Here is a 57671-nt window from a genome sequence, read left to right on the forward strand (position 1 = left end):
ACAGTGCGGGCGTATCATTCACATTTTCGCCGCGTTGTGGTATACTGAAAGCCTATGAATCGGGCAGTCAGCGCGTTTTTGGCAAAACATAATTTTATCCGTCACGTCGATATCGATTCGGTGATCGATGCGCTTTTGTACGATATGAATTCCGGTCTCCGCGGGCAAAAAATTTATCAGGATATGATACGCACGTACAGCAATCCGCCGGAAAATCCCGCTTCGGATAAGAGCGTCATCGTCATCGATGCGGGGGGAACGAATTTCCGCTCATGTCTCGTGTCGTTCAACGAGCAGGGAAAAGCGTCGATCGATTTTCTCGAAAAGACGAAGATGCCCGGAGTTGCGAAGACGCTTTCACGTGCGGATTTTTTCGATGAAATCGCGTCGAACATCGAACACTTAAAAGACAAAGCCGAATCGATCGGTTTTTGTTTTTCATATCCGATGGAGATCACCGACGGCGGAGACGGTATCCTCATCAGATTTACGAAAGAAGTGAATGCGCCCGAAGTTGTCGGGTGCCGTATCGGCGAAACGCTCAAAAAAACGCTTGAAGCGCGCGGATGGAAAAAGCTGCGGCGTGTCACGCTCTTAAACGATACGGTGGCGGCTCTGCTTGCGGGAGCTGCGACGCCGGATACGGGAAAAAAGTATTCGTCGTACATCGGTCTTATACTCGGCACGGGATTGAACGCCGCGTATATTCAGCCGGAGATGCCGGACGTAAAAGATTTTGCCAAGCAGATCGTCGTGTGCGAATCGGGAAAATTCGGCGCTATAGTCTGCTCCGATTTTGACAACGCGCTCGACGCGAAAACGCTGAGTCCCGGAAAATACCGCACGGAAAAACAGTGTTCGGGCGGTTACCTCGGGGACGTCGCATTTGAAGCACTGAAAGCTGCGGCGGAAGAAGGGCTTTTCGGCAAAGCGTGTGCCAAGCGAATCCTCGCATTGCCTGCTCTGTCGCTCGTCGAAGCCGACGCGTTTTTGCACGCGCCGTACAACACGAACGCTTCCCTCGGAGCCCTTGCCGCCGAAAGCGCTTCAGACGAAGATTACGACCGCATATTTCAGATCCTCGATGCGGTTGCGGAACGCTCCGCCCGCTATGCCGCAGCTATCCTTGCAGCCTGCGTTATTCAAAGCGGCGAGGGGAAAAACGCTTCGCGCCCCGTGTGTATACTCTGCAACGGCAGCACGTATTTTAAAACGCATATGCTTTCCGCGCGTGTGCACGGCTATCTCGAAGAAGCGCTCACAAAAGAACGCGGTCTTTATTGGGAAATCATTTCGCGGGAAAACGATATAACGCTCGGAGCGGCGATCGCGGGGCTTATCGAAAGTTAAACAAAATAACGCTCAATATCGGCCGGATTAGCGCCGATGTAGGAAGTAGGTAAAATGTCGAGTTTGGAAAGTATCAATCCATAACGCTGTGTTTTCGGCGAGAACCCGTCCGCTTAGCCGCGGTTGAGCTTTTTTGGGCAGGCTTCCGTAAGCTTAACGCTCAAAGCGGCACGCAGCCGGAACCTCGCCGAAAGCATAATTTTATCCGTTTTCCAAACTCGCCATTCCAGCGATGCGTGAAACGGTTGGAAAATTTCGAGTTTTAGAAAACTCGAAATTGAACCAAATATATAAACGGGTGGGTTACGATGGCAAAAGGAAAAAACCTGGGCAAATCGATTGTCCTTCTTTTTCTGATTATAATTCTCTGTCTCGGCGGCTTGTTGTGGTTCGATTATTTGGGAATCATTCATGCAAAGACGCTGTTTACGCCGCTGTACCGTATCCTCGGCAGAGAAGTTCAGACGTCGATGACCGCCGTTCGCCCGCTCAACAACGATATCGATCAGGATCGCATAGACAAACAGCGCGAAGCGCTCAGGCTTTATAAGGAAGAACTCGATCAAAAAGAGAGCGAATTGACCGCGTCGGGACAACAAAACGAGCGGATTGCGGCCGAACTTGCCGAACGCGAAAAAACACTCGAAGAACGCGAAAAAACATTTAACAATTTGCAAAAAAAGTACGATGATAAAGAAGTAAACATAGAACAGATCGCAACGCGTCTGTACAATATGCCGCCCGCCGCGGCCGTTCAAGAACTTGTGGCGATGGACGATCAGCTCGTGATCGACGTTTTGCGCAAAGAAGAAGAAATGGCGACGACGAAAAAGCAGTATTCGATGACATCGTACTGGCTTTCGCTCATGCCGGCGGAGCGGGCTGCGGCAGTCCAACGGAAGATGGTGAGTAAGCCGAAAGCGCTTGACTGAACTTCCCTGCGGTCATTCTTTGTTTGCATAAATGGAGGATGGCGATGCAGGGAATTCCCGTTGCAAAAGTAAACGCGGTTCCGAAAGTAAACGCAATCGATAAAATCGACTCTCTCTCATCTCCGCTTTCAAAAAAAATTCTTTTATCGCGTACGAAAAACGAAGAGCATTCGTTTGCAAAGCTCCTCGCGCGCGCGCAGGGCAAAAAAATCGACGCTCAAGTCTCCGATGCGTTTTCAAGCTCGAATGGGTTTCACGAAAGTAAGCGCGCTTCTACGGATCTTAGACGGAAAGACGCATCGAAGGCGAAAGCTGTGCGGAATGACGACGTCGATACGAAAAAAGAAAGCAAAACCGCCGCTGCAAAAGATACCGCAAAAAAAGAGCCGGTTGACAGCACGTCTTCGGATTTCAACGAAAAAAAATCTTTTGAGTACACGCAGGATGAAAGCCGCGGACGGATGGCCGATACCGCCGATGAAGCTCTTGAAAAAACGGAAGTCCTCGATGCGGGGGACGCCGCGCGTACCGCGCTGCTTGAAGATTTCGCATATCTCGTCGACGGAATGCTCGATTCCGAAAGCGCGGGCAAGGGAATCGATACAAAAACCGAAAGCGATACGGACGATTTTTTTGCCGAAAGCGTATCCGTTTCCGAAGAAGCCGTCCCGTTTCAAATAGGAAGCGCCATTGTGCATACGGCCGATTTATCGGACGGTGAAACTGAAGGAGGCGAATTTTCGGATAACGGATTTTCGGACGAAAAAGCGTTTTCATTTGAAATACGCGATGAAAAAGCTATTTCAAAGCGAGAGCGCGCATTCGATGCGGACGGCAAAATCCTCGTCACCGATCTTCGAACGGAAACGGCGGAAATCCTTTCCGAAGTAAAACCCGAAACGGAAAAATCGATAAAAATCGATACTCAAGTCGGCGATACGCCCGAACTGACAATGTTCGTTTCGGACGGTACTCTGCAAAATGTCGCCCCTGCAAACGGTCAAAGCGCACAGACCGCAAGTTCGAACTTTCAAGCGATGCTCGCGAATCAAATACGGCAAAACGCATCCGAATTTGTAAAAGCGGGTTCGATTGTTTTACGCGACAACAACGCGGGAACGATCAACCTCGTGCTGCGCCCGGAATCGCTCGGAAATGTAAAGATCAGCTTGCAGCTTTCCGATAAGGTAGTGAGCGGACAAATCACGGTGCATTCCGAAGAAGCATACAACGCGTTTAAGGAAAGCGCCGACGTGCTCAAGAACGCGTTCGCGCAAAGCGGTTTTGAAGCGGGCGGTTTTACCGTAGCCTATTCGTCGGCCGGAACGGGCGGAAGTTTTTCAGGAAGCGGGGCGGGCGGCGGCTTTGCCGATGCTCAGCACGCCGGACGATATGAAAGCGCTTTCGTGTCGGAAGTAAGCGCCGCTTCGGGCGGAAGCTATATCGGAAGCGAACACGCGGTAAACGTCGTTGTGTAAATTATTAATCGTTTTGAAATTATTAATTATTAATCAGCGGGATAGAGGTAGATGATGGACGGAATCAACACCACCATGAGTGCAGCCGACAGAGCGGCGGTCGATTTTGCCGTAAGCGGCTACAACAAAGAACTTGGCGTAAAAGGACGTACGGTCAATCATTCGTTGGGCAAGGATGACTTTTTAAAACTTTTGATAGCACAGCTGTCGAATCAGGATCCGACAAGTCCGATCGAAAACACCGAGTTTATCGCTCAGATGGCACAGTTTTCATCGCTTGAACAGATGACGAACATGAGCGCAGAGTTTACAAAGCTCGCGGGCGTGTTCAGAGTTTCCGAAGCGTCTTCGATGCTCGGAAAGACGGTTGAGCTCAACGTCGGAGATACCACTACGACGGGTGTCGTGCAGGCTGCAACGCGCGAAGAAAAGCCGCGCGTCATGGTAGGCGGCAGATACTACACGATGGATCAGATCAGCGCGATTTACGGAAATTAAACGGGGGCAGCTCTATGATGAGATCACTGTATTCGGGCGTTTCGGGATTACAAAATCACCAGACACGCATGGACGTCATCGGCAATAACATCGCGAACGTAAATACTTTCGGTTTTAAACGTGCCCGCGTCAATTTTCAAGATATGATTTCCCAGCAGCTTTCGGGACCGGCTCGTCCGAACGACGAGCTCGGCGGCGTCAATCCGAAAGAAGTAGGACTCGGCATGATGATCGCATCCGTCGACAATATCTTTACGCAGGGCAATTTACAGACGACCGGAGTTACAACCGACATCGCGATCGAAGGCAACGGCTTTTTTATCTTAAAGGACGGCGAGCAGTCTTATTATACGCGGAACGGAGATTTTTCGCTCGACCGCGACGGCACCTTTGTCAATCCTGCAAACGGTATGCGCGTGCAGGGCTGGATGGCGCAGGAAGTGAACGGTATCGAAATCGTTTCGACGGCCGCCACTCCGACGGATATCGTTATCCCCGTCGGATCGAAGGATCCGGCGCGTGCGACACAAAACGTTTTGTTCCGCTGCAACCTCGATAAAAATACGCCGCTCATTCCCGAACAGGCGAACGCGGAAGACATCATCCGCGGCACGTGGGGAACGGAACAGGAAATCTACGACAGCTTCGGCAACAAGCACCTTTTGTCGGTATCGTTTGCGAGGGTTCCCGGAGCGGTCAATCAATGGCAGGCGACGGTAAACGTCGATGCCGACAACGCGGACTTTACGCAGACGAGAGTCGGACTCAATACGACCGACGGCATGGGAAATACGTTTATCGTATCTTTCGACAATATGGGGCGCCTGCTTTCCGTCGAAGATTCTGCCGGCGTCGCATCGAACGAAAACGGACAGATTTTGCTGCAGACGTCGTTTACCGTTCCCGAATCGAATCCCGACGCGGACGGCAATCCGTACCGGCAAACGCTCAACATCAACATCGGTACGATCGGCAGCATGACCGACACGATTACGCAGGACGCATCCCGCTCGACGACAAAAGCGTTTTCGCAGGACGGCTATGCGCTCGGTTACCTCGACAATTTCAAAATCGATTCGAGCGGCGTCATAACGGGTGTCTATTCGAACGGCAGCGTGCGCACGCTCGGACAGATCGCGATGGCCTCTTTTACGAACGACCGCGGTCTTGAAAAGGCGGGCGACAATACGTACACCGAATCGAACAATTCGGGGCAGGCGATGATCGGCGAAAGCGGAGTGGCGGGAAAGGGTAAACTGCTTTCCGGAGCACTCGAAATGTCGAACGTCGATTTGGCCGAACAGCTCACCGATATGATCGTTACGCAGCGCGGTTTCGAATCGAATGCAAAGACGATTCAAACGACCGACTCGATGCTTGAAACGATTTTATCGCTCAAGCGCTGATGATTGACGGGCGGAGTTCCCGCCGGTAAAAAAAGGCACGGCCGAAACGGCTGTGCCTTTTTTGCATACCGGTTTTATTCGTGCGGAAGGTTTGCTGTTCCGATGCCTTGCGCCGTATAACAAAGGGTAGTAAAGCCGACCGCAACTGCCGTATAAGAACAAACACGGGGCTGTCTAATGTGAAATCAAGTAAATGCGGGTGATTTACAAAATACGCTATTCGGGCTAGTATACGGATTAACGCGTATGATACGAAACACGATTACCGGTTCGATAAAAAAATCGACCATTACAGCGATTGCGCTGCTCGCATTTTTTGCGCTCACGTTCGGAGGCACGCTCGGTTGGGCGTTGTCCGAAACGATCAATATCAAAAATACCGAATACATCACCGAATTCGAAACGGCGTTGCCGACAAAACTGCTCGACATAAACGGGGAACTCATCACGGAACTCTCGTCCGACGAAAAGCGCGAAATCATCAGCTTCGAACGCTTACCTCGTCTGATGATAAATACACTGCTCACGCGTGAAGACCGCGTCTTTTACAAGCACCGCGGCTATTCCGCAAAGGCGATCGTGCGCGCGGTGATCGGACAGGCGCTGCACCTCCCACTCGGCGGCGGTTCGACGTTGACGCAGCAGATTGCGGGAACGCTCTACTGCGACCGCTCCGATAGGAGCGTAAAGCGAAAAATCAAAGAGTTGTGGTGGGCGATGCAGATGGAGCGGCGGCTTTCGAAAAACGAAATCCTCGAAACCTATCTAAACCGCATTTACTTCGGCGGCGGTACCTACGGCGTCAACGCGGCCTCAAAATATTATTTCGGACACGATGCGACCGAAATTACTCCTGCCGAAGCGGCGATCCTCGTCATCCAGCTGTCGAACCCCGCGTACTACAATCCTTTCGATCATCCGAACAGGGCGATGGACAGGCAGCGCGACGTGCTGCTTTCGATGGTAAACAGGGGCTATATCACAAAGGCGGACGCCGACGAATCCTTCGATGCGTACTGGGCAGACTTCGACTACACGAGGACGAGCGCATCGGCATATTTTACGCGCGACGATAAAGCGCCGTGGTTCAGCGAATACGTGCGGCGTGAACTCGCCAATATGGTCTACGGTTCGGAAGACATCTACACGAGCGGCTTTACCGTCAATACGACGCTTGACCTGTCACATCAGGCGGCGGCGCAGGCAGTTATGGATAAATACATTTCGCAGGCGAATCGAATGTGGAGGCGGGAACAGGGAAACCGCGCCGTAACGACGTTCAGCCCCTACGTTCCGCTTTCCGAACTTATCGCGCTCACCTTCGGTCTGCCTGGCATAAAGCTTTCGGCCGAACGTGCGCAAAAAACCGCAAACGGCGCCTTTGTCGACGAAATCAATCCCGTGCTCGATACATGCTCCCTCATGTTCGGTCTTGAAGATTTGAAAATGCAGATCGTCAATAACGCGACGAAAATTTCGCAAGCGGAAAGCGAGCGGACGACGATCGAAGGAACGATGATCGCGATCGAAAACGATACGGGTTATATCACAGCTCTCGTCGGCGGCAGCCAGTACGGACAAAGCAATCAATTTATCCGCGCCGTGCAATCGCGCTTTCAGCCGGGTTCCACATTTAAACCGCTCTACTACTCTGCGGCGATCGATTCGAAAAAATTTACTGCCGCAACGGTTATCTCCGATACGCCGACCGTCTTTCACAAATCCGACGGCACGCCCTATATTCCACAGAATTTCAAAGGCGTATACCGAGGCAATGTCCAGCTGTGGTACGCGCTTGCCCATTCGATGAACGTACCGTCCATAAAAGTGCTTGATGCCGTCGGCTTTGACGCCGCAATCGACAGGGCGGCAAAACTGCTCGGCATCCCGCAAAGCGAATACCGCGAGCGCAGCTTTATTCCCGTCTACCCCTTCGGACTCGGCGTTTGCGACGTGCGACCGATCGAAATGGCGCGGGCATTTGCTATCTTTGCAAACGGCGGAAAAGAAGTCATACCGATGGCGATCCGCACGGTCGAAGACAGAAACGGAAATATCATCTTTAATCCCGAACGCGATATCCTTTTGGCGCAGCAGCAAAAAGGTGCCTCCGCGCAAATCATTTCGCCGCAAACGGCATACGTTATGACACAGCTTTTGACGAACACCGTAAAGAGCGGAACGCTCGCAGGTCAGGGAGCAAAGCTTTCATATAAAACGGAAAGCGGAAAGTCGTATGCGATTCCGCTCGCGGGCAAAACGGGAACGACGCAAAACTGGGCGGACGCGTGGACGATCGCGTTCAGTCCGTACTATACGTCGGCTTTTTGGTTCGGCTTCGACAAGCGCGGCAATTCGCTCGGACTCAACATAACGGGAGCCACGCTTGCGGGCCCCGCTATGGGCGACTTTATGGGCGCGATTCATAAAGATCTTCCGTCGAAAGATTTTGCCGCGCCCGCATCCGGCGTTATCCGCGCGACGGTATGCACCGAAAGCGGACTGCTGCCGACGCCCGAATGCGGCAACCACATAACGACGCAATGGTTTCTTTCGGGAACCGAACCGACAGAATTCTGTACGATCCATTCGGATAAAAATGCGACCGCTGTATTTATCGATCGGCTGCAAAAGGAAATGTACAAATCGGGATTCGGCTATGACGAACCCTACGATACCTCTCCGCTCACAATTCCCTCCGACCTCTTCGACGGCGGAAGCGGAACGAAAACCGGAAATGAAAACGATGCGGCCAATGTACCTGATACGGCTGCGGATTATAATTACCTTATGGAATAACCGTACCGGGTTCTCGCCGAAAGCACAGCTTTATTAGCTGATGCCTTCATTCGACCTATTAAAAATTTATCGCGCTTACGACAGCGGCGACGCCCGCGCGTCCGACGTTACTGCTTCTGCCGGCGCCCCACACTTGCTTTCCGTCTTCCGTCGTGATCTGCACGTACGCCATAGCGCTCGTATCGCTGCCGCGTCCGATACTGTGTTCGTGGAACGATGCTATGTTGAATTTCGGAACGGGTGTCGATTTCAGCGCATTGACGAAAGCGTCGAGCGGGCCGTTTCCCTTTGCGCCGATCGTATGCTTTTCGCCCTTCCATTCGACTGCGGCGCGGCACATAACCTGTTCGTCGCCCTCATTTTCGATGCCGCGGTCGAGATGCGTTTCGTTCAAATCGAGTATTTTAAGCGGAGAGGTTTTATTGAGCCATGTCTTTGCAAAGATATCGTATATCTCTTCGCTTTTGAGTTCCCTCTGCGCTTCGTCCGCCGCAGCTTTAACGATATCGCCGAAAGGTGTGTGCATCGCTTTGGGCAGCATGATGCCGTAGTCCTGCTCGAGGATAAAGGCTGCACCTCCTTTTCCGCTTTGACTGTTGATTCTGATGATGCCTTCGTATTGCCTTCCGATGTCGTGAGGATCGATCGGAAGATAGGGTACGTCCCACAGAGCGCTCTCTCCTGCCTGAGTTCGGGCAGCCATGCCTTTTCGAATCGCATCCTGATGGGAACCCGAAAACGCGGTAAATACGAGCTCGCCCGCATAAGGCACGCGCGGGCCGACGGTCATGCCGGTGAACTCTTCGTAGCGTTCGCGCACGCCGTCGATATGCGTAAAATCGAGAGCGGGATCGACGCCCTGCGTATACATATTGAGGGCGACGTTTACGATGTCGAGGTTTCCCGTGCGCTCGCCGTTTCCGAAAAGCGTACCTTCAACTCTGTCTGCTCCCGCAAGCAAGCCGAGTTCGCACGATGCGACGGCTTCCCCGCGGTCGTTGTGATTGTGCAGACTGACGATGACGTTTTCGCGGTTCGATATGTGTTTGCAAAAATATTCGATTTGATCGGCAAAGATGTTCGGCGTCGCACATTCGACCGTCGTCGGCAAATTCAAAATAATTTTATCGCTTGTCGTTTTCGCCCACTCTTCTTTTACCGCTTCGCAGATTTCGACCGCGTATTCGATTTCGGTCGTCGAAAAACTTTCAGGCGAATATTCAAGTCGGATATGCGTGTCGCCCGCATCCGAAAGACAGTCCTGCACGCACTTGACGCCGTCGAGGGCAAGCTGCGTTATTTGCGCTTTTGTCATGTCGAACGTATACTTTCGCTGCGCGGGGGACGTCGAATTGTATATGTGGAAAATCGCTTTCGGCGCACCTTTCAGCGATGCAAAGGTTTTTTTGACAAGGTGTTCGCGCGCCTGGCAGAGCACTTGCAGCGTTACGTCTTCGGGTACTCGGTTTTCTTCGATAAGCCGGCGTAAAAATATATACTCCGTTTCGGATGCGGACGGAAATCCCACTTCGATTTCTTTGAATCCGATCTTTACGAGCAGATCGAAAAAATCGAGTTTTTGCTCTACGCCCATCGGATTGACGAGCGCCTGATTGCCGTCGCGGAGATCGACCGAACACCACGCCGGCGCTTTTGTGATAAGCTTATCCGGCCATTCGCGCCGTCCGATATCGATTATCGGAAACTGCCGGTATTTTCCTTTTGCATCCATTCCTGCCATTGCATTGCTCCTTGCACATTGCGCCGTGCGTCGTTATTTAAAACAAAAAAGACCCGCCGCCGAAGCGACAGGTCTGTAATCTACGCGATAACACTATACAGCACCGTCACCGTCGACACATCGAGAAAGTGTTTGCATATAGTAGCGCCGTATATATCATAAAAATACTATGGCATAAAAAAAACGGTATGTCAAGCGGGCAGTACGACATGTGTTGTTGCCTCATAATGTCTGTACACCCGTATAAAAAAGGAGCCGGTACGCAAAACGCATATCGGCTCCAATGCCCATCAGGCAACCGGAAGCATGGGTGGGAGGGGAAATGCTCCCGGTATATACTATATCGACCGAAATGCCGAAAAAAATTAGCTGATTTAAAAAAAATCGGCGCGTTTTTACCTTTATGCGGACGCTTGATTATTTACTCTTCGCTTATCTTTACATCGACGGCGACTGACGCCGTATAGGATTTGCCTTTTTGTGCGTTGAGCGTGCGTACGATTTCGTAGTCGCCCATGACAAAGCGCACCGTATGTTCTCCTTCGGAAATCTCAGTCTCTTTGCCGAACGCGGTCCACTTCCGGTCGTCGACATATACCGCTGCATTGTCGGGAGAAGTGACGATCAGTGTCGGAGCAAGGCTCTTGAGCGTAATCGCGAGTTCTGTCGTCTTTGCCTGATCGATTCGCACCGTACGCATTTCGTCGCGGTAAAAATCGGAAACGATGTTTATGTCGTGCACGCCGGGAGAGAGCGTATAGCCTGTGTCGGCATCCGTCTTTGTGCCGTCAATAAAAATCGTATACGGAGAGGTATCACCGTTCGGACAGGCGACGGAAACTCGCAGTTTCCCTTTATTTATTAAAATCGGCTTTACGGTAATCTTTAATTCCGCGTTGATCGTTTCGTCGGGAATGCCTTTCATCGCGGGCTGCAGGCGCACGAACACGAAGCCGCGCTTTGTGTTTGGGGCGACGCCGAGTTTTGTCGCGTATGCGCTTTCTTTAAACGATGCCGATGCCGAAAGTGGAATTTGGATAATCCACGAAAGCCGGGTCGGAAGCGGCTTGACAAAGGAACGCGATCCGCTGTAATCGATGCGGGAAGAGGCGGGGTCGGGCGTTATATTGTCGTAGAGGGAGAGGGCGACCGAATCCTGCCATGCGGCAACCGCTTCGGGAATCGCTATCTTTATTTCGATGCCTTCAAGCCAGCTGCGATCTTCGGGCAGGAGAATTGCAATGCCGTCGTTGATGCCGGTGACAAGCGTCTGTTCGCTTTGCACCGTACCGGTAAGCCGTATCGAAAAAAGTTTTCGCACACGGAACGTTTCGGCAAAAAGCGAAGATGCGGCGCATAAAAGGGAAAAAATAATAATTTTACTGCAGATGCCGTGTATCTTCATCGCCCTTGCCTGCCGCCGTAATCCGGCAAAAGACCTCGCGGGTCGGTCGAAACGCCGTTTACGCGTATTTCAAAATGGAGGTGCGGCCCCGTCGCCGCTCCCGTTTTTCCTACAAGCCCGATCCGAGCTCTGCCTATGACGATATCGCCTTCGCGCACGTCTATTTCCGAGAGGTGCGCATAGATGCTCGTCATGCCCTTGTCGTGTTTGAGCACGACGTAATTTCCGTATATCGGATCGCCCTTTGTACAGCGTATGACGCTTCCGCTTTTGCATGCATACACGGGCGAACCTTCGGGAGCTGCCAAATCGATGCCGCGGTGAAAGCGCATTTCGCCGGAAAGCGGACTCATCCTCATGCCGTATGCGGACGACAGCCACGAAGCATCGAGCGGCATTTTAAAATCCGCATCGAGAAAATATGCGCGCTCGGTCGAGCCGAAACGCTCTCCGTGCAGAAAGTAAAAACGTCTGCCGTCTATACTATACCACGCTTTCGGCAAATTTTCCATAATCGAAAAATATTTTTTTTCTATTAATATTTCGATAGACGATTTCGGCGTCTCCGGTACAAATAAGCCCGCATCGGTGGGCAGAATGATCGTTTTACCTTCGGCTATGTCGCCGATATTCGCGATGCCGTTTACCGTCGCTATCGTCTCGTATGGGATCGAACAGGCTGCCGCGACGGTAAAAAGCGTATCGTCGGCCGTCGGCGTGTACGCATAAAACTGCACGTGCTTTGCTTTTCCCGAAGCGGAACGCTTATAGTTTTCCTCGACATCTGCACCGTACTGTTTAAAAACGTCGTCGCGCGAAGAAAGACGCGGAATGCGCGGGAGCTTTTCCGTGTACAGCGTAATACCGTTTTGCGCCGAAGCGGAATTCGATAGAGTAGAGGGATGTGCTGCATTTTGCTCGGCGGATACTTTTCGGAGCGGAATGAAAAAAAATGCAATGACGGCTGCCGTAAAAAAAAAGCGGCGCAGCTTTTGCATGGAATCGCTTATTGTCCACCCCGCAAAAGACGGGATGAGATAATGCAGAGTACGGGGATGAGGATGATGACGGGGATCGCGATAAAGCGTGCGCCGGCAAATACGAGCGCGACTGCCGCCGTAAGTCCCGATGCGATGATGACAATATTGAGAACGATGCACAGCACCGTTTTCCGCGTCGATTTTTTAATCGCGTACGCTATTTTATATAGTATATACGCGGCAAAAAGACTGAGGACGACTGCCGTGTAGACGGAAGGGAGCGAAGTTGCAAAGCGCCACAGCGGAAACGTAACGGCACAGCCGACAAGCACGCACAATACGATAAGAGTTATCGCTTTCGCTGCTGAGGAAAATGCTGTAAATACGTAATAAAGAAAACGCTTTGCCATAGTCGCCTGCATAAAAAGGACAGCCGGCAGCTCTATGTTACGCAGTCCGGCATGTCCCCGCTTTGCAGCAAAAGTTACACTTCCGCGATCGCCGAAGTCGGGCATTCGCCTGCGCAGGTTCCGCAGCTGATGCATTTTTCTTCATCGATGATGCGGGCGTTATCGGCTTCCGATATAGCGCCGACCGGACAGTCGGGTTCGCAGGTTCCGCAGTTTACGCACTGCGATTTGTTGATTCTGTACGCCATAAGTGTTCTCCTGTTATAGCTTGATTTATTTGTGTGCCGTAACACGGCACGCACCACGCGTAAAATAATACACTATTGCCGAAAACCGCGCAAGACCGCTATACTGTATTCGTTATAAATTGATTATTTGGCAGGGATGATTATGAAAAAAGAAACTGTTGCGTCGATGATCGATCATACGCTTTTGGCGCCGGAAGCGGGAACTGAAAAAATACGACAGCTCTGCGCGGATGCAAAAAAATATCGTTTTGCATCGGTATGCGTGAACCCCGTCTACGTGCGGCTGTCGGTTTCCGAACTGGAAGGTTCGCCCGTCCGAGTGTGTACCGTCATCGGCTTTCCCCTCGGCGCGAATGCAAGCGCCGTCAAAGCTTTTGAAGCCGCACGCGCGATTGCGGACGGAGCGGATGAAGTCGATATGGTAATCGATATAGGTGCTGCAAAGGACGGCCGTTTCGGAGACGTGGAAGCGGACATCAAAGCCGTCACTGATTCGGCGCGGGATGCCGCAAAAAAAGCGGGAAAAAGCGTCGTCGTAAAAGTGATTCTCGAAACCTGCTTTCTTTCCGATGAAGAGATCGCTTTGTGCTGTACCTGTGCGGCAAAAGCCGGAGCAGATTTTGTAAAAACATCGACGGGTTTTGCAAATCCGAAAGGAGATGACGGAAAGCCGCTTCCGAACGGCGCGACGGTTCATCACGTGGAGCTTATGCGGGAAACGGTCGGCAGCGCGCTCGGCGTAAAAGCTTCCGGCGGCATACGCTCTGCCGAAAAGGCTTTGGCGATGCTCTCGGCCGGTGCGAACAGGCTCGGCACGTCGAGCGGCGTCAAAATCGTTGAAGATTGGGACGAAAGCGCCGCCGTCAAGGACCGTTAAAAAAAATCGACAGGATGTACGGCAGGTTATTGACACTTATTACGAAAAATAATATAGTAACCGACATACTTGCCGTACAGCTTGGGCTATTAGCTCAGTAGGTAGAGCAACGCCCTTTTAAGGCGTGGGTCTGCAGTTCGAATCTGCAATAGCTCATTTTTACGCGCTTCGGTTGTTTCGAAGCGCGTTTCTTTTCCAAATATCGCCGTCACGCCGATCGTTTTTTACAGAGCGTATTTTCGGATTATTTATTTACCTGCGTTTTTTGCAGCGCTTTCACCCGCGATGCGTCCCGAACCGATCGCCCATGAATTCATCATCGCGGTCATCGAGTCTCGTCCGTTTGCACCGCCTACAACGCTTCCGGCTCCGTATAAGTTTTTAACGGGCTTTCCGCCTGAGAGCAGCTGCATGGAAGCATCGGCTTTTAAACCGCCCAAGGTCGTGGAAAATCGCGGACGCTGTTCTACGATGTAGTATGTGCCGCCCGATGCAAGAGCGACGGGGTTTTTCTTGCCGAATTCGGGATCGGCTCCCTTTGCACAGTTGTCGTTGTATTTTGCGACGGTTGTCTGCAATGCGCTTGCGTCTATGCCCATAGTTTTTGCCAGCTCGTCAAGATTTGCGCTTTTTGCGATTACGGGTTTGCCGTCGTTTGAGATGTTGTACCATTTGTCGATATCGCTTTCGGATGCGACGAGTTTGTCTTCAAGGCTCTTTGCCACGTATGCGCGGTATGCATCTTCGTCCATTAAAAGATACAGGATTTTGTCGCTCTGCGCTACGGTCGCTTCCGTCTGTGCCGCAAGCGTTCCCGTTTCATTTACGACGCGAACTCCCTTTGTATTTACGTATATCGTTCCGTGTCCGTTGGAAGCTGCGGTAGAAGATGCCGTCGCCGCAAGAGCTCTTCCGGGAGTTGTTTCTACGCCCTGTGCGTAGACTTTTACGCAGTCAAGGTTAATCGTATCTATGCCGATCGCTTTTGCCATTGTAAAGCCGTCTCCCGTGTCCGTACTGCGTCCGTAGAACATATATCCGGTGAGCGTATTCGGAAGAAGCTTCGCGTTCGCTCCGTAACCGCCCGAGGCGATAACGGTGGAAGCCGCTTTGATCGTAATCTTCGCGCCCGATTTGTCGCTTGCCGTAACGCCTTTTACTTCTCCGTCTTCGAAGATTAGGGATTCACCTTTTGTTTCCAAAAGCAATGTTCCGCCGAGGTTTTCAAAATTTTTTTGCATTGCGGCAAAGAATGCCGGAGAGCGTCCTACAACGCCGATCTGTCTGTTAGCCGAATGATCGGGGTATTGTGTTGCGGCAACGTTGTACGGCACTTTCATGTCGTCGATGAGCCAGTCTACCGTTTTGCCGATGGTTTTGGTGATCATGGAAACCAAAACGGGATCGTTTACGTTTTTTCCTATACGCATGATATCGCTGTATGCCAGTTCCGGAGAATCTTTGGTTTCTTTTAACTGTTCTCTTTGGAATTTCGAACCGGTCGCGATGAGCGTGCCTGCGTTAAGAGCGGTGTCGCCGCCTACCTGTCCGTTCTTTTCGATGAGGATAACCTTCGCCCCTTGTTCTTGTGCCCGCGCAGCTGCCGTTATACCGCCGCCTCCGGCTCCGATGACGACAACATCGCATTCGAGCGTTTTGTCTCCCTCGTTTGCTTTGGAAACTTCTTTAGCGTAATTGCTCGGCTGTCCGCCTGCCTGTTCGATCGCATTCTGTACGGCCGTTTTAATAGCATAAGAAGTGATCGTAGCGCCGCTTACGGAATCGACGTTTGTAGAATTGTTTTTTACGATCGCTTCGGAAACTTTTGCGATAGCGTTTTCACTTACACCCTTAGTTTCCGTGTGCTGTGTTACGGCTACCGACGTGATGGCGCCTTTTGCAAAGCCTACTTCGACGGTGAGCGGGCCGTTGTGGGCGATTGCGGTGCCTGTATACGTACCGTCCTTCGCCACGCCTTTTTTCCCTCCGCAGGATGATAAGGCCGCCGCTAAAAATACAATGCCCGAAATACAGGCAATGATACGGAATTTTTTCATATGACCTCCAGCATTATGAAGAAATAAAACTACCCTAGTATTGTACATAAATTCTTATGAATTAAAAGATGTCGTCCTCTTTTTGTCAAAGCCTTCACGTGAGCCGCGTTTTCAAGATTACGCGTTTTCAAAATCATTGACTTTTCCGATGTATGTTTATACAATCGACCGCATACAAACTTTTAGGAAGGCGTATGCCGAAATCGACCGAAGCTGCCCTTGCGCAAAAATTGCTTGAAGACACGGATACCGATTCCCGAACCAGAGTGTATACCGGTCCGACGGAAAAGATCATTACGGTTTTGCTCTGCGTTTGGGTCGTCTTTCAGCTCTATTTCAATACCGTCGGAGTGATGAGCGCCGTAAACCTGCGCGCGTTTCACAGCATTTTTTTGCTTTTGTTCGCGTTTCTGTTATATCCTGCGGCAAAAAAAGAAAACAGAAAGCGCCGCTTTCCTCCCGTCATCGATTTTTTTCTCATCGCTTTTGCTCTTTTTACGTTCGGTTATTTTATACTTCACTATACGGCGGTCGCTCGGGGCGGCGGCCGCGTTACGCCGTTTCAAATTGCAGTTGCCGCTCTTGCGCTCGCAGTCGTTTTTGAAGCGGCCCGCCGCACTTCGGGAAATCTTGCCTTTCTTGCGGCGCTCTTCCTTGCGTATAATTTTTTCGGGAAATATATTCCGGGGCAGCTCGGACACAACGGCTTTACGATAAAGCGCGTACTCGTTACGCAGTTTTGGGGTACGCAGGGAATCTTGGGCGTCGGCGTCGGTGTGTCTGCGACGTATATTTTTTTATTCGTCGTCTTCGGCTCTTTTTTAAAGCACAGCGGTTTTTCAAAGTTTATCAACGATTTTTCTTTGACGCTCGTCGGGCGCACGCCGGGAGGGCCTGCAAAAGTCGCCGTCTTAGCTTCCGCCCTCATGGGCATGATAAACGGATCGGCCGTCGCAAACGTCGCAACGACCGGTACGATTACGATTCCGCTTATGAAGCGGACAGGCTACAAAAAAGAATTCGCCGCGGCGGTCGAAGCGACGGCGAGTACCGGCGGCCAATTTTGTCCCCCGATCATGGGCGCCGTCGGCTTTGTCATGGCGGAATTTTTAAACATAAGCTATACGACCGTCATGCTCGCAGCGATCGTGCCCGCGTTTTTGTATTACTTGGGAATTCTGCTCGCCGTTCACTTTGAAGCGAAGCGCATGGGGCTTCCCGGCCTTTCAAAAGAGAACATCCCCGATGCTTTGAAAGTGCTGAAAGAGCAGGGACATCTTGTGCTCCCGCTCGTACTCCTTATCGCGATGATGGCGAAGGGATTTACGCCGCTTCTTTCGGCAGTCGCAGCGATTTTCGCGGCCGTCGGCGCGAGCTGGCTCCGAAAAGACACTCGTATGACAGCGGATAAGATAATCGCCGCCTGCGTCGAAGGCGCGAAGGGTGCCGTCGGCGTCGGCGTGTCCTGCATTATCATCGGCGTCATCATCGGAACCGTGACGCTGACAAGCCTCGGCCTAAACATGGGCTACGTGATTTTAAACGTCGTGCCGAATAAGAGCATCTATTTGACGGGACTCCTCGTCATGGTTATGTCTACGATATTGGGGATGGGTGTTCCGGGCGTGGCGGCCTACGTCATCGTGCAGGCTGTCGCCGTTCCCGTTTTAATAAAAACCGGCGTGCTCCCGATAGCGGCGCACTTGTTTTGCCTCATCTACGCGTGCCTTTCGAATATCACGCCGCCGGTCGCGATCAGTTGCTACGTCGCAGCCGGCATCGCAGATTCGGATCAGCTTAAAACGGGATTGCTTGCCGTGAGGATAGGGCTTGTCGGATTTTTGATTCCGTTTTTCTTTTTGGCAAATCCGGTGCTGCTCATCGGAAGCGGAAGTGCACCTCTCGCGATGAGCCTCTGGTCGATGTTTACGGCATCGGTCGGCACGGTCACGCTCGTCGCGGGTCTTGAAGGATGGCTTTTGCGCCGCGCATCCCTTTTCGAACGGCTCTCTCTCATCGCGATCGCTCCTCTTTTGCTCTATGCGGGCGTCGCCTCCGATGCGATCGGCTTTGCGCTCCTCGCTGCGGTGAGCATTTATCAATATGTAAAAAACCGAGTGTCGGCGAAAAAGATTTCCGGTTCGGAAGAGCGCTCATAAGCGGAGGCTCAAGAATACGGTTACGCGGATGATAGTGCGCTTGCATATGTTCTGTAAAGCGCGCGGTTGAATTTTTTGAAAACGGAAGTTTTAATAAAAGCTGCTTTTAAAAGCTCTGTCGGTTTTTAGAGGTTTGCAAAAGTTTTATGGGGGTGAATATGAAAAACGTATCGATTAGGATTATCTTTGCCGCGGTTTTTGCGGCTGCCGTACTTGCAGGCTGCAGCGGAAAAAAAACTGCGGCGGGCGGACACGAAAAAGTGACTATTAAATTTCCGACGGCATCCGCGTCGGGCGCGCTCTATGCGGTAGGAGCCGCGATCACAAACGTGTGGGACACGAAGATCGATTTTGTGAGCGCGTCGAGTCAAGCGTCGAACGGCGGCATCGATAACCTCAATCAGATCGCCGACGGAGAGTCGCAAGTGTCGATCGCCGTGAGCTCGAACTGCTGGCAAAGCTATAACGGCACCGACAGCTTCGATGGCGCTGCGAATAAAAATCTCCGCATCATAGCGGGTTTGTATTTTAATCCGAACCAGGTCGTCGTTACAAAAAAATCCGGCATCGCATCCCTTTCCGGCATCAAAGGCAAACATTTTGCCGTTGCCGCTGCGGGATCGAGCGTTGAAGGCGAGTGCAAAAACCACTTTACCGCGGCGGGCTTGAATTATCCGTCCGACATTCAAACCGAATACATCGCGTTCGGAGATGCTGCCGACATGCTCCAAAACGGCACGCTCGACGGTGCATGGATTATGAGCGGCATTCCCGCAGCCGCCGTTTCTCAGGCCTGCTCGTCGGGATGCAATCTCGTCGGAATCGGAGACGATATTTTGGAAAAGCTTCGTTCATCCTATCCGTGGTATGCGCGCTATACGATTCCTGCGGGAACCTATCCCGGACAAAACGCCGACGTCGGAACGACGGCTATTAAAATGTTGATGTTTTGCAATTCGACGCTCGACGATGAAACGGTGTATATGCTCACGAAAACCTTTTGGGAAAACGTCGACGAGCTCGGAAACGCGCAGCGCAATTTAAAAGGCTTGACGGCACAGGATGCGGTAAAGGACATCGCAGGCTTACCGCTGCACGAAGGCGCGAAGCGCTATTACCGCGAAGTCGGCGTTTCGCTTGATTGACGGGGCGGTCTTGTCCTTTTGGCCTCCTGTGAAAATTACGAAAAATATGTTATAATATCGATAAGATGCCGGAAGCATTCGGCACCGAAGTTACACCTTGCTTGAAGCTTCGCTCTAACTTCCTGCAAAAGTTTTTATAGGAGGTTCGCATGAACAAAACAAAATCGAGTCCGTACATTTGTATAGGGGGGGGCTCGGTAAAACCCTTTTAAAAAAGATCGCAGCGGCGGGCGCTTTATTGTTTGCCGCAGCGCTCGTCTTTACAAGCTGTTCGGACAGCAGCGATTCGGGAGGCGAAACGCCGCCCGCTTCATACACGGTAACATTCAGCGTAGACGGCGCGAACGGCACACTCACGGCACAGGCGGAAGGCAAAGAGGCAACGACAAACAGCCCCATAAGTGTCGAATACGGCAAAACCGTGCTCTTTACCGCAGCGCCTGTTGGAAATTACAGGATAAAAGAATGGCGGGTAGATAATGTTGTAGTTACAGGCTGCACCGACAACCCCTATACTCGTATCGTTACAAAAGCGCTTGACGTTAAAGTGAGCTTTGAACCGCTTCCGCCGGGGACGGCCTCGTATACGGTAAAACACTATCAAGAACAAACGGACGACAGCTATCCTGCAGAGCCGACGGAAAGCGAAATCTTACACGGCACGGTGGGAGAGAACGCTGCATATACGCCGAAAACCGGCGGAGCCTACGACGGCTTTACCTATAATTCTGCCCTTACCAAAATAAACGGCACCCAACAGGAAAACGGCACGATAGCCGACGACGGCAGTACCGTCGTAGAACTCTATTATGAGCGCAATACGGTAAGCGTAAGCTTTAATCTTGCAGGCGGTAACGTAGGCGGCAGTACGGACGATATTGTACTATCGGGAAAATACGGCACGACCTTGACCGCTCCTTCCAATCCCGTACAAGCGGGCTTCGCTTTTAAAGGCTGGGATCCCGAACTGCCGGATACTTTAGTTTTCCCTGCTGCAAATGCGGAATACACGGCAAAATGGGTCGCTCTTTATAACATCGATTTCGGCGTGAAAGACGACACAGGCGGCACGCTCACGGCACAGGCGGAAGGCGAAGGGGCAACAACAAACAGCCCCATAAGTGTCGAATACGGCAAAACCGTAACCTTTACCGCAGCGCCTGATCCGGACTACGGGGTGGAAAAATGGACAAACGGCGGCACAGTTATTGCCGAAGCCGGCACGGATACAAACTATAGTTACACGGTAACGGCAGATGCGGATATTAAAGTAAAGTTTCAATCACTCTTTGTCGAAGGCGGTGCCTCGCTCATCTTAAGCCCCGATAAGCTCGATATTAGGATTAAGGTAATAACCTCCGATGGCTCCGTTACGGTAGAAGGCTGCAACGAAGCGACGCTTACAAGCGGCACCGAAACCGTCCTGCATGCAAACGGCACAAGGGTAATCCTCAAAGGCAAAATCACCGAGCTGTACTGTTACAACAATCAGCTTGGCGCACTCAACGTGCAGGGCTTAAGTGCTTTGAAAGAGCTGCGCTGTTACAACAATAAGCTTACCGCGCTCAACGTGCAGGGCTTAAGTGCTTTGAAAGCGCTGAACTGCCACAACAATCAGCTTGGCGCGCTCAACGTGCAGGGCTTAAGTGCTTTGCAAGAGCTGCACTGTAACAACAATCAGCTTGGCGCGCTCAACGTGCAGGGCTTAAGTGCTTTGCAAGAGCTGTACTGCTGGAACAATCAGCTTACCGCGCTCAACGTGCAGGGCTTAAGTGCTTTGAAAAAGCTGGACTGCAGCGGCAATAAGCTTACCGCGCTCAACGTGCAGGGCTTAAGTGCTTTGAAAGAGCTGCGCTGTTACAACAATAAGCTTACCGCGCTCGATGTGCAGGGCTTAAGTGCTTTGCAAGCGCTGTACTGCGGCAGCAATCAGCTTGGCGCGCTCAACGTGCAGGGCTTAAGTGCTTTGCAAGTGCTGGACTGCAGCAACAATCGGCTTACCGCACTCAACGTGCAGGGCTTAAGTGCTTTGAAAGAGCTGTACTGCAACGGCAATCAGCTTGACGCGCTCAACGTGCAGGGCTTAAGTGGTTTGCAAGAGCTGCGCTGCAGCGACAATCAGCTTGGCGCGCTCAATGTGCGGGGCTGTATCGCTTTGCAAGGGCTGGACTGCTGCCGCAATCAGCTTACCGCGCTCAACGTGCAGGGCTTAAGTGCTTTGCAAGAGCTGGGTTGCAGCGACAATCAGCTTACCGCGCTCAACGTGCAGGGCTTAAGTGCTTTGAAATGGCTGTACTGCCACAACAATCGGCTTGGCGCGCTCAACGTGCAGGGCTGTGCCGCTTTGCAAGAGCTGCGCTGTTACAACAATCGGCTTGACGCAAACGCATTTGAAAAGATATTTGACGATTTACCGGCGCGGGCGGACAGCGATAATGCAAGGTGTTGTCTTTATACCGAACAAACCGGCGTTACCGAAGGCAATCACACAGACTTTTCCGTACCTGAGGCACTGAAAAACGCCTTTGAAAAAGCGAAAAACGTCAAAAAATGGAAGATGTATAAGATTAATGCGGGGTGGGGTTGGCAAGAGATTTAATGCAATTTAATCGGCAGCGGGTAATGGGTAGTCGGTAATGGATGCCGCCTCATTATCCGTTGAAAATCGAATTGACCGTCTTCAAGTTCGGAAAAAGCTCCGGCTTGGGGGCGGTTTTTTTGTACGTGAGGCGGCGTGCGAAAATGCGCTTACCGCTGGCAGGGGCAAAATCGATGTCCCCGGCGTCCAGGCCTTTTACCTGTACGGCGGAGAAGGAGAGTGAAAGTCTGCGTTCGGCCGTCATTCAATCGAACGTCATGCACTGTGTACGACGAAACAAGGATGCGCCTATGGCGGTGTTTTTGATCGATACGACGTCCGAGCTTTCACGGATAATCGACGATGAACTGCTAAAAGGAAAAAACTTCGGTGCGCTTCCGATCGAAATCGAAAAGCATCTCATACGTATGCTTGAGGACGGGGATCCCTTGGAAGCCGTAGATGAATATCTTGTCGGCACTCTCGCCGTGCATGCAAAGCAAAAAAAGCGGAAGGCGAACGGTGCATCCGTATTCGGCGATATGTGCAAGAGCGAGGGAGAGCGGAATATGGACTGCCGTATTGCCGAAGCGATACGGCTTATAGAACAATGCGAAAGTATTGAAAGCGACGCATACGATACGTTTCCCCGTACGCTGTGTTTGAGCAAAAGCCGATTTTTACATTTGTTTAAAGAAGAAGTCGGCATCGATTTTAAAAACTATCTTCTCTTAAAAAAACTCGAAAAGACCTGCCGCTGCGTTATCGAAAAAGGCACGAGCATAACGGACGCCGCAATCCTTGCAGGCTTTTCAAGTTCCTCTCATTTTGCAACCGCCTGTAAAAAATACTGCGGCATATCGTTTACGGACTTTCTCAAAAGCGGAAGCTGATACCGGCAACATCGCTTAAAAAAATCTTGCCGAAACTCTTCGCGTTCTTCAAATTACTTCACTTCGACGATAAAAAATCGAGGACTCGAAAAACAGCGTCCTGATGGAAGTATTTTCCGATTCGATCCTTTATTCTGTAATAAATCGTACGTTGTCACTCGCTTGAAACTTTACAGCAGGTTTCTATAAAAATATTTATTTGGAGGAATTATGATTCAATTTAAAGTCGGTTTATATAATTTAAACGACAATGCAAACTATAATTTTCAACTTAATAGGCTTATCAACTGGGACGGAGGCGACTTGGACGAAACGGCCGCCGTGTCGCGCGGCATTCGCACGCATGACGACTGGAAGCATACGCTCATCCGCTTGGGAGACAATGCGCTCAAAGAAGACAGAACCGAAAACGCGATCGCTTATTACCGCATGAGCGAATTTTTTATGTCGGACGGCGACGACGACAAGCTTGCGTATTATAAAAAAGCCGCCGATTTGTTTTACGCGCACTATGCCGATTATTTTTCGTCGGGTACGGTTGAACGCTTCGACGTTCCGTTCGGTTCGATCCGTCTTCCGGTTATGTACACAAAAGCCGGCATGAGCGCTTCGCATAAAACTCCGAAAGGAACGATACTTTTGCACGGCGGAAACGACAGTTATTTTGAAGAGCTGTTTTTTCCTATGCTGTATTTTGCCGAAAACGGTTACGATGTGTATCTTTTTGAAGGGCCGGGACAGGGCGGCGTTTTGCGTGTGCAGGGAGCAACTTTTACGCACGAATGGGAAAAACCGGTTACGGCGATCATCGATCATTTCGATTTGGACGACCTTGTTATCGTCGGCGCTTCCTTGGGAGGGATGCTTGCGCCCAGAGCCGCCGCATTTGAAAAACGCATTAAGCAGGTTATCGCATGGTCGGTGTTTCCGAATTTTTTACACGTAGCCCTCTCTGATTTACCCGATGCGGCGCAGAACTTTTTCAAAACGCTGCTGCGTCTTCGCTTAAAAGGCATTATAAACGCCGTGTTGTACGGTCAAGCAAAAAAAGATCCCGCTTTCCAATGGGCGCTCAATCACGGCATGCACGCATACGGCGTAAAAGACCCGTACGAATGGATGCAAAAAATGAACGATTTTCAAATGCTCGATATTGCGGACAAAATCGATCAGGACGTGTTGATTTTGCAGGGCGCAAAAGATCACTTTATCGATTGGCATTTATACCGCGAAGAAATCGATGCGCTCACCGGCGCAAAATCGGTAACGTTCAGGCTGTTCACCGACAAAGAAGCGGCGTCGAACCACTGTCAATGCGGAAACACCCGCCTCGTGCTGGACACTATGCTGGGCTGGTTGGAAACCGTACGCACATCAGGATGAGTCTGTTCCGCCTGCATGATCGTCCGTAAGACGCCGATCGATTCTTTTGCGGACCGGTCGGCATTTTTTATGCGCGCAATGAAAACAAAGGCAAACGACGAAATAGAATCATACCTTGATAAAAGATGTGCATGTTGGGATAGCCTCTATTTTCCCTGTGACTTCGTTTTGTTCAGCACGAAGTGATTTTTTCGAAATGTGATGAGACTGTCATTTTGCATTTTTCCGAGTTCTTTCGAAAGAGCCGTCCGTTCGAGGTTGAGGTAGTCGGCGAGCTGCTGGCGGTCGAAGGGAATGTCGAATTCGGTGCTTTTCTTTTTCAGTGAAATGAAATTCAGATACGACAGGAGTTTTGCGCGGCTCGTTTTGCGAGCGGTGTGAAAGCTTCGCTCCGACAGCGCGATATTTTTGCGGACGGAGATCATAAGGAGATTCGACAAAAGTTTTACGAGCCAGGGCTCTCCGCTTGCCGCAAGGCGACGGACGGCGCCGATTTTAAAAAATACGATGCTGCTGTCTTCGTTCGCGCATGCATCGACGAGGAGTACGGTGTTTTCCAAAAGCGCATAGGTTTCTCCGAAAAACTGTCCTTTGCCGATGTAGCCGAGTATCGTGCGGTTGCCCCACAGATCGTTGTTTTCGATGATGACGCTGCCCGAAAGCACCATACCCATCGTATCGGTCGTCTTTCCCGCATGAAAGATGATTTGGCCTTTTTTATATGCGCGCTCGCATACGCCCAGCGCCTCGGCCGCGCGCGCCGTTTCTTTTTCGTCCATGCCGTTGAAGATTTTCAGCGAACGAAGCATCGCCGTATCCACTTACGTCTCCTGCGTTGTAACACTTGATAGATTCAATTTCGAGTTTAATAAAACTCGCCGTTCAATCCGGTAAAATCGGCGTGGTTTTTACCACATCATTCCGCGCCCCATTTTAGTATACTCGAACTGTAAACGCAAGCGTTTGAACTGTAAGGGCAGGGCAACCGCAGCGGAAATGTGTATGTACGAAATTATACAGAAGAACAAGAGGTATCTATGGACGGTAAGATGTTTTGTTTCCAATGTCAGGAAACTGCGGGCGGCAAAGGCTGCACCGTTTCGGGTGTCTGCGGTAAAAAGCCCGATGTGGCGGCGATGCAGGATTTGCTTATCTATGTGACGAAGGGGCTTTCATGCATAACGACGAAGATGCGTCAAGCGGGGCTTCCTGTAAGTAAAGACGTTAATCATCTCGTAACGCTCAATTTATTTACGACGATTACGAATGCGAACTTCGACAGAGAGTCGATTATTAAGCGGATCGAAGAGACGCTTGCTGTGACCGAGCGTCTTTTGCCTTCAGTATCGGGCGGGGAGGGTCTTCCGGAAGCTGCGACGTGGAAAGGCGATGCATCGGATTTCGATGCGAAAGCTTCGACGGTCGGCGTTCTCGCTACAAGCGATGAAGACGTTCGCTCTCTGCGCGAACTTATCATATACGGTTTGAAAGGGCTTTCGGCGTATTCGAAGCATGCGAACGCACTCTTGCAGGATGATGAAGAAGTCGATGCCTTTATTCAAAAGGCGCTTTCGAAAACGCTCGATGCCGGTCTTTCGATCGACGATCTGGTTGCCCTTACGCTTGAAACGGGAAAATACGGCGTTCAGGGTATGGCGCTTTTGGATAAAGCGAATACGGGCGCGTACGGAAATCCCGAAGCGACGACGGTTAATATCGGTGTGCGGAAAAATCCCGGCATTTTGATTTCGGGGCACGATATGAAAGATATGGAAATGCTTTTGGAACAGACGCAGGGGACGGGCGTCGACGTGTACACGCATTCCGAAATGCTTCCGGCGAATTACTATCCCGCATTTAAAAAATATCCGCACTTTGTCGGAAACTACGGAAACGCGTGGTGGAAACAAAAAGAAGAATTCGAAAAATTTCACGGCCCCGTTTTGATGACGACGAACTGTGTCGTGATTCCTCCCGACAGCTACAAAGACCGCTTGTGGACGACGGGCGCGACGGGCGTTCCCGGTTGCCGTCATATTCCCGGTTCTTACGGCGAAAAAAAAGATTTTTCGGCGATCATTGAACAGGCGAAAAGCTGCGAGCCGCCTGAAGAGATCGAAAGCGGAACGATTGTCGGAGGATTCGCGCACGAGCAGGTTTTTGCGCTTGCCGATAAAATCGTCGATGCGGTAAAATCCGGTGCGATCAGAAAATTCATCGTGATGGGCGGCTGCGACGGAAGGATGAAGTCGCGCGAATATTACACCGAATTCGCAAAGCGGCTTCCGAAAGACGTCGTCATTTTGACGGCGGGCTGCGCAAAGTACAAATACAATAAATTGAATCTCGGCGATATCGGCGGCATTCCGCGCGTTTTGGATGCGGGGCAGTGCAACGATTCGTATTCGCTTGCGCTCATCGCGCTCAAGCTCAAAGAGATTTTCGGTCTCGACGATATCAATAAACTGCCGCTCGCGTTCAATATTGCGTGGTACGAGCAAAAGGCCGTCATCGTGCTCCTTGCGCTTTTGTACCTCGGCGTAAAAAACATTCACGTCGGGCCCACGCTCCCGGCGTTTTTGTCGCCCAATGTTTTGAACGTGCTCGTAAAGAATTTCGGTCTTGCGACGATCGGCACCGTCGACGACGATTTGAAATTGTTTTTGGGCGAATAAATCGAATACCGTGCGATTCGCTTGCGCCGTTATGTGCCCGGCGGATCGCGCGGATCTTTTACGGTACCGTATGTGCGCATAGGATCGCACCTGCCGTCAATTTGTAAAATCGTTCAACTTGCCTATTTTATGCTTTACTACTATTATAGTAGGAGAGCTAAAACGGGAGAGAATTAACAAGGAATTTATGGCAGTAACACAAAGTGCTTTACATAATGAATTGCTTCCGATCCGTATAGGCATCGATGTCGGCTCGACGACCGTAAAGATCGCCGTACTCGACGACGACGATACGCTCATATACAGCGACTACGAACGTCACCGTGCCGATATCCGCAGTACGATCATATCCGTCGTAAACAAAGCTCTCGACTTCCTCGAAAAAAATATCGCGGGAGGAGCGGAACGAGCGGTTACCGTCAAAGTGACCGGTTCGGGGGGATTGTCCGTGTCGCAGTGGCTTTCCGTTCCGTTTATTCAGGAAGTTATCGCGGCGACGACTGCCGTCAAAACGATCATTCCGCTCACCGATGTCGTCATCGAACTCGGCGGCGAAGATGCGAAGATTACGTATTTTAAAGGCGGCGTGGAGCAGCGCATGAACGGTACGTGTGCGGGCGGTACCGGAGCCTTTATCGATCAGATGGCCGCTCTCCTTGAAACGGACGCCGACGGCCTCAATACGCTTGCAAAAGATGCGCACACGATCTATCCGATTGCCGCGCGTTGCGGCGTTTTTGCGAAAACCGACGTGCAGCCGCTCATCAACGAAGGCGCCCGCCGCGAAGATATCGCCGCGTCCATTTTTCAAGCCGTCGTCAACCAAACGATTTCCGGTCTTGCATGCGGAAAGCCGATACGCGGTCACGTCGCGTTTTTGGGCGGCCCGCTCCACTTTATGGATCAGCTGCGTGAACGCTTTATCGTTACGCTGAAATTAAAAGACGACGAAATCATCGTCCCGGAAAATTCCCAGCTTTTCGTCGCACAGGGCTGCGCGTATTCGGCCGACCGCCGCTATTCGGGTATGCCGGATTTTGCTTTTCCGACGGTCGCCGATTTCAGAAGCAGCCTTTCGAATCTCGTCGGTGCGGAACTCAGCGAAGTGCAGCGCTTGGAGCCGCTGTTTAAAAGTCAAAGCGATCTCGACGAATTTGTCAGTCGGCATGCAAAAGAAAAAGCGAAGCGGGGCGATTTGGATTCTGTCAAAGGTCCCGTCTTTCTCGGTCTCGATGCGGGTTCCACGACGACGAAAGCGGTGCTCATCGATCAGGAAGGAAGAATCCTGTGGGATTTTTATGCGGCGAACGCGGGCAATCCCGTAGACCTTGCCGTCAAAGTTTTAAAAGGACTCTATGCGCGGCTTCCGAAAGACGTGTACATCGCGCGTGCGGTTTCGACCGGTTACGGAGAAGCGCTCTTTCAGGCGGCGCTCAACGTCGATGCGGGCGAAGTCGAAACGATAACGCATTTCCGCGCCGCCGACTTTTTTGTGCCGGGCGTCGAATTTCTACTCGACATCGGCGGGCAGGATATGAAATGCCTTCGCATGAAAGACGGCGCCATCGTTTCCATTCAATTGAACGAAGCCTGCTCTTCCGGCTGCGGCAGCTTTCTCGACAATTTTGCGCGCACGATGGGTATGGATGTGCGCGAGTTCAGCAAAAGGGCGCTGCGCGCCGAAAAGCCCGTCGACTTGGGAAGCCGGTGTACCGTATTTATGAACAGCCGCGTCAAGCAGGCGCAAAAAGAAGGCGCATCCGTTGCCGATATCTCCGCGGGTCTTTCGTATTCGGTTATTAAAAACGCGCTTTTCAAAGTTATTAAATTGCGCAAAGCGAGCGACATCGGCACGAAAGTCGTCGTGCAGGGCGGTACGTTCAACAACGATGCCGTGCTGCGCGCGTTCGAAAATATTTCGGGCGTGCACGTGTTCCGTCCCGACGTTGCAGGTCTCATGGGAGCCTACGGTTCGGCGCTCATCGCCTACGATCAGTGGCTCGACCTTTCGGCTCCGAAGCCCGAAGAGGGACCGGGCGCTCCTCGTCATGAAATCCGTTCGGGCATCGCCACGCTTTCGGATCTTGAGTCGTTCAGCGTCAAGCTCGATCTCCGCCGCTGCGGCAAATGCCAAAACAACTGCCTTTTGACGATCAACACGTTCAGCACCGGCGGCTTCGAGCGAAAGTTCGTAACGGGCAACCGCTGCGAGCGGGGAGCGGAACTCGACGGCAATGTCCTCGACGCGAGCAATAAAAAAGCGACGAATATCGAAGCGGGAAAAGAAGGGAAGCTTCCGAATATGTTTGCGTGGAAATACGCGCGGCTTTTTAACGATTACGTTCCGCTCCGCGCCGAAGATGCGCCGATGGGAGAAGTCGGCATTCCGCGCGTACTCAATATGTACGAAAATTATCCGCTGTGGTTTACGTTTTTCACTTCGCTCGGTTTCCGCGTGCGTCTTTCTTCCCGATCGTCGCGTACGGTTTACGAAAAAGGACTTGAAACGATTCCGTCGGAGTCGGTGTGCTATCCGGGAAAGATTTCTCACGGACACGTCGAAAGTCTTTTGCAGCAGGGCGTAAAATTTATTTTCTATCCCTGCGCGCCCTACGAACTGCAGGAAGATTCGACTGCGGGCAATCACTATAATTGTCCCATCGTCACAAGCTATCCCGAAGTGCTGCGCAACAATATCGATTCGCTCAGACAGGACGCTTCCATCCTATATATGGATCCGTTTTTGCCGATTTACGATAAAGACCGTCTCGTTGTGCGTTTGGCCGAAGAGCTTATCCCGCACTTTCCTGAATTGACGAAAGAGCGCATAGCGCGCGCGGTCGACGAAGCGTGGGCGGAGCAGGAAAAGTTTCGGCGCGACACGGAGGAGAAGGGTATCGAAGCGATCGAAGAGACGATCAGACGCGGTGCAAACGGCATCGTGCTTGCAGGTCGTCCGTATCACCTCGATCCCGAAATCAACCACGGCATTCCCGAACTGATAAACGATTTGGGACTTGCGGTCTTTACCGAAGACAGCGTCGCACATTTGGGCAGCATCGAGCGTCCGCTGCGCATCATCGATCAGTGGACGTATCACAATCGATTGTACCGCGCGGCTTCCTTCGTCACCGGAATGCCGAACATCGAACTCGTGCAGTTGACGAGTTTCGGCTGCGGACTGGACGCGGTTACGGCCGATCAGGTCGACGAAATCATGCGCGCAAAGGGACGTATGTATACGCTTATTAAAATCGATGAGGGTGCAAACTTGGGCGCGGTGCGTATCCGCATCCGCTCGCTCATCGCTGCGGTAAAGGAGCGCGAGAGGCGGCATCAAAAACCCGTCGTAAAAAGCGCTTCGTACCGAAAGCAAGTGTTTACGAAAGAGATGAAGTACACGCATACGATCATCGCGCCGCAGATGTCGCCGATCCACTTCCGTCTCTTTCAAAAAGCCTTCGAATATTCCGGCTATAAATTCGTCGTACTCGATGCGGTCGATCCGCGCGCCGTCGATATCGGTTTGAGATTCGTCAACAACGACGCGTGTTATCCGTCGATCCTCGTCACGGGGCAAATGATCGCCGCCCTCGAATCGGGCAAGTACGATTTGAATCATACGTCCCTTATCATTTCGCAGACCGGCGGCGGCTGCCGTGCGACGAATTACATCGGCTTTATCAGGCGCGCTTTAAACGATGCGGGCTGGGGACATATCCCCGTCCTTTCGCTGAACGCAAACGGTCTCGAACAAAATCCGGGATTTAAAGTGACGCTTCCTCTCCTCGAACGACTCATCATGAGTTCGATGATAGGAGATGTGCTTATGCGCGTTTTGTACCGGACGCGCCCCTATGAAAAAGTGCAGGGTTCGGCGAACGCGCTTTACGAAAAATGGAACGGCAGGGCGGAGATTCAGCTGCGCTCCCTTTCGGTCCGCGGTTTTCACAAACTTGTCAAAAACATCATCGACGATTTCGATGCGCTGCCGCTTTTGCCGATCAAAAAACCGCGCATCGGCATAGTCGGAGAGATCCTCGTCAAATTCCATCCGACGGCGAACAATCAGATCGTCGATACGATCGAGCGCGAAGGCGCGGAAGCGGTTATGCCCGACATGGTGAACTTTTTCCTGTATACGTTTTCGACCGGCATTTTCCGACACGAAAAACTCGCGTTCCCGAAAAAGACCGAAACGATTGCGCGCCTTCTCGTGTGGTTTACCGAGCGCTTCAGAAAGCCTATCGAAAAATACCTCCGCAAAAGCCGGCGCTTCGATGCGCCCGAAACGATTTACGAACAGATGAAAAGCGTCGACGATATCGTCCAGCTCGGAAATATCACGGGTGAAGGCTGGTTTCTCACGGCGGAGATGGTCGAACTTATCAAAACGGGAGTGCCGAGTATCGCATGCGTGCAGCCCTTTGCCTGTCTTCCGAATCACGTTACCGGAAAGGGCATGATAAAAGAACTCCGTCGTCGCTTTCCCGGCGCGAATATCAGCGCGATCGATTACGATCCGGGTTCGAGCGAAGTCAATCAGCTCAACCGCTTAAAGCTTTTGTTGTCGAATGCGCCGATCGGAAAGCATCCCGACGAAAACGAAGACGGTATGATCGTGATGAGCGACGGTTCTCTCGTAAAGCCGGAAATACGTTTTGCCGAAGGAGCCCTAAGCTTTACCGATTTCGAACCCGTTGCAGCGGGGAACCGTCCTCCGGTGCTCGCACCGGTGCATGCATGAGGGGATATAGAGGAGGAGCAATGCGCAGTGCTGCCGGAAAATTATTAATTTTACTGTCATTCGTCTGTGGGGCGGTGAATGTGCTTTTCGCTCAGACTCTTGTCCCCGATTCGTCCGATATACGGAAAGAGCTGCGCGAAACGTGGTTTGAGTCCCCTCTTTCGTCCGTCAGAGAAAACCGCACCGAAGTGCGTACGGCAAAAGACGGAAACCGCTTTCAAATCCGCCTCGAAGAAACCGATACGACTTTTTCCGTCGTAGTCGCTCCGCGCACGGAAATGCCGGTCGACGTATATTCCGAAAGCGGCAAAACGACGGCGATGCAGGATGTCTATTCGTCATCGGCACCGGGCGCATGGCTTCTCGTCCGGAATAAGCGTTCGGGAAATCCGATTTGCGTGCGCTATTATTTTGCACCCGACAGCGGCGTGTACGTCCAATTTTCTCCAATCGGCAAAAGCGCGTACGGAGATTTTGTCATTTTCGGAAACTATTGCGCGCGTCAAGTTCCTACGGGACTTCCTTTCGAGCGCTTTTATGCGATGTCGTTTTCCGATGTCGCAGCTCTCACGAAAAATACGCTTCCGTGGCGCTATGCCGCCCGGCGGGAAGGCGCATACGATACGACCCTTTCGATGATACGGGTCATCCGTTCGCGCCTCGCAAACCTCGTCTATGCCGACGACGCGATGTACGACGAAGACGGAAATCCCGTGTCGATTTTAACCGGTGCGCCCCGCCGTATGCACACCGAAGACGCGGGCAAAATGTCGCTTTCTTCCGCGGGCTTCGTCAAATGGATCGCCGACGGTATCGTCTATCCGATGACGAGAGGCGGACTCAAGCGGCGGCCGCTCCTCGAACCGACGGTGAGCTACGATCCCGTAGGTTTTCAAGGCGTAGTTTCGGAACAATACAATATATCCTTTGCGCTCGACTGGACGCGGAATCTTGCCGCGGCAGTGTTTTCCGTCGCGACGGGCAAAACCTACCGGTATCCCGAATCGGGCGTCGATATGACCGAAGATCCGTTTGCGGCGGAGATGACGGCGGACGGCATAAAGAATACCGTCGGGTATGTCAAAGATTCCGGCTATCCCGCGTCCGCACTCGCTTCTCTTTTGTACGTCTTTGCAGCCGAATATCCCGGTGAATGCTACCTCGCGGCGATTCGCGAAACCGATCGCAAAAGAATTCCCGAAGTGCACGCGTTCAATCAATGCGCGATTTTCTTTCCGTATTTCGACGACGCCGGAAAATTTCAGTGCACCGTATTCCGAAACAATGCCGAATCGACGCTTGGAGAATTCTCCCGCACGTTCCGAGGCGATTTTATCCATCTCGTGCGTATGCGCACGACCGCAACTTTCAACCCGCAGTAAGACCTTTTCGGATTTCAGCGCCGCCTCACAGTAAATCGTCGGTCTCCCGCAATCTGTCGTAAATGCCGTAAAAATTTATTTGCGTTTTCACAAATACCGTAGTACAATATTCGTATATATTTATAAAATTTGGAGGAAAATGCATCATGAAGGTCTACACAACCGATAAAATCAGAAATGTTGCCGTTCTCGGACACGGGGGGGCGGGAAAAACGACGCTCGTCGAAGCGATGTGCTATTTGAGCAAACTGACGACGAGGCTCGGCCGCGTTGAAGACAAAAATACCGTCAGCGACTTTACGAAAGAAGAGCAAAAGCGCGGCATATCGATCAGAACATCTCTCGTTCCCGTCGAGTGGAACGATTATAAATTCAATATCCTCGACACTCCCGGCTATTTCGATTTTTCCGGCGAAGTGGACGAAGCGATGAGCGTCGCCGACGGCGCAATCATCGTCGTATCGGGGAAATCGGGCATCGAAGCGGGTACCGAAAAAGCGTGGGAGCTGTGCGAAAAGTATCATCTGCCGCGCATGTTTTTCGTAACCGATATGGATATCGACGACGTTTCCTACAGAAAAGCGATCGAAGATTTGACTGCGGTGTACGGCAAAAAGATCGCACCGTTCAATATGCCGATCCGCGACGACGGCAAGTTTACCGGTTACGTCAACGTCATTCAGCAAAAGGCGTTCCGCTATAAAGCGATCGGTGTCGTCGAACCGACCGACATACCCGATTATTCGAAAGAACATTTGGCATCCTATCACACGATTTTGATGGAAGCGGTTGCCGAAACGTCGGAAGATTTTATGGAACGCTTTTTTGCGGGCGAAGAATTTTCCGAAACGGAAATACGCGAAGCGGTGCGTCTTTCCATACAGGACGGCTCGATCGTACCGGTGTGCATGGGGTCGGGTACTGCGGTGCACGGCGTGTACAATCTTATGGATGACATTGAAAAATACATGCCGGCGGCGGAAAGCCGCAAAGTGTCCGGCATCAATACGAGCACGAACGAAATCTTCAAAGCTAACTTCGACGTGCTTAAGCCGAAGACCGCTTTCGTATTTAAGACGATTGTCGATCCTTTTCTCGGCAGATACAGCCTTATTAAAATCCGCTCGGGTATCTTTAAAACCGACGATCTCGTCTACAACGCATCGACGGCTTCCGAATTTAAAATCGGAAAGCTTTACATCATGCAGGGCAATAAAACGACGGAAATTTCCGAACTCCATGCCGGCGATTTGGGCGCCGTCGCAAAACTGGGTGACGTAAAGACGGGCGATACGCTTTCGACGAAGGCGACGCCGATTCAATATCCGAAACAGGATCTCCCGGTTCCGTATACGTACTTGCGCTACCACGCGGTCAATAAAGCCGACGTCGATAAAATTGCGCAGGCGATGGCGAAAATTTCTGCGGAAGATCCGACGTTTAAAACGGTCAACGATTCCGTCAACGGACAGATGCTCATGTACGGCATGGGGGATCTGCATCTCGATGTCATTCAAAATATTTTGAAAGACGAATATAAAATCGATTTGCGGATCGAAAAACCGAAAGTTGCGTTCCGCGAAACGATAAAAAAGAATTCCGACGTCGAACACAAATACAAAAAACAAACCGGCGGGCACGGACAATACGGACACGTCAAAATGCGCTTTGCTCCGACAGGCGATTTCACAAAGCCGTACGCGTTCGATCAAAAAGTCGTCGGCGGCTCCGTGCCGAAAAATTATTTTCCCGCCGTCGAAAAAGGCATCGCCGAATCGACTGCCCGCGGCCCGCTTGCGGCATACCCCGTCGTCGGCGTGCAGGCGACGCTCTACGACGGTTCGTATCATCCGGTCGATTCGTCGGAAATCGCATTTAAAACCGCGGCGAAGTTTGCGTTTAAAAAAGGCTTTATGGAAGCGAGTCCCGTACTGCTCGAGCCGATCGTCAATTTAAAAGTCGTCGTCCCCGATGCGTACACCGGAGACGTCATGGGAGATTTGACGAAAAGGCGAGGCCGCGTGCTCGGTATGAATCCCGCTCCCGGCGGCAAACAGATAATCGAAGCAGACGTTCCGCAGATGGAACTTTTCGATTACTGTACGGGACTCCGTTCGATGACCGGAGGGCGCGGAGATTACAGCTACGAATTCGCGCGCTACGAACAGGCACCTTCAGACATTCAAAGCAAAGAAGTCGCTGCGCGTGCCGAAAAAGCTGCAGCCGGATTCGCAGAAGAGTAGGGGCTCCGTGCCGCCTCTTGCGAAATTTTTGAAATGCTCGTGGAAAAAACCGCTGCGGAATATTTTCAAGATGCGAAAGATTTGTAACGGTGCTTTGCCGGATGTCGATTTTCAAATATATAAACGCTGCGAGGAGAAATTGTACGTTGTGTCGCTTTTGCGGGATTTCTTGCATACGACAGTTGCGTGCAGCCGTCTGCGCCTTCATTCGCTATTGTTAATCGTCGAATTTTACGGTAAGCTTGAAAGAAGAGGTGCGGAGTGCTTACTGCGAACATCGGAGACATACAGGCGGTTGCATTTGATATCGACGGCACGTTGTATAAGCCGCGCGATCTTCATGCGCGCATGATGTTTCACTTTTTCAGATTCAATCATTTTTTTTTGCAGTACGGAATCGTACGTTCGAAAATTCACGATATGGGCGTGCTCGACGATTTTTATGCGACGCAGGCCGAAATGCTTGCAAAGCGGATCGGGTGCAGCGTTGAAACGGCCGAAGCGCGGCTCGAGCGGATCGTATACAAGGGGCTTTCTCCGTTTTTCGAATCGATTCCGCTGTGCGCTCATGTCGAAGAAACGTTTCAAGCGTTCCACGCTGCAGGTTTAAAAATCGCGCTCATGTCGGATTTTCCTCCGGAACAAAAAGGCAGCCTATGGGGGCTTCGAAAATACTGCGATGTTTTGCTCGGTACCGAAACCACCGGTGCGCTGAAGCCTGCGGTGCATCCTTTCCGAGTGCTTGCGGAAAAACTCGGCATCGCACCGGAACATATTTTATATGTCGGAAACAGCGTTACATACGACGTCGTCGGCGCAAAAAATGCGGGCATGAAAGCGGCGCATTTTGAGCCTCTCTGGCGTAATTTGCTCGGCATATCTTCCCGAAAAGCCGATATTTCTTTTTGCGACTATCGCCAATTGCGTAAAATTGTGTTACAATAAAGAATGTGGTATAGGGATGCATTGAATCCGAATGCGGATTACTCAGTGCCGATCCTAATATAGAAAGCGGTTTAAACCGCACGGGTGGGAAAAGTGGATATCGTCACAATCTTGATAGCGGCCGCCGTCGCCGCGGTAATCGTCGTTGTATTTAGAAAATTCGACAGAGACAATAATTCCATGGAAAAGGTCAAGCGATATGCCGATAAACGGCTCGAAGGCTTTGACGACTATTTTAAAAAACAGGATGCGAATATAGCGAGCGCGGGAGCGGAACTCGAAACGAAATACCTGCAGGCGGCTGCGGGGATCAAACGTCTGCAAAAAGAGCGCGACGATTTTTTAGCGGGAGCGGACGAACTGCAAAAATACAAACAAGCGATCGCGGCCGCCGAAGCGAAAATCAACGGCTACGATAAATCGCTCGCATCTCTTGCAGAGATGACGATGAACGTCGAAGAAAATTTAACGAGGCTGAAAAAGGAAGCGCTCATCGTTGAAAAACTCGACGCGCGCATCGACGCGCAAAAAAAGACGATCGACGAAATCGAAAAGAGCATTCCGCACATCGCCGGAGAGTTTTCGCAAAAAAACGGCGAACAGTTGAAACTGCTCGGCGCGAAGCTGCTGCAGGAATACGATGCACGCTCGAAAGAACTCGCCGAGCATATCGCCTCTCTCGGAAAGCAGGCCGATGATGCGCTCGTTCGCTTTCAATCGGAAATAGAAGGCGTGTACGATTCGGCGGCGAAAAAAGCGGACTCGCTTGAAGATACGGCGTTCCGCCATTTGAGCGAACAGGCGCAGGCGAGGAGCGACGCATACGTGCAGACGATCGAAGACAAGATTGCCGAAATCGAATCCCTCGTCGACGAGCGCATCGCTGAAGCGGAAAGCCGCGTGCATGCCCGCGCCGACGAAGCGATTGAAGCCGCCGCGGGAGCGGAAGCGGATGTCGACGAAAAGTATCAAGAGCGCTATCGTGCTCTTTCCGACAAATACGAAGGCGAAATGACGACGCTTGCCGCCCGCCTCGATTCGGGCATTGCCCGAGCGATGCAGGAAATTGAAGGCAAAATCCTCTCGATTGACGGCGCAATCGGCAGCCGTACCGCGGAGATGATAAAAAAATACGATGCGCAGTATACGCAGTTTACCGACGTGTATAAAAAGCGGTTGGAAGACTACGGTGCAAAGCTCGATCGGCAGTATGCCGAGCTTTCCGAAAAACATATGCAAAAAGCGAACGAAACCGATGCGTCCGTTACGGCGCAATACGGCGCGTTGTCGGAAAAATACAAAGAGCTTGCGGCGAAGACGAACGCGGCACTCGCTTCTCAATACGGCGCCCTGTCGGAAACGTATAAAAAGAAAGCAGCCGAAATCGACGGGGCGCTTACGCAAAAGACTGCGGAAGCGGTTGCGGCTTTTAAAGATTCGACGGGCAACATCGTCGCGAATATAAAAAAACAGCTGACATCGCTCGATGAAAAATACAAGCAGCACATCGACGAATTCGGAAAACGCTACGACGAAAAAATCGATTCGTTGCAGGGGAAATATACAAAGCAGCTCGAATCGATCGATGGAAAAAACGACGGACGCATCGCTTCTCTCGATGCGAAATTCGATGCACTCTTTTCGAAGCTGAGCAGCGCCTACGAAGAAAAAGCTTCGTCGCTTGAAAAGCAGGCCGAATCGATTGCGGCGATGTACGATGAAAAAGAAGGTGCCGTAGCGGCCGACCTCAACGAGCGCATTGTTTCTCTCGGTTCCGAATACGGTGGACGGATCGAAAAGCTTTCCTCCGATCTCGCAGCATCTCTTTCGGAGGTGAAGGCGACGTCCGATTTTATTTCACAAAACGTTTCAGGAAATGCAAAGAGCCTTGAAGGGCTGCGCGTAATGCTCGAATCGGAAGTGAAAAACATCGAGTCGCGCTACAACAACCTGTTTGCAAATGCCGTTTCCGCCGCCGACGAAAAGGAAAAAGCCGCATTCGAAAAATTCTCCGCCGCCTCCGGTGAGCGTTTGGAAAAATATCAGGCGCAAGTCCAGCATAAAATCGACGCGTTTAAAACATCGCTTTCCGAAACGCTTGTCGAAATCTCCCGCCGTACGGACGATTCCGTGAACGATGCCGAAAGTGCGATCAAAGAGCTTCGCGCCGCCTGCGATGAAGCGCAGCGCAGAGCCGACAGCGCGGGACCGCAGCTTGCCGAAAAGATACAGCTCGTCGACGAGCAGATCGAAAAATTCCGTGCGCAGTCGGAAACGAAACTTGCAGATCTTGACAAAGCGCTCACCGAATCGATTTACAAGATTGCGAAACAGTGCGAACAGCAGCAGTCCGATGCGCTCAATGCGATTGATTCTCAATTCGGTTCGTATAAAAAGGATTTGGCATATCAGTTTTCGCGGCTCGAAACGTCGGGCAAAGATATCGATTCGCTCGAAGCGAATCTCCGCAAAGCGATGGATGAAATACGCAAACGTGTTCTTTCGGATTTCGATTTGTTTACCGAAACTCAACAGAAAAAGCACAAAGAATTTTCGGATTCCCTGCAGGCGGATTCCGATGCGATTCAATCGCAGCTGCACACGATTGAAGAAACCGTCGACGCATTAAAGCAGTCGGCGATCGGAAACGTAAAAGCGAAACTGAAAGATTTTGAAGACGGCATCGACGACGATTTGAAAACGCGCGCCGAAAAGATTGCCGAAGATTTGACGGTGTGGAAAAATTCGTTTGACGGAAAGCTCGCCTTGTTTACGGAAGACTGTGAAAACGGCCGGCGTTCGCTCGAAATAAAGTACAGCGAAGATTTAAAAGCGAAGCTCGACGCACTGCAGGAAAAAAACGACGAACAGCTTAGCCGCATCGCTTCCGGCGTCAAAGAAGCGAACGGCACGCTTCGCGAACAGATCGACGGCATCGCAAAGACGGTGGACGATTTTGCCGAAACGACGAAGGAGCGCGTAAACAAAACGCAGGCGATTTCGGATGAGTATTTGAAAACGGTTGCCGGTCAATACGAAGCGAAGATGAACGATGAGCTCGAAAGGGTAAAGTCGGAATTAAGCGACGGCTTGAAAAAATTCGAAGAAGCCGTGCTGAACCGGCAAGAGACGGGCGCGTCGACGATCGATGCCGCGCTTTTCGAATTCAATACGTGGAAGCAGCATCTCAAACAGCAGCTCGACGAATCGAATGCCGTTTTTAAAGGGCAGCTCGATACGCTGAAATCGTCTTCGCAAAATAAAATCGACGAAGCCCGCGAATCGCTCCTCGCTGATTTCCAAACCTATTCCGCCGACATGAAAGAAAAGCAGGCTTCTCTTTCGGCTTCGGTCAATGAACTGCAGACGAAAACCGACGAATCGCTCGATATGTACGAGTCGCGTTCCGAAGAAATACTCGAGCGCTTGCAGGCCATGTACGAAGAGATGCTCAAAGATACCGAAGAGCGCGTAAGCAAGCAGAGCGCCGATTCGGCAAAAACGCTCAGCGATCTGCGCGGGAAAATCAATTCGCTCGAAGCACAGTCGAGCGAAAACCAAGCGAAGTTCGTGCTTAAAATGCAAAGCGATCAGGACGAAATGCAAAGCCGCATGGGAGAGCTGAACCGCGAATTGCAAAACGTTCGGTCGCAGATGCTGCAGTATGAAAAAGCGGAAGCGATGAAAAAAGCGCTCGACGAACGGATCGCCGCCCTCGACGACGATTTTGCCCGACTCGCTTCGTATAACGAAACGGCGCTTTCGCTTGCCGACAGTTATAAAGCTCTGCACAAAATGTACGACGATATAAACGGCCGCTTAAAAGAATTCGATGCGCAAAAAGCGCGAGTGGATTCGATCGGACAAAAATACGACAAGATGATCAATCTTTCGAGTGCGATGGATGAAAAGATAAGCGGCTTGCAGACCTCCTACGACGAACTGCAGACGTTTGAAGTCGCCGTGCGCGATTTTCAGGAAAAGCTGCATTCGCTTAGCGGCTCCTACGACAGGCTCGAGCAAAAGCAAACGGTAATCGAGCGCGTAAACGAAGACGTCAACAGATCGTTTGACGCGCTCAAAACGCTTGAAGACAAATTAAAGCAGTGTGTTCGTCAAACGGAATCACTGCCGCAAGAAATCAAAGACGTGCAAAAAGACGTCGACAAGCTTTTAAAGAGCGGGCCGAAACTCGCACAGGCGGTGACGAAGCTCGAATCGCTCGATGCGATTCTCACCGAAGCCGACAAGCGCATGGATGCGCTCGTTTCCGCGCGGCAGGGCATCGGCAGAAGTGAAGCTCGTCTCGAAGAGCTTAAAACCGATATCGAATCGAAATTTAAGCTGCTCAATCAGCTGACGAAAAAAGATTTGGAAAAGCATCCGGCAAAAGAAGACAAGCGCCTCTCGCCCCAGGACAGGGACAATATCAAACAGCTCAAACAGCAGGGTTGGACGGTAAAGGAGATTGCGCGCACGATGAAACGGACGCAGACGGAAATAGAGATGGTGCTCGAGCTGCCCGAATAAAAACCGCGCCGTATGCCGTAAGAGAGGACGGCGCGCCGCAAACGAGGGCGCCGCGTGGTCAGTTTTTTGCAAGCAGACAGGTGCACCACGCTTCTACGGCTTCCCCCTTACCGACGTCACCGAGCGCTTCTCCCGTCTTCGCTTTTACGAATATCGAATCGCTTTCGCCGCCGAGCGCGTGTGCGATCGATTCGATAACTTGCGCGCGGTACGGGAGAAATTTCGGGCGCTCGAGTTTTACGACACAATCCATATTGACAAGTTTCCAACCGTGTTTTCGTATTTTTTCCCAAACGGTTTTTAATAAAAAAACGGAATCGGCGTCTTTCCACGCATCATCTTCCGGCGGAAAAAAACTTCCGATATCGCCGAGAGAAGCGGCTCCGAGTAGCGCATCGGTTATCGCATGGAGGAGCACATCTCCGTCGGAGTGACCGTCTTCGCCCTTATCGAACGGAATGACGACTCCTCCGATCATCAATTTTCTTCCCGAAATAAGCCGGTGTACGTCATAACCCAAGCCCGTGTGAAATGTCTGCGTATGCATATCTCCTGCGTACGTGATTTTGCGATTTTCAGGCGAACCCTGTACCGTCATCACGTCCCCTTCGTATTTTGCCCAAATCTCCGTATCGTCCGTATATGCTTTTCCGTCGTTTTCCGCTTTGCGATGGGAGGCGAGCAGGCGCATAAAATCGAATGCTTGCGGCGTTTGAACCGCAGCCATCCGTTCTCTTTTGAGATGCTCGACGATAAAGCCTTCGTCATTAATAATTTTTTGCGTATCCGCCGGAGGGATTGCGGGTACGGCGGCCCCGTATTCGAGCGCGGCTTTCGCAGTACGCACGATAATTTTTTCGGTGACAAAGGGGCGGGCGGCGTCGTGCACTAAGACGATCGCCGGAGGATTGTTTTTTGCCGCTTCTTCGAGCGCGATTTTTACGGAGCTTTGCCGCGTTACGCCTCCGCGCACAAAGAGCGGTTTTGTGTCGAGCAGCGCTTCGATTTCCGCATCGGATGCGAGCGCCTCGCGCGCATGACTTTCGTCTTCATCGAAGGGGATCGCGATGATGAGGGAAGTGCAGTCGAGCGCTTTTAAAAACGGCTTAAGGGCTTCCGAAAGAACGGTACCGCGTCCGAGCGGTCGATACTGCTTTCGCACCCCTTCGCCCATGCGGGAAGAAGCGCCTGCCGCGACGATGATGACGGCAGCGGGGATTTTGTGCTTTTTAACCATTTTTATGATGCTTTACTTTCAAAACTTGCCGTTCATACATTAAAACGAATCGTCGTCGTAAGACGAATCGTCATCCGAAGCATCACCGTCGTCGGATTCGCTCGAACTCGCGTTCATGTCGTCCATAAGATTATCGTCTTCGTCATCGTCGATATTGATGACGTGTTTGACTTTCGGTGCGGATCCGGGCGGTTCGAGTTTGATGTGAATCAGCGTTTCGACTTCTTTGAGCGACTTTCCCGTTGCAAATGAAATTTCATCTTCGAGCAATTTCCGCGCGGAATCGTAGAGCTTTCGTTCGAGAATCGGAAGCTCTTTTACTTTGCTGCGGTTGTACAGACAGCGCACGATCGTCGCGATGTCGTTGATGCTCCCTTTTTTGAGAAGATCGAGATTCATCTGATAGCGAAGCTTCCAATCCGACGTAATCGGCTCGAAATCGTCGGAAAGCAGGTTGAGCGCTTTTTCCGCTTCCGAAGCGGAGACGATGGCTCGGATGCCGAGATCTTCCGCCCGCTCTACCGGCACCATGACGACCATATCCGACGCTTCGATATAGATATTGTAATACAGCATCGTTTGCTCGCGGAAAATCTGCTCGTTGATGTCGGTAATTTTTCCGACGCCCTGACTCGGATAGACGATTTTTTGATTTATGCGGAACCTTGAAGCTTTCGATTTTTTCGACACCGTCTTTGCCGCTTCGATTTTTGATACTGCCGTTGAAGCGGATTTCGCCGTTGCGGTTTTTGAAAGCGCCGCCGATCTCGATTTTGTCGCGGCAGTTTTTGAAGCGGCTTTAGCCTGCATCGGCTTTTTTGTTTTTTCGAGCGCAGCTTTTACCGGTTTTTTTGCGGCGGATTTTGCAGGCGTTTTTGCACCGGCTTTTACGGAAGCCTTTGCTGCGGTTTTTATACGGGGTTTTGCAGCGGTTTTTGCCGCAGGTTTAGCAACGGATTTTGCAGGTTTAACCGAAGCTTTTTTTGTTTTTACCGGCGACTTAGCTTTTGCTGCCGGTTTTATCGATTTTTTCGAAGTCGTAGCTTTTGCCATATTCTCTAAAGTATAGCACACAATGGAAAAATAATCAAACTTGCAATTTCGAATGTACGTTCAAATTTAATAAAGGGGGAAAGTCTTCCCCTCGCGCGCACTTCGTTGCGCGCTGCCCCTTCCAGCGGGGACACCCCGCAACGCCCCGTTTGAACCGATTTTCCGCTGCTCGGAATTGCTCTGTAAGTCGGGAGGCGAAAAACGGCCGAGCCGTTTTTCTTTTATCGGAGACGCGCATAATTCCTGCGCACTGCTCGGAATTGCTCTGTAAGTCGGGAGGCGAAAAACGGCCGAGCCGTTTTTCTTTTATCGGAGACGCGCATAATTCCTGCGCACTGCTCGGAATTATGCGCTCTTGCATAAATTATCCTCTGCCTTTATAATTTTATACAATATTTGACGGGTGATGATCGGGGTGTGGGTGCCGGAGGGTTGTGGATAGCGCTTATACGATAGTCGTGCCGGATGCCGACGTTTTGTCTTGTGTCTGCGGCACGAACGACAGCAATTTGAAACTCATCGAAGAGCATTTGGGCGTGCCGGTGTTTACGCGGGGGAATGAGCTTTCCGTAGATGAAGAGGATCCTGTCGTCCGCGAAAAGTTCCGCTTTATCATCGATCGGATTCTCGACGAAATAGAAAGCGGTGACGAAGACGGCAAAAATATCATCGCGTCCGTTTTAAATACGCAGCCGCGTCTCGACATTTCACGCTGTGCGATTTCGATCCCCGGAGGTTTTCGGAAGATATATCCGCGTTCGGACAATCAAGCGCGGTATATCGATATGCTCCGCTCGTTCGATATGGTCATCTGCACGGGAGCTGCCGGCAGCGGCAAAACCTTTCTCGCGGTCGCCGAAGCGCTGAAAATGCTTCTTTCGCACAATACATCGAAACTCGTCGTAACGCGCCCTGTCGTCGAAGCGGGAGAAAGTCTCGGCTACCTTCCGGGCGATTTGGAACAAAAACTCAACCCGTATTTGCGTCCGTTTTACGACGCGATGGAATCTCTCGTGCCTCGGGAAACGGTGAGGCGCCTTGTCGAATCGGGTGCGGTCGAAACGGCGCCGCTTGCGTATATGCGCGGGCGTACGCTCGAAGCGAGCGTGGTCATCCTCGATGAAGCGCAAAATACGACGCGCGAACAGATGAAAATGTTTTTGACGCGGATGGGCGAAAACGCGAAAGTGTTTGTCACCGGCGATATCACGCAGATCGATCTGCCGCGCCGGACGGAAAGCGGGCTCGTTCACGCGCTCAAATTATTAAAATCGATTCCGGAAATCGCAACGATGAGATTGACGGCGGACGACGTGATCCGCGCTCCGCTTGTAAAAAAGATAGTAAAGGCGTATGAAGATGAAGAAAGACAATGACAATCGCGGTTTTGCAGCGGCATGTACCGATTATATTAAAAAACACTACAGCGTTATCCTTTTGATCGTTGCGGGTTATATCGCCGTTTCCGCTCTCAATTTCGTAAACGTTGCGACGAGTCAGACGATTGCGTCGTTTTCGCTTCACGATTTTGAAATAGGGCAGATCGCCGACCGTGATATAATCGCTCCGCGGGACATTGCGGCGACTTACGATAATCCGATCGCGATTCAAAAGGGAGAGCGGATCATTCACAAGGGTTTTGCGATCGAGCAGGAAAATTACGACAAGCTTCGAAAGCTCGCCGAATCGCCCGCATATTTCGATTACCGTAAATTCCTCAACAACGAATTATTTTTGCTTGTTCTCGGCGTCGTGTGGTTTTTGCTGTTTGCGTTTCTCCCGTTCGGCAGAAAAATCCTTTTGAGCGAATCTGTGCTGCAAGTCGTCTTTTTTCTTTTTATCTATGCCGCCGCCGCATTTGCGCTCAAAATGCCCACCTTTTCTTCTCCGTATATGCTGCCGGTGATCATTCCGTCGGCGTTTTGTACGCTGCTCGTTGCGATTTTGTACGGTCAGCTTTCTTCCGTACTGTTTTGCGCCGTCGCCGCTTTCGGCGTATACAATGCCGCCGACTGGGCGCTCATTCCGTTTCTCTACACGATACTTTCGTGTTTTGCGGCGACGAATATCGTGCGGCGGATCGAGCGGCGGATCGATATGGTCGTGGCATCTCTCCTGCTTGCCCTCGTCGATATCGTATGTATGATCGTACTCATCGTCATCGACAATGAAAGCTTTCAACGGATGCCGGCCGCTCTCGCCGGCGCCGCGTTCAACGGATTTATTTCCGGTATTCTCGCACTCGGTTTTTTGACGCCGCTCGAATTGCTTTTGAATACCGCATCGGTATTCCGCCTTATGGATTTAAGCGATCTCAACAATCCGACGATGCGTCGTCTTATGCTCAGCGCGAGCGGCACCTATACGCATTCGCTCATGGTCGCGCAGCTTGCCGAAAGCGCATGCCGTGAAATCGGAGCAAATTCGCTCGTCGCCCGCGTCGGCGCATATTATCACGACATCGGCAAAATGGATCAGAGCGAATACTTTGTCGAAAACCAAACGGGCACGAATAAACACGACGATATCAATCCTTCCCTTTCCGTCGCCGTCATCAAAAGCCACGTAAAGCGCGGCGTCGAAAAAGCGTATAGAATGCACTTGCCGCAGCAGATCATCGACATCATCGCCGAGCACCACGGAAACAGCGTCATCTCGTATTTTTACAACGCGGCAAAAGAAAAAGATCCGAACGTGAGCCCTGAAGAATTCCGCTACACGGGTACTCCTCCGACGAGCCGCGAAAGCGCCGTCGTCATGCTCGCCGATACCGTCGAAGCCGCGTGCCGCACGCTTGAAAATCCGTCCGCGTCGCGCTTGGATAAATTCATTCAAACGCTGTTCAACGCAAAAGTCGAACACGGTCAGCTCGACAACTGCGATTTGACTTTCCGCGATATCGCAAAGATAAAGGGCGCTTTCGTTCAGCTGCTTGCAGGTTACTATCACAACAGAATAGAATACCCGAATCAAAAAAATCCCGACGAAGATCGAAAAGAAAATAAAGCTTCCGATAAAAAAGGAGCCGATAAATCCGGCGACAAAAAGGATGAAAAAAAGCCGGGCGATAAAAGCGACGATAAAAAATCGGATGCGGGAAAATCGAATGGCTGACAGGATCGCCGTGTCCCTTTCCGAAAATGTCACACATCCGTCATGGATTGAAAACGTCGCGCCCTTTACGCAAAAGGCGCTCGGTGCGCTCGGTTTTTCCGGTGAGGAGATTTCGATTTTGCTGTGCGACGATGCATACATGGCGTTTCTCAACAAAACGTATCGCGGCATCGAAGGGGCGACGGACGTGCTTTCGTTTGAAAACGGAACTTCATATATAGACGAAGAGGGCACGGAGTGGAAGTGTGCGGGCGACATTGCGATCAGTCTCGACACGCTTTCGAGAAATGCGGCCGCGTTCGAGACGGATGAAGACTCTGAGCTCAAGCGTCTTATCGTGCACGGTCTTTTGCATTTAAACGGATACGATCACGGAAAAGAGCATATCGAAGAGGGTAAAGCTCCCCAATGCGATATGCTTGTCATACAGGAACAGGTGCTTGCGAAATTGTGCGGCGAAAAAATAATTGGGTAAGGTGGTATATGGGATTATTCGGTTTAGGACGCAAAAAGGAAGAAGCCGCTTCCGATGCGGAAGCGGTCAGTCCCGAACAGCAGGAGATTATCAACGAAGAAAAACGGAGCATGATACGCGGCATCGAAGATTTGTCGCACACGACGGTAAAGGAAGTGATGATCCCGCGTATCGACGTCGATTTTATTTCCGTCGATACCCAACTCGACGAACTCATGGAAAAGATCGCCAAAAGCGGTCACTCGCGCATTCCGGTCTACAGCGAATCCATCGACAATGTCGTCGGCATACTCTACGTCAAAGATTTGATTCACATTTTCGCTTCTCACGAAACGGTCGATCTCGAAAAGATTCTCCGCAAAGCGTATTTTATTCCCGAATCGAAGCGCATCGATTCGCTTTTGCGCGAGTTTAAACGGCGACACCTGCACATCGCGATCGCTATCGACGAATACGGCGGCATTTCCGGCATCGTTACGATGGAAGATATCATCGAAGAGATAGTCGGCGACATTCAGGATGAGTTCGACAACGAGCGGGAAGATATCATCACGCTCGGAAACAATATTTGGCTGTGCGATGCGCGCATAGATTTGGACGATTTGAACGAAACGATCGGCGCGGAGTTTCCGACGGAAGATTTCGATACGCTCGGCGGCTTTGTATTCGATTTGCTCGGAAAGATTCCGGTAAAATACGAAAAGGCGTCGTGGGACGGATTCGATTTTATCGTACAGGATATGGAAGGTCACCGTATCAATATGATAAAAGTAATTCGAAAAAGCGGAGATGAAAAAGAGGATGACAAATAATATGACAGATAAGCGGAATGCGGGCAAAAACCGCTTTTTCCGTTTTCACATATCGACGGAGTCCGTCATCGATTCGGCTGCGCAAAAAAAACGGAAAACCGTTTTCTGTGCGCTGTGCGTTCTCCTTTTGGCGCTTCCGCTTTTTGCTTCTCCTCCGACGGCTGCCGAATTTTATTCGCGCGGCGTCGAACGACAGAACAGCGAAGAGTGGTACGAAGCGACGGAACTTTTTTTGGAAGCCGTGCGCGTAAATCCCGCTTATGCAGATGCATGGTTTCGTCTCGCCGAGTGCGCGTATCAGCTCGGCCAATACGACACGGCGCTCGGCTATCTTTCGTCCGCCGAAAAATATGCGCGAAATAGTACGGCGATACAAAATCTTCGGGGTATGTGCCGCATTGCGCTCGGAAACCTTTCCGAAGCTCGGCTCATATTCGAAAAAATATTGGCGCAGTATCCGAACGACGTCAACGCGAGATTCGGTATGGCCGAGCTCGACCTTTTCAGCGGGAGGATTTCCGCCGCCGAAGGGAAATACGCCGAAGCGCTCGAGCGAGATCCGTCGAATCGCAAAGCGCTTTTAAGTCTCGCTTTCGTTTCAGCCGAGCGGGGTAACAGCTCCGCTGCTTCCCGCTATATGTCGCAGGCGCTGCGCTGTCATTCGGGCGAAGCGGAAGTGCATTATATGAGCGCAAAGCTCGCCGCAATGCAGGGCAATCTTTCAGCCGCCGAAAAAGCGGCTCGCACGGCAGTTGAGATAAACGGCCGTTACGACAAAGCCTACGAACTGCTCGCTTCGATATTGTATTCGGAAAAAAAATACGCCGATGCGATCGACGTTTCGGATTTCAGAATAGCGAGGTCGAGGAACGCGCGCGGTGCGTGGTATTTAAAAGGGCTCTCCCAGTACCGCGAGGGAAATACGGCGGCGGCGATCGCAACGTGGACGACGGGGCTTTCGGTCGATCCCTTCGATGAAGTGATGCGCGCGGCTCTCGAACTCGAGGTCAATAAAACCGTTCCGATCGAAGATGCGCGGAGAAAGGAATGGTCGAAGTGGCACATAAAAAATGCGGGCGAATATATGAAGCGTTTCGACGGCACGGGCGCAAGCTACGAGTACCAGCGGGCGCTGAAAGTAAACCCGACGGACACCGCGGCGCGCAGAGCCTTTGCCGAAATGCTCGACATAAACGGTTTGCACGAACTCTGCCTCGAACAGCTTAAATTCGTACAGGATAACCGTGATCCCCTTTCAAGCGTTTCTTCGGAAGCGCGCCGTACGAGCGAAAAGCGCTTGGACGACACCGTCGAAGCTTACGATTCGCTTTTACAGGATTCGCTTGCAAAGCGGTGGAACGTCGAACCCTTTTACCTCGATAAAATTCGCTGGCGCATCGGTTTGTACTATACGCAAAATACCGCACAATTCGTTCACGCGGATTTTCCGATGATCACCGCCGAGTTCGCCGCCGATATGTTTTCGGGCGTTTCCGTCACTTTCGTGCACGCACGAACGGCTCCCGTTTCGGGCTTCGGGGAAGCGTACCGAAAAGCGCAGAGCGCAGGCGAAGATTATTTTATCATGCTTTCGTTCGACGAAGGCGAACGCGACATCGTCCTCGATGCGGCGATGTATTCCGGTCGTACGGGTTCGGCAGTCAGACCTATGTCGTTTTACGGCACCGGAAGCGGACGCTATACGAACGTGCTGCGCAGGTTGCGCTCCTCAGTCCTTTCGAGTTTGCCCGTCCGCGGGAACATCCTCGACAGGAGCGGGACGAATTTATTGATCGATGTCGGTCGATCCGAACTGCTGCAAAAAGGCGCGGTGTTCGCCGTTGTGCCCAAGGGTGCGCTCAAAACGGCGGATTCGAATATCGGATTGACATACGCCGACAGGGACGCGCTCGGTACGCTTACGATCACCGAAGCGGGAGAAGAAGTGTCGGAAGGCGAGTTCGTAAAGAGCGGATTTTACGATCGGGTAAACACGGGCGATGAAGTGGTGCTCGTTTCGATGCCCGATAAAGCTGCGGAAAGCAAAGCGGGAAACGCTTCGCGCGTCGTCGATAATGCGCCGTCTGCCGGTACGGGAAGTGCCGCCGACTCGGGACGGCCGAAAGCGGTACCGGCCGGCGATTTGGGCGAAAGACGGAAACCCGTGCTCGTCGACATTATCCGAAGTATTTATTAATTATTAATTTTTCGGCAGCTGCATGAAGTCGAGCGACGAATCGATCCATTTTTTTGCGAGGGAGGGGTAGGCGTCGGCCGCGTACAAAAACGCGTTTACCGCATCGGCGTAGTTTTCTCTGAAATAGTAGGATTCGCCCAAGTAAAAACGCGCTCGGGACGTAACCGCTTCGCTCCGGTTCGTCGCAAGCAGGCGTAAAAGTTCGGTTTCGGCATCGGCGTATTTTCGTTTGATAAAGGTCGTTTTCAAAACGTCGAATAAAAGATAATCATCGCCTCCGTCGGGCGAAATCAAATCTTCTTCGAACACATAGGGCGAAAGCATCTTGTGCATAGTTTCCGCGGAGCCTGCAAGAAGCCGCGCCTGTGCGCGCGCGCTTCTGCCCATAGCCGTCCGTTTGTTTTCGTTTACGCTTTCGATCAAATCGATGTAAGGAAGCGGCGTTTCGCGGACGGCGCCTTCAGGGTAGAGCTTTTCCTGCACGGATGCGCTCGTATCCTTTGCGGCGTTTTTTCGCGGGAGCCGCGGGCGCACGCCGTTTACCGTCGCATTTACCGAAGGGATAACGATGTCGTAGCGTCCTTTTTCCGTAAGGGCGATGACGGCGTAATAATAATCTTTATAGTCGGGAACGTTGTCTGTAAACGATGCGCTGTCTTTTGCAAGCTTTGCGATCGGGACGAGGGAATCCGGATCCGAAAAAAACGCGGCCGGCTCTTCCGTTCGGAATACTGCGAGAGACGTGACGGCGGGTTCGGGATTTCGAGGCGGCGTCCACGTAAGGAAAATGCGTTTTCCCGACCCGGCTTCGGCTTTTATGCCGGTGACGATGGGACGCTCGGCGGCAAAAAAGGGAAGAGCTGCGGATAGAAAGAAGATTCCCGTGACAATCGGTCGAAAGCGTTTCATGAGATTATGATAGCGCGAAACGGCACGAAAATCAATTCTTACGCGTTCGTTGTCGCGCGTCCGTTTGACATAATTCGCTCTTTCTTTTATGCTTATACGATATGTTCGTATCGGTTGTTCTCGATCCGGGCGGAGTCGATACGGCTCAGTCGCTCGCTTCGGTGCTCGCTCATTACGGATTTCACAAAGTGCAGCGCGCGTGCTGGGAAAGCGCCGACGTCGGTGTCATGCAGCTTTCGCAGCTCAAGCGGGAAATCGACCGCGTGACGAATTACTACGATACGGTGCGCATGTATCAGTATCCGGTGCAGGGTATGTTTTCCATAACGGAGCTGCATCGTAAAAAATGGCGGAGATGCGTTTTGAAAGCGGACGATACGGAAAACGAAGGCGGTATAAATCCGTCTAAGGAAAATTTCTGAAAATTGCAATTTCAAAAAGCGATATAGTATTAATCAGGATACCGGTTGTTGATTTTGAATGGTGTCGGTTGTTAATTTGAAATGCGATTATTAATTTTGGAGTGTCTATATGATAGAAGATGTAAAAATGCCCGTTTCCGCTCTTCGCGAAGATATCATGAACGTTTGGGGGCGTCTTTGACGCTGCGAGCGTAGACAAAAAAATCGCCGAAAAAGAAGCGCTCACCGCCGCTCCGGGGTTTTGGGACGACAGTGAAAAAGCCGGCAGCGTCATGAATGAAATAAAACGCTTGAAAAACCGCGTCGAGCCGTGGCGCGTTTTATTGAAAAAACAGGACGATTTGGAAGCGATGCTCGAGCTCGCCGAAGAAAGCGGCGGTGCGGATGAAGAAGCGGAAGTAGAGCAGATGTACGAAGAGACAAAAGCTGAATTCGAAAAGCTCAACATTTTGAATCTGCTTTCAGGCGAAGTCGATCCGAACGACGCCTTCCTTTCGATTCACGCGGGAGCCGGAGGAACGGAAGCGGAAGACTGGACTTTTATGCTGAGCCGCATGTATACGAGATGGGCGGAACGGCACGGGTTTAAAATCGAAATCGTCGATCAGGAAGAAGCCGAAGGCGGACTGAAGTCCGTTACGATGCAGATTTCGGGCGATTACGCATACGGCTATTTAAAGTGCGAAGCGGGAATCCATCGGCTTGTGCGCATCAGCCCCTTCGATGCGAATGCGAGACGTCACACATCTTTTTCGTCGGTGTACGTGTATCCCGTCCTCGACGATACGATCGAAGTAAATATCCGTCCGGAAGACCTCCGCGTGGACACATACCGCGCGGGCGGCAAGGGCGGGCAGCACGTCAATAAAACCGAATCGGCGGTGCGCTTTACGCATGTTCCGACCGGCATCGTCGTCGCGTGCCAGAGCGAACGCAGTCAGTTGATGAATCGCGAAATCGCGATGAATATTCTGCGCTCGCGCTTGTATGAGTATTACCGCGAACAAAGAGAAAAAGAGAATTCCAAATACAGCGGAGAAAAAAAAGACATATCGTGGGGCAATCAAATTCGCTCCTATGTATTCCAGCCGTACACGATGGTCAAAGATCACCGCACGAAATGCGAGTCGGGCAATATCCAAGCGGTTATGGACGGCGACATCGATCAATTTATGGACGCGTTTCTCATTGCCCGGTGGAAAGGTCTTCCGATGGAAGGCGGCGGAGACGATGACGAAGAAGTGTAAACATTTGATTTCGAGTTTTCCAAAAATCGAATTTTTCCGGCCGTTTCGACGTTCCACCGCTAAATTTTTTTTCTGCGGCTTTATTCATCTTTTCTGTTTGATTTCGATTGCGCCCGCCGACGAGATGTCAGCCTCTCCCGATTGGATTATCGGCGCGGAACAATTTACGCTTGCCGATAAGCGCGATGTTTTTCCGTCCGACGGTGCCGCCTCTCGGACTGTTCCCGCCCTTATCCTCGAACAGCTTGCCGAAAACCTCGAGCGTATGCCGACGGCTGAAGAGCGGCTCGACCGAAGCGAATACGCGCTTTCACGAAGCAGAATCGATCTCTTTTTGCAGCTTTCGCGGGAAGTGCAAGTGCGCGATTCTCTCGTGCTCGGAGATTATACCGAAAAGCAGCTGGAAGCGAAACTGAAGGATGCCGACAAAAAGATTGCGGAATTGAAAATAAAAATTGAAGAAAATCTTATCGAAGAGGAACGAGAACGCGAAAAAGCCGCACCCGATATGGAACGCGAGAGGCGGCGCAAAAAAAACATCGAAGCGGGTGCGGTTGTCGAAGACAGAAGGCCTGACGCAGAGCGCAGCGACAGGGAGCGTTTTATTAATTTATTTCGGAGCGATGCAGACGATACTCCTCGTAGTGAACGTGTGAGTTTGTATAAAGGCGATTTTTCCGCGCTCTTCGATGCGGGAGAAGCTGCGAAAAAAGCGGGGTACGAAAGCCGCGCGTTTGAAAACGCTGTCGTCGCCGCAAAGATCAACGCGCTTTTAACCGGTACGATGACTTCTTACGGAGGCTATGTTTCCGTAAGCGTGTCGCTCATCGTGTATCCGGGCGCGAAGGTTATCGGCACCGTAACCGACGTCGGGAGCCTTGAGGATATTCGTCCGCTTGCCGTACGCATTGCGCGCTTCCTTACGCCCGAAATAACGAATGCTATGCCCGTGGAATTGCTTTTTACGGTCTCGCCGCCGGAAGCCGCCGAGCACATCACGATCAGCGTCGACGATATCGTGTACCGGGAAGTCCCCGACCGTCTTGTCGTACAGGCGGGCGTTCATTCGGTTTTGTTTTCGGCTCCCGGTTTTAAACAGGCGGGTACGTCCTATGCGTTCCGCGGCGCGAGGAGTTTTTCTATTTCGGCGGAACTCGTACCCGATAATCCGTCGTCGCTTTTTGTCCGTTTAAAAAAACCGATCGTCGGAACGCTCTTTGCAAACGGAACGGAAGCGGGAAAAACGGACGAAGAAAATCTTCCGATAAAATTAATAATCAACGACGAGCCGGTGCTCGGTCAATTTATCACGGAAGACGGATCCGCCGCTCCGTTTTACATCGCGTATCGCATGCTCAAAGACAACGCTTCCCTTGCGTTCCGCGCCGAACCCTTTGACAGAAGCAAATATATCGATAGGCGTCGCCGCCGGTTGTACACGTCGTACAGTGTGCTTGTCACATCCCTTTTGGCGACGTTTTATACCTACGGCACTTTTTATACCGAAAGCATCGCGTATTCGAAAGGCTATACGGATATCGAAAGCGCAAAAAAGTGGCAGAGTGCATCTCAAGTGTGTACGGGCATATCTATCGGATGCGGGGCATGGTGTATATATGAACTCGTGCGGTATTTTATCGCTGCGGATAAAGTGCTTCCCGCCCGCGCCCGTGTCGTAAAAGACGACAAAATTGACGATGCGGGAGATGCCGAGTCGATTTCGATCGGAAGATAACGGAGATATTATGGCAAAGATTTCTTTTGCGCAGCGGATGCGCGATTTATTCGGAGGACGCGATAAAGACGATGAAGATTTGTTCGACGATTTAACCGATGCGCTCATCGAAGGGGATGTCGGCGCAAAGGCGGCAGTCGAAATCGCGGACGAGCTTAGAGTCGCCTGTCAAAAAAATCATGCGCACGGAAAAGACGAAGTCATGCACGAACTCGAAGCGATTCTTTTGCGCTGCGTCAAAGAAGTCTCTCTCGCTCCCGTTTCCGGCAAAACGAATGTGTGGATGCTGCTCGGCGTAAACGGTGTCGGAAAGACGACGACGAGCGCAAAACTTGCGAACGCGTTTAAAGATGCGATTTCGGGCGAAGTGGTGCTTGCTTCAGCCGACACCTTCCGCGCCGCCGCGATCGAACAGCTTGCCCTGCACGGGGAAAATCTCGGCGTGCGCGTCGTAAGCCATCAGCACGGATCGGATCCCGCTGCCGTCGTCTTCGATGCGGCAGACGCCGTCCGAGCAAAGGGCGGGGGGCTCGTGCTTGCGGATACGGCGGGCAGGCTGCACAATAAAGAAAACCTCGTACGCGAGCTCGGAAAGATCGACCGTACCTGTCTCCAAAAAGCCGACGAAGGTTGCTATAAACGTATCCTCGTCGTGGATGCGACGACGGGACAAAACGCGTTCAGACAGGCGGAAGTTTTCGGAGAAGCCGTTTCCGTCGACGCGCTTGTTTTGACAAAATACGATTCGACGGCAAAGGGCGGCATCGCCGTTTCCGTCGGCAAAGAACTCGGTATTCCGGTCGCCTTTGTGTGTACCGGAGAAAAATACGGAGATATCGCACCGTTCAGCGCCGAACGCTACGTAAAAGAATTTTTAGGATCGGAATAAGGTGAACCGGAGAGCTGCATTCATACTATGCTGTCTCGCGTTCGTTGCCGTGCAGACGGGAGCCGGCGAATCGCCGAACGCGGACGGCACGGAAAGCGATGCCCTCAGCCGGTTTTCCCTCGATGCCGAAGGAAAGCTCAAAGCTTTTGCATTCGATGCGGAGCGCTTTACGCTTTCGGCCGCAAACGATGAGAGCGTTACGGTAAACGCATCCGGCAAAACGGCGGTGCGGAAAACCTACGACGCTCTCATGCGCCTTGTCAAACGCGACGTATGGAAGATCGCTTCGACGGCGAAGGAAAGCGTGCGCGAAAGCACCGAAACCTTTTATTATAAAACGGAGGGAGCGTATCCCGCATCTTCGGTGACCGAAAGGGAAGGCTGCCGAGAGGAAAGGTTTTATGACGATGAGGGGAGAGTGATTTCCCGTACCGATTTTTTTGTCGATAAAGACGGCACGCAGATTCCCGACACGAAGATGACGCGGCTTTATGCGGATGGAAATAAAATTCTCGAAGAAGAAAAATCGCGCTATGAATACGCCGATGAAAAAAAATCGCAGCTTGCCGCCGTGCGCGTGCAAAAAAAAATATACGACTATGCCGCAGGCGGAGAAAAGCCCGATTATTATTTTTATGAAGACGGAACGCTGCGCATAAAGACGGTATACGCGCAAGACGATGCATACGTAACGACGCTCTATTTCGATGACGGATATACCGTGATTTCGGAGTATGCCGCAGGGGAAAAGATTCGCGAAACGATAAAAAACGGAGACCGCGTACTGCGGACGAAAAAATATGATACGAAACATTAATAATATATTTCGTTTTCGCTGGATCGCTTTCGTGTCGAGACGATTTTCGCGAGTCGACAGAAACGGCCGCTCGGCGGTGACGTCCTTTTTCGCTTCTCTCGGGATCTGTTTCGGCATTATGACGCTCATCGTCGTCATGAGCGTTATGAACGGCTTTCAAATGGAATTCAAAGATGCGATCATGGAAGTTTCGTCGTATCACATTCAAGTGCGCGGCGTGACGGACGATACGGAGGAGCGCTTTGCGTCGTGGTGCAAAAGCGAAAAAGACATCGTTTCGGCAATACCCTTTTACGAAGCGCAGAGCTTTATGGCCGCTTCTTCGGGCGGACAGGCACCTGCCCTCATCCGTGCATTGCCTCGGGATATCGCGGAAAGGGACGCGGGGTTTGCACGGGAAGTGCTCATGGTTTCAGGCAGCTTTTCGATCGAAGGCGAAGACGAAATCGTGCTCGGCTCGTCCCTTGCCGATTCGCTCGGCGTGCGGACGGGAAGTGAAGTGACGCTGCTCGCGCTTTCGGGAGGAAGCGATGTTGCGCTCCTGTCGCGGACGAGACGTTTTCGCGTTGCCGGTATTTTTTATTCGGGCTATGCCGATATAAACGCATCCTACGCATTTATCAACCTCGAATCGGGAAAAAAGAATTTCGGGCGAAGCGCCGAAAAAGTATACGGCGTAAAATTGCGGCGCGAATCGTTCGACTCCCATATCATCGGAAAAATCAATGCATCCTTTCCGGCACTTACGGCTGTATCGTGGCGGGAATATAATCGTTCATTTTTCGGTGCGCTTCGCGTGGAAAAAAATATGCTCATGATCCTCGTGCTGTTGATCTTTGTCGTCGTTGCGATCAATATCTACAGCGGTATGCGTCGTCTGGTTTACGAGCGGCGTCGCGAGATTTCGATTTTGGCGGCGCTCGGAGGAAAAGGCGGCGAAATCAAATCGATCTTTATTCTGCGCGGATTTTTTACCGGCTGTGCGGGAGCCGTCGGCGGCGTACTTTTGGGACTTTTGATCTGCGTCAATATCGGGGGCGTATTTTTGTTCGCGTCGGAAGCGCTGTACCGTACGCAGTATTTTTTTACGCTTTTGTTTTCACCCGAAAGCGCGGCCTTTATCCGCGAAAATCCGATGTTTATGCTCTATGCGGCCGTTCCCGCGCGTATCTTTCCGTTTGAAGTTTTTATGATCGCGCTGTTCGGTATCGCATCTCCTCTTGCTGCCTCGTACGCTGCGAGCAGGGATATTTTGAAAATGACGGTTGCGGAGGTGCTCCACGATGAGTGAAATCGTTCATATCGAAAATCTTGAAAAAACTTATGTCTCGACGGGAGAGACACTGACCGTTTTAAAAGCGCTCGACCTTTCGGTCGAAGAAGGCAGTAAAGTCGTCATTACCGGAGAAAGCGGCTGCGGCAAAAGCACGCTGCTCAACATCATCGGCGGCATCGATTCGGCGACGTCGGGTATCGTGCACTCGGGAGGCCGGGATATCACATCTCTCGATGAAAACGCGCAAGCCGATTACCGCTCGCATTTTCTCGGATTCGTGTTTCAATTTCATTATCTCTTAAAGGATTTTACGGCTCTTGAAAACGTCTATCTTCCGGCATATATGGCAGGCGTTTCAAAAAAAGACGCGATAAGCCGCGCCGAGCGTTTGCTCGAAGATGTCGGTCTTCAAGACCGCCTGCACCATCTGCCTTCCGAGCTTTCGGGCGGCGAACGCCAACGGGCTGCGGTCGCACGCGCTCTTATCAACGATCCGCATCTCATCCTCGCGGACGAACCGACGGGAAACCTCGATCCCGTGAACGCTGAGATCGTCGGAAGCCTGCTTTTTTCGATTGCGGATAAATACCGCAAAACGCTCATCATGGTAACGCACGATCAAAACTT

41 protein-coding genes and 1 tRNA gene (1 of these 42 running past the window's edge) are annotated in these 57671 nt (G+C 51.5%); 31 read left to right on the plus strand and 11 right to left on the minus strand.

Annotated elements, in window-relative coordinates; translation table 11 throughout:
• Nucleotides 1-54: 54 nt before the first annotated feature.
• The 6 genes from IZU26_RS12235 to IZU26_RS12260 all read left to right on the plus strand — a co-directional run bounded on the left by IZU26_RS12235 (nucleotide 55) and on the right by IZU26_RS12260 (nucleotide 8463).
• Entirely contained in the window at nucleotides 55-1350 is a 1296-nt protein-coding gene (locus IZU26_RS12235; RefSeq protein ID WP_433279357.1) for a hexokinase, read from the plus strand.
• Between the two features lie 308 nt (nucleotides 1351-1658).
• Nucleotides 1659-2282 (plus strand): periplasmic-type flagellar collar protein FlbB, encoded by a 624-nt coding sequence (locus IZU26_RS12240; protein WP_021329815.1) that lies wholly within the window; start codon nucleotides 1659-1661, stop codon nucleotides 2280-2282.
• 44 nt (nucleotides 2283-2326) lie between these two features.
• A complete protein-coding gene (locus IZU26_RS12245; protein ID WP_433279359.1) occupies nucleotides 2327-3760 on the plus strand; it encodes a flagellar hook-length control protein FliK in 1434 nt (477 codons plus the stop codon).
• A gap of 51 nt (nucleotides 3761-3811) precedes the next feature.
• Nucleotides 3812-4258 (plus strand): flagellar hook assembly protein FlgD, encoded by a 447-nt coding sequence (gene flgD, locus IZU26_RS12250; protein WP_370586956.1) that lies wholly within the window; start codon nucleotides 3812-3814, stop codon nucleotides 4256-4258.
• A 14-nt stretch (nucleotides 4259-4272) separates the two neighbouring features.
• Nucleotides 4273-5664, plus strand: a complete 1392-nt coding sequence (flgE, locus tag IZU26_RS12255; RefSeq protein WP_021329823.1) for a flagellar hook protein FlgE — start codon at nucleotides 4273-4275, stop codon at nucleotides 5662-5664.
• Between the two features lie 246 nt (nucleotides 5665-5910).
• A complete protein-coding gene (locus tag IZU26_RS12260; RefSeq protein WP_021329750.1) occupies nucleotides 5911-8463 on the plus strand; it encodes a penicillin-binding protein 1A in 2553 nt (850 codons plus the stop codon).
• A 58-nt stretch (nucleotides 8464-8521) separates the two neighbouring features.
• Here the strand turns inward: IZU26_RS12260 and leuA are convergent, their stop codons facing one another.
• The 5 genes from leuA to IZU26_RS12285 all read right to left on the minus strand — a co-directional run bounded on the left by leuA (nucleotide 8522) and on the right by IZU26_RS12285 (nucleotide 13247).
• Nucleotides 8522-10204 (minus strand): 2-isopropylmalate synthase, encoded by a 1683-nt coding sequence (gene leuA / locus IZU26_RS12265; protein WP_433279361.1) that lies wholly within the window; start codon nucleotides 10202-10204, stop codon nucleotides 8522-8524.
• Between the two features lie 421 nt (nucleotides 10205-10625).
• Nucleotides 10626-11609 carry a hypothetical protein gene (locus IZU26_RS12270; protein ID WP_433279363.1) on the minus strand — a complete coding sequence of 328 codons (984 nt, stop codon included), beginning with the start codon at nucleotides 11607-11609 and terminating at the stop codon, nucleotides 10626-10628.
• On the minus strand, nucleotides 11606-12607 hold the full coding sequence (locus IZU26_RS12275) for a LysM peptidoglycan-binding domain-containing M23 family metallopeptidase (protein WP_433279365.1): 1002 nt from the start codon (nucleotides 12605-12607) through the stop codon (nucleotides 11606-11608). The genes IZU26_RS12270 and IZU26_RS12275 overlap by 4 nt, the downstream gene beginning before the upstream one ends.
• A gap of 8 nt (nucleotides 12608-12615) precedes the next feature.
• Nucleotides 12616-12999 (minus strand): hypothetical protein, encoded by a 384-nt coding sequence (locus IZU26_RS12280; protein WP_433279367.1) that lies wholly within the window; start codon nucleotides 12997-12999, stop codon nucleotides 12616-12618.
• 74 nt (nucleotides 13000-13073) lie between these two features.
• Nucleotides 13074-13247 carry a 4Fe-4S binding protein gene (locus tag IZU26_RS12285; protein WP_021329796.1) on the minus strand — a complete coding sequence of 58 codons (174 nt, stop codon included), beginning with the start codon at nucleotides 13245-13247 and terminating at the stop codon, nucleotides 13074-13076.
• Nucleotides 13248-13389: 142 nt separating this feature from the next.
• On the opposite strand from IZU26_RS12285, the gene deoC reads away from it, so the two are divergent.
• Nucleotides 13390-14124 carry a deoxyribose-phosphate aldolase gene (gene deoC, locus IZU26_RS12290; protein ID WP_433279369.1) on the plus strand — a complete coding sequence of 245 codons (735 nt, stop codon included), beginning with the start codon at nucleotides 13390-13392 and terminating at the stop codon, nucleotides 14122-14124.
• Nucleotides 14125-14207: 83 nt separating this feature from the next.
• Nucleotides 14208-14280: transfer RNA gene (locus IZU26_RS12295), tRNA-Lys, on the plus strand.
• 92 nt (nucleotides 14281-14372) lie between these two features.
• Here the strand turns inward: IZU26_RS12295 and IZU26_RS12300 are convergent.
• Nucleotides 14373-16181, minus strand: coding sequence for an FAD-dependent oxidoreductase (locus tag IZU26_RS12300; protein WP_310823722.1), 1809 nt, complete (start codon nucleotides 16179-16181; stop codon nucleotides 14373-14375).
• A gap of 194 nt (nucleotides 16182-16375) precedes the next feature.
• Here IZU26_RS12300 and IZU26_RS12305 point away from each other — a divergent pair, with 194 nt between their 5' ends.
• From IZU26_RS12305 to IZU26_RS12315, 3 genes are all read left to right on the plus strand, one after another.
• Nucleotides 16376-18340, plus strand: coding sequence for a TRAP transporter permease (locus IZU26_RS12305; RefSeq protein ID WP_433279372.1), 1965 nt, complete (start codon nucleotides 16376-16378; stop codon nucleotides 18338-18340).
• Nucleotides 18341-18498: 158 nt separating this feature from the next.
• The gene (locus tag IZU26_RS12310) at nucleotides 18499-19485 is read left to right on the plus strand and encodes a TAXI family TRAP transporter solute-binding subunit (protein WP_433279374.1); all 987 of its coding nucleotides are present in this window, start codon (nucleotides 18499-18501) and stop codon (nucleotides 19483-19485) included.
• Between the two features lie 178 nt (nucleotides 19486-19663).
• Complete coding sequence (locus IZU26_RS12315; RefSeq protein WP_433279376.1) at nucleotides 19664-22084, plus strand: leucine-rich repeat domain-containing protein; 2421 nt, start codon at nucleotides 19664-19666, stop codon at nucleotides 22082-22084.
• A 52-nt stretch (nucleotides 22085-22136) separates the two neighbouring features.
• On the opposite strand, the gene IZU26_RS12320 is transcribed toward IZU26_RS12315, so the two are convergent.
• Nucleotides 22137-22328 (minus strand): hypothetical protein, encoded by a 192-nt coding sequence (locus IZU26_RS12320; RefSeq protein ID WP_433279378.1) that lies wholly within the window; start codon nucleotides 22326-22328, stop codon nucleotides 22137-22139.
• A gap of 46 nt (nucleotides 22329-22374) precedes the next feature.
• On the opposite strand from IZU26_RS12320, the gene IZU26_RS12325 reads away from it, so the two are divergent.
• Together IZU26_RS12325 and IZU26_RS12330 are read left to right on the plus strand one after the other, a co-directional pair.
• Nucleotides 22375-22956: a helix-turn-helix domain-containing protein gene (locus tag IZU26_RS12325; protein ID WP_433279380.1), complete on the plus strand. Its 582-nt coding sequence runs from the start codon at nucleotides 22375-22377 to the stop codon at nucleotides 22954-22956.
• 210 nt (nucleotides 22957-23166) lie between these two features.
• A complete protein-coding gene (locus tag IZU26_RS12330; RefSeq protein WP_433279382.1) occupies nucleotides 23167-24339 on the plus strand; it encodes an alpha/beta hydrolase in 1173 nt (390 codons plus the stop codon).
• 146 nt (nucleotides 24340-24485) lie between these two features.
• On the opposite strand, the gene IZU26_RS12335 is transcribed toward IZU26_RS12330, so the two are convergent.
• The gene (locus tag IZU26_RS12335) at nucleotides 24486-25160 is read right to left on the minus strand and encodes a Crp/Fnr family transcriptional regulator (protein WP_433279384.1); all 675 of its coding nucleotides are present in this window, start codon (nucleotides 25158-25160) and stop codon (nucleotides 24486-24488) included.
• Between the two features lie 216 nt (nucleotides 25161-25376).
• Here IZU26_RS12335 and hcp point away from each other — a divergent pair, with 216 nt between their 5' ends.
• The 6 genes from hcp to IZU26_RS12365 all read left to right on the plus strand — a co-directional run bounded on the left by hcp (nucleotide 25377) and on the right by IZU26_RS12365 (nucleotide 40861).
• Complete coding sequence (gene hcp, locus IZU26_RS12340) at nucleotides 25377-27014, plus strand: hydroxylamine reductase (RefSeq protein WP_433279386.1); 1638 nt, start codon at nucleotides 25377-25379, stop codon at nucleotides 27012-27014.
• Between the two features lie 187 nt (nucleotides 27015-27201).
• On the plus strand, nucleotides 27202-31761 hold the full coding sequence (locus IZU26_RS12345) for an acyl-CoA dehydratase activase-related protein (protein ID WP_433279388.1): 4560 nt from the start codon (nucleotides 27202-27204) through the stop codon (nucleotides 31759-31761).
• A gap of 20 nt (nucleotides 31762-31781) precedes the next feature.
• On the plus strand, nucleotides 31782-33143 hold the full coding sequence (locus IZU26_RS12350; RefSeq protein ID WP_433279390.1) for a hypothetical protein: 1362 nt from the start codon (nucleotides 31782-31784) through the stop codon (nucleotides 33141-33143).
• Nucleotides 33144-33289: 146 nt separating this feature from the next.
• Entirely contained in the window at nucleotides 33290-35386 is a 2097-nt protein-coding gene (locus tag IZU26_RS12355) for an elongation factor G (protein ID WP_021329821.1), read from the plus strand.
• 261 nt (nucleotides 35387-35647) lie between these two features.
• Nucleotides 35648-36331, plus strand: coding sequence for an HAD family hydrolase (locus IZU26_RS12360; protein WP_021329757.1), 684 nt, complete (start codon nucleotides 35648-35650; stop codon nucleotides 36329-36331).
• 93 nt (nucleotides 36332-36424) lie between these two features.
• Nucleotides 36425-40861 (plus strand): SpiroCoCo family coiled-coil protein, encoded by a 4437-nt coding sequence (locus IZU26_RS12365; protein WP_433279392.1) that lies wholly within the window; start codon nucleotides 36425-36427, stop codon nucleotides 40859-40861.
• Between the two features lie 58 nt (nucleotides 40862-40919).
• Here IZU26_RS12365 and ispF read toward each other — a convergent pair whose 3' ends face one another.
• Nucleotides 40920-42098, minus strand: coding sequence for a 2-C-methyl-D-erythritol 2,4-cyclodiphosphate synthase (gene ispF / locus IZU26_RS12370; protein WP_310823706.1), 1179 nt, complete (start codon nucleotides 42096-42098; stop codon nucleotides 40920-40922).
• A gap of 39 nt (nucleotides 42099-42137) precedes the next feature.
• Nucleotides 42138-43151 carry a CarD family transcriptional regulator gene (locus IZU26_RS12375; protein WP_310823704.1) on the minus strand — a complete coding sequence of 338 codons (1014 nt, stop codon included), beginning with the start codon at nucleotides 43149-43151 and terminating at the stop codon, nucleotides 42138-42140.
• Between the two features lie 434 nt (nucleotides 43152-43585).
• On the opposite strand from IZU26_RS12375, the gene IZU26_RS12380 reads away from it, so the two are divergent.
• Genes IZU26_RS12380 through IZU26_RS12400 form a run of 5 tightly spaced genes read left to right on the plus strand, consistent with a single transcriptional unit; the run spans nucleotide 43586 to nucleotide 49749 of the window.
• Nucleotides 43586-44527, plus strand: coding sequence for a PhoH family protein (locus tag IZU26_RS12380; RefSeq protein WP_433279394.1), 942 nt, complete (start codon nucleotides 43586-43588; stop codon nucleotides 44525-44527).
• Nucleotides 44505-46265 carry an HD family phosphohydrolase gene (locus IZU26_RS12385; protein ID WP_433279395.1) on the plus strand — a complete coding sequence of 587 codons (1761 nt, stop codon included), beginning with the start codon at nucleotides 44505-44507 and terminating at the stop codon, nucleotides 46263-46265. The genes IZU26_RS12380 and IZU26_RS12385 overlap by 23 nt, the downstream gene beginning before the upstream one ends.
• On the plus strand, nucleotides 46258-46740 hold the full coding sequence (ybeY, locus tag IZU26_RS12390; protein ID WP_433279397.1) for an rRNA maturation RNase YbeY: 483 nt from the start codon (nucleotides 46258-46260) through the stop codon (nucleotides 46738-46740). Before IZU26_RS12385 ends, ybeY begins: the two co-directional genes overlap by 8 nt.
• A gap of 8 nt (nucleotides 46741-46748) precedes the next feature.
• Complete coding sequence (locus tag IZU26_RS12395; RefSeq protein ID WP_433279399.1) at nucleotides 46749-47552, plus strand: hemolysin family protein; 804 nt, start codon at nucleotides 46749-46751, stop codon at nucleotides 47550-47552.
• A gap of 1 nt (nucleotide 47553) precedes the next feature.
• Nucleotides 47554-49749: a tetratricopeptide repeat protein gene (locus tag IZU26_RS12400; protein WP_433279401.1), complete on the plus strand. Its 2196-nt coding sequence runs from the start codon at nucleotides 47554-47556 to the stop codon at nucleotides 49747-49749.
• 3 nt (nucleotides 49750-49752) lie between these two features.
• Here the strand turns inward: IZU26_RS12400 and IZU26_RS12405 are convergent, their stop codons facing one another.
• On the minus strand, nucleotides 49753-50658 hold the full coding sequence (locus IZU26_RS12405; protein ID WP_433279403.1) for a hypothetical protein: 906 nt from the start codon (nucleotides 50656-50658) through the stop codon (nucleotides 49753-49755).
• Nucleotides 50659-50759: 101 nt separating this feature from the next.
• Here IZU26_RS12405 and IZU26_RS12410 point away from each other — a divergent pair, with 101 nt between their 5' ends.
• The 7 genes from IZU26_RS12410 to IZU26_RS12440 all read left to right on the plus strand — a co-directional run.
• Nucleotides 50760-51080 (plus strand): hypothetical protein, encoded by a 321-nt coding sequence (locus IZU26_RS12410; protein WP_021329760.1) that lies wholly within the window; start codon nucleotides 50760-50762, stop codon nucleotides 51078-51080.
• Between the two features lie 109 nt (nucleotides 51081-51189).
• Nucleotides 51190-52327 (plus strand): peptide chain release factor 2 gene (gene prfB / locus IZU26_RS12415; RefSeq protein WP_433279405.1). Its coding sequence is split into 2 segments (ribosomal slippage): nucleotides 51190-51258 and nucleotides 51260-52327, totalling 1137 coding nucleotides; the frame shifts between segments, so codons are not numbered across the junction.
• A 97-nt stretch (nucleotides 52328-52424) separates the two neighbouring features.
• Complete coding sequence (locus IZU26_RS12420) at nucleotides 52425-54062, plus strand: hypothetical protein (protein ID WP_433279406.1); 1638 nt, start codon at nucleotides 52425-52427, stop codon at nucleotides 54060-54062.
• A gap of 10 nt (nucleotides 54063-54072) precedes the next feature.
• Nucleotides 54073-54951: a signal recognition particle-docking protein FtsY gene (ftsY, locus tag IZU26_RS12425; protein ID WP_310823693.1), complete on the plus strand. Its 879-nt coding sequence runs from the start codon at nucleotides 54073-54075 to the stop codon at nucleotides 54949-54951.
• Between the two features lies 1 nt (nucleotide 54952).
• Complete coding sequence (locus IZU26_RS12430; protein WP_310823692.1) at nucleotides 54953-55768, plus strand: hypothetical protein; 816 nt, start codon at nucleotides 54953-54955, stop codon at nucleotides 55766-55768.
• Complete coding sequence (locus IZU26_RS12435) at nucleotides 55752-57059, plus strand: ABC transporter permease (protein ID WP_433279409.1); 1308 nt, start codon at nucleotides 55752-55754, stop codon at nucleotides 57057-57059. Before IZU26_RS12430 ends, IZU26_RS12435 begins: the two co-directional genes overlap by 17 nt.
• A protein-coding gene (locus tag IZU26_RS12440) for an ABC transporter ATP-binding protein (RefSeq protein ID WP_433279410.1) crosses the window boundary here: on the plus strand, nucleotides 57052-57671 show its 5' portion. 61 nt of this gene lie beyond the right edge of the window; 620 of the gene's 681 nt are visible here — the first part of the coding sequence; its start codon is at nucleotides 57052-57054; its stop codon lies beyond the right edge, outside the window. Before IZU26_RS12435 ends, IZU26_RS12440 begins: the two co-directional genes overlap by 8 nt.

The organism is Treponema sp. SP13 (assembly GCF_050938355.1).
Taxonomy (GTDB): domain Bacteria; phylum Spirochaetota; class Spirochaetia; order Treponematales; family Treponemataceae; genus Treponema_D; species Treponema_D socranskii.

Coding starts and splice junctions, on each gene's coding strand:
- IZU26_RS12235 (WP_433279357.1), top strand. CDS start 55: ATGAATCGGGCAGTCAGCGCGTTTTTGGCAAAACATAATTTTATCCGT.
- IZU26_RS12240 (WP_021329815.1), top strand. CDS start 1,659: ATGGCAAAAGGAAAAAACCTGGGCAAATCGATTGTCCTTCTTTTTCTG.
- IZU26_RS12245 (WP_433279359.1), top strand. CDS start 2,327: ATGCAGGGAATTCCCGTTGCAAAAGTAAACGCGGTTCCGAAAGTAAAC.
- flgD (WP_370586956.1), top strand. CDS start 3,812: ATGATGGACGGAATCAACACCACCATGAGTGCAGCCGACAGAGCGGCG.
- flgE (WP_021329823.1), top strand. CDS start 4,273: ATGATGAGATCACTGTATTCGGGCGTTTCGGGATTACAAAATCACCAG.
- IZU26_RS12260 (WP_021329750.1), top strand. CDS start 5,911: ATGATACGAAACACGATTACCGGTTCGATAAAAAAATCGACCATTACA.
- leuA (WP_433279361.1), bottom strand. CDS start 10,204: ATGGCAGGAATGGATGCAAAAGGAAAATACCGGCAGTTTCCGATAATC.
- IZU26_RS12270 (WP_433279363.1), bottom strand. CDS start 11,609: ATGAAGATACACGGCATCTGCAGTAAAATTATTATTTTTTCCCTTTTA.
- IZU26_RS12275 (WP_433279365.1), bottom strand. CDS start 12,607: ATGCAAAAGCTGCGCCGCTTTTTTTTTACGGCAGCCGTCATTGCATTT.
- IZU26_RS12280 (WP_433279367.1), bottom strand. CDS start 12,999: ATGGCAAAGCGTTTTCTTTATTACGTATTTACAGCATTTTCCTCAGCA.
- IZU26_RS12285 (WP_021329796.1), bottom strand. CDS start 13,247: ATGGCGTACAGAATCAACAAATCGCAGTGCGTAAACTGCGGAACCTGC.
- deoC (WP_433279369.1), top strand. CDS start 13,390: ATGAAAAAAGAAACTGTTGCGTCGATGATCGATCATACGCTTTTGGCG.
- IZU26_RS12300 (WP_310823722.1), bottom strand. CDS start 16,181: ATGAAAAAATTCCGTATCATTGCCTGTATTTCGGGCATTGTATTTTTA.
- IZU26_RS12305 (WP_433279372.1), top strand. CDS start 16,376: ATGCCGAAATCGACCGAAGCTGCCCTTGCGCAAAAATTGCTTGAAGAC.
- IZU26_RS12310 (WP_433279374.1), top strand. CDS start 18,499: ATGAAAAACGTATCGATTAGGATTATCTTTGCCGCGGTTTTTGCGGCT.
- IZU26_RS12320 (WP_433279378.1), bottom strand. CDS start 22,328: ATGACGGCCGAACGCAGACTTTCACTCTCCTTCTCCGCCGTACAGGTA.
- IZU26_RS12325 (WP_433279380.1), top strand. CDS start 22,375: ATGGCGGTGTTTTTGATCGATACGACGTCCGAGCTTTCACGGATAATC.
- IZU26_RS12330 (WP_433279382.1), top strand. CDS start 23,167: ATGATTCAATTTAAAGTCGGTTTATATAATTTAAACGACAATGCAAAC.
- hcp (WP_433279386.1), top strand. CDS start 25,377: ATGGACGGTAAGATGTTTTGTTTCCAATGTCAGGAAACTGCGGGCGGC.
- IZU26_RS12345 (WP_433279388.1), top strand. CDS start 27,202: ATGGCAGTAACACAAAGTGCTTTACATAATGAATTGCTTCCGATCCGT.
- IZU26_RS12350 (WP_433279390.1), top strand. CDS start 31,782: ATGCGCAGTGCTGCCGGAAAATTATTAATTTTACTGTCATTCGTCTGT.
- IZU26_RS12355 (WP_021329821.1), top strand. CDS start 33,290: ATGAAGGTCTACACAACCGATAAAATCAGAAATGTTGCCGTTCTCGGA.
- ispF (WP_310823706.1), bottom strand. CDS start 42,098: ATGGTTAAAAAGCACAAAATCCCCGCTGCCGTCATCATCGTCGCGGCA.
- IZU26_RS12375 (WP_310823704.1), bottom strand. CDS start 43,151: ATGGCAAAAGCTACGACTTCGAAAAAATCGATAAAACCGGCAGCAAAA.
- IZU26_RS12385 (WP_433279395.1), top strand. CDS start 44,505: ATGAAGATGAAGAAAGACAATGACAATCGCGGTTTTGCAGCGGCATGT.
- ybeY (WP_433279397.1), top strand. CDS start 46,258: ATGGCTGACAGGATCGCCGTGTCCCTTTCCGAAAATGTCACACATCCG.
- IZU26_RS12395 (WP_433279399.1), top strand. CDS start 46,749: ATGGGATTATTCGGTTTAGGACGCAAAAAGGAAGAAGCCGCTTCCGAT.
- IZU26_RS12400 (WP_433279401.1), top strand. CDS start 47,554: ATGACAGATAAGCGGAATGCGGGCAAAAACCGCTTTTTCCGTTTTCAC.
- IZU26_RS12405 (WP_433279403.1), bottom strand. CDS start 50,658: ATGAAACGCTTTCGACCGATTGTCACGGGAATCTTCTTTCTATCCGCA.
- IZU26_RS12410 (WP_021329760.1), top strand. CDS start 50,760: ATGTTCGTATCGGTTGTTCTCGATCCGGGCGGAGTCGATACGGCTCAG.
- ftsY (WP_310823693.1), top strand. CDS start 54,073: ATGGCAAAGATTTCTTTTGCGCAGCGGATGCGCGATTTATTCGGAGGA.
- IZU26_RS12435 (WP_433279409.1), top strand. CDS start 55,752: ATGATACGAAACATTAATAATATATTTCGTTTTCGCTGGATCGCTTTC.